This is a genomic window from Exiguobacterium sp. 9-2 (assembly GCF_036287235.1).
Taxonomy (GTDB): Bacteria; Bacillota; Bacilli; order Exiguobacteriales; family Exiguobacteriaceae; genus Exiguobacterium_A.
The window spans coordinates 2,387,177-2,443,328 of sequence record NZ_CP142850.1; the positions used below are offsets into that span (position 1 = coordinate 2,387,177).

60 protein-coding genes, 1 other RNA gene, 1 pseudogene and 1 riboswitch (2 of these 63 cut by a window edge) are annotated in these 56,152 nt (G+C 49.2%); of the genes and pseudogenes, 4 read left to right on the top strand and 58 right to left on the bottom strand.

Features of this window, described 5'->3' with window-relative positions; translation table 11 throughout:
* Positions 1-2, bottom strand: a 2-nt sliver of a protein-coding gene (gene sufU, locus VJ374_RS12535; RefSeq protein ID WP_023469155.1) for a Fe-S cluster assembly sulfur transfer protein SufU. 433 nt of this gene lie to the left of the window's left edge; a 2-nt sliver of its 435-nt coding sequence is all that appears in the window; the start codon is cut by the window's left edge — 2 of its three bases fall inside, at positions 1-2; its stop codon lies off the left edge, out of view.
* Positions 1-1,215, bottom strand: the 5' portion of a protein-coding gene (locus VJ374_RS12540; protein ID WP_035396382.1) for a cysteine desulfurase. 9 nt of this gene lie to the left of the window's left edge; the window shows 1,215 of its 1,224 coding nt (coding positions 1-1,215); the start codon lies at positions 1,213-1,215; its stop codon lies beyond the left edge, outside the window. Before VJ374_RS12540 ends, sufU begins: the two co-directional genes overlap by 11 nt.
* 1 nt (position 1,216) lies before the next feature.
* On the bottom strand, positions 1,217-2,494 hold the full coding sequence (gene sufD, locus VJ374_RS12545; RefSeq protein ID WP_023469157.1) for a Fe-S cluster assembly protein SufD: 1,278 nt from the start codon (positions 2,492-2,494) through the stop codon (positions 1,217-1,219).
* An 18-nt stretch (positions 2,495-2,512) separates the two neighbouring features.
* Positions 2,513-3,298 (bottom strand): Fe-S cluster assembly ATPase SufC, encoded by a 786-nt coding sequence (gene sufC, locus VJ374_RS12550; RefSeq protein ID WP_023469158.1) that lies wholly within the window; start codon positions 3,296-3,298, stop codon positions 2,513-2,515.
* 133 nt (positions 3,299-3,431) lie between these two features.
* The gene (locus VJ374_RS12555) at positions 3,432-4,682 is read right to left on the bottom strand and encodes an MDR family MFS transporter (protein ID WP_290752244.1); all 1,251 of its coding nucleotides are present in this window, start codon (positions 4,680-4,682) and stop codon (positions 3,432-3,434) included.
* Between the two features lie 79 nt (positions 4,683-4,761).
* On the bottom strand, positions 4,762-5,589 hold the full coding sequence (locus tag VJ374_RS12560) for a MetQ/NlpA family ABC transporter substrate-binding protein (RefSeq protein ID WP_308101874.1): 828 nt from the start codon (positions 5,587-5,589) through the stop codon (positions 4,762-4,764).
* A 32-nt stretch (positions 5,590-5,621) separates the two neighbouring features.
* Complete coding sequence (locus VJ374_RS12565; protein ID WP_035406001.1) at positions 5,622-6,287, bottom strand: methionine ABC transporter permease; 666 nt, start codon at positions 6,285-6,287, stop codon at positions 5,622-5,624.
* Entirely contained in the window at positions 6,284-7,306 is a 1,023-nt protein-coding gene (locus VJ374_RS12570; RefSeq protein ID WP_308101875.1) for a methionine ABC transporter ATP-binding protein, read from the bottom strand. The genes VJ374_RS12565 and VJ374_RS12570 overlap by 4 nt, the downstream gene beginning before the upstream one ends.
* Before the next feature lie 78 nt (positions 7,307-7,384).
* Positions 7,385-7,489, bottom strand: a riboswitch (SAM riboswitch).
* A gap of 57 nt (positions 7,490-7,546) precedes the next feature.
* Positions 7,547-8,713: a bifunctional cystathionine gamma-lyase/homocysteine desulfhydrase gene (locus VJ374_RS12575; protein WP_290752251.1), complete on the bottom strand. Its 1,167-nt coding sequence runs from the start codon at positions 8,711-8,713 to the stop codon at positions 7,547-7,549.
* Positions 8,706-9,629 carry a PLP-dependent cysteine synthase family protein gene (locus VJ374_RS12580; protein WP_023469164.1) on the bottom strand — a complete coding sequence of 308 codons (924 nt, stop codon included), beginning with the start codon at positions 9,627-9,629 and terminating at the stop codon, positions 8,706-8,708. Before VJ374_RS12580 ends, VJ374_RS12575 begins: the two co-directional genes overlap by 8 nt.
* On the bottom strand, positions 9,626-10,090 hold the full coding sequence (locus tag VJ374_RS12585) for an S-ribosylhomocysteine lyase (protein ID WP_023469165.1): 465 nt from the start codon (positions 10,088-10,090) through the stop codon (positions 9,626-9,628). Before VJ374_RS12585 ends, VJ374_RS12580 begins: the two co-directional genes overlap by 4 nt.
* 3 nt (positions 10,091-10,093) lie before the next feature.
* On the bottom strand, positions 10,094-10,732 hold the full coding sequence (locus VJ374_RS12590) for a class I SAM-dependent methyltransferase (protein ID WP_290774097.1): 639 nt from the start codon (positions 10,730-10,732) through the stop codon (positions 10,094-10,096).
* A 539-nt stretch (positions 10,733-11,271) separates the two neighbouring features.
* Complete coding sequence (locus VJ374_RS12595; protein ID WP_023469167.1) at positions 11,272-11,553, bottom strand: thioredoxin family protein; 282 nt, start codon at positions 11,551-11,553, stop codon at positions 11,272-11,274.
* A gap of 98 nt (positions 11,554-11,651) precedes the next feature.
* Positions 11,652-12,035, bottom strand: a complete 384-nt coding sequence (gene gcvH, locus VJ374_RS12600) for a glycine cleavage system protein GcvH (protein WP_029342437.1) — start codon at positions 12,033-12,035, stop codon at positions 11,652-11,654.
* Between the two features lie 64 nt (positions 12,036-12,099).
* Entirely contained in the window at positions 12,100-12,462 is a 363-nt protein-coding gene (locus tag VJ374_RS12605) for an arsenate reductase family protein (protein WP_290752257.1), read from the bottom strand.
* A 34-nt stretch (positions 12,463-12,496) separates the two neighbouring features.
* Complete coding sequence (locus VJ374_RS12610; protein WP_308101877.1) at positions 12,497-12,949, bottom strand: DinB family protein; 453 nt, start codon at positions 12,947-12,949, stop codon at positions 12,497-12,499.
* 75 nt (positions 12,950-13,024) lie between these two features.
* Positions 13,025-14,809 (bottom strand): acyl-CoA dehydrogenase family protein, encoded by a 1,785-nt coding sequence (locus VJ374_RS12615; RefSeq protein ID WP_329468937.1) that lies wholly within the window; start codon positions 14,807-14,809, stop codon positions 13,025-13,027.
* On the bottom strand, positions 14,806-15,996 hold the full coding sequence (locus VJ374_RS12620) for an acetyl-CoA C-acetyltransferase (protein WP_329468939.1): 1,191 nt from the start codon (positions 15,994-15,996) through the stop codon (positions 14,806-14,808). Before VJ374_RS12620 ends, VJ374_RS12615 begins: the two co-directional genes overlap by 4 nt.
* Before the next feature lie 17 nt (positions 15,997-16,013).
* A complete protein-coding gene (locus VJ374_RS12625; protein ID WP_329468941.1) occupies positions 16,014-18,431 on the bottom strand; it encodes a 3-hydroxyacyl-CoA dehydrogenase/enoyl-CoA hydratase family protein in 2,418 nt (805 codons plus the stop codon).
* A 183-nt stretch (positions 18,432-18,614) separates the two neighbouring features.
* Here VJ374_RS12625 and VJ374_RS12630 point away from each other — a divergent pair, with 183 nt between their 5' ends.
* Positions 18,615-19,262 carry a class I SAM-dependent methyltransferase gene (locus VJ374_RS12630; RefSeq protein ID WP_329468942.1) on the top strand — a complete coding sequence of 216 codons (648 nt, stop codon included), beginning with the start codon at positions 18,615-18,617 and terminating at the stop codon, positions 19,260-19,262.
* Between the two features lie 671 nt (positions 19,263-19,933).
* Here VJ374_RS12630 and VJ374_RS12635 read toward each other — a convergent pair.
* From VJ374_RS12635 to VJ374_RS12695, 13 genes and pseudogenes are all read right to left on the bottom strand, one after another.
* A complete protein-coding gene (locus VJ374_RS12635) occupies positions 19,934-20,752 on the bottom strand; it encodes a DUF2785 domain-containing protein (protein ID WP_329468944.1) in 819 nt (272 codons plus the stop codon).
* A gap of 59 nt (positions 20,753-20,811) precedes the next feature.
* Positions 20,812-21,729, bottom strand: a complete 918-nt coding sequence (locus VJ374_RS12640) for a proline dehydrogenase (RefSeq protein WP_290783288.1) — start codon at positions 21,727-21,729, stop codon at positions 20,812-20,814.
* An 84-nt stretch (positions 21,730-21,813) separates the two neighbouring features.
* Complete coding sequence (locus VJ374_RS12645; RefSeq protein WP_290779020.1) at positions 21,814-22,488, bottom strand: TVP38/TMEM64 family protein; 675 nt, start codon at positions 22,486-22,488, stop codon at positions 21,814-21,816.
* A complete protein-coding gene (trhA, locus tag VJ374_RS12650) occupies positions 22,485-23,144 on the bottom strand; it encodes a PAQR family membrane homeostasis protein TrhA (RefSeq protein ID WP_056063369.1) in 660 nt (219 codons plus the stop codon). Before trhA ends, VJ374_RS12645 begins: the two co-directional genes overlap by 4 nt.
* Positions 23,145-23,362: 218 nt before the next feature.
* Positions 23,363-23,978, bottom strand: a pseudogene (gene hisIE / locus VJ374_RS12655) (bifunctional phosphoribosyl-AMP cyclohydrolase/phosphoribosyl-ATP diphosphatase HisIE).
* Positions 23,975-24,724: an imidazole glycerol phosphate synthase subunit HisF gene (gene hisF, locus VJ374_RS12660; RefSeq protein ID WP_023469183.1), complete on the bottom strand. Its 750-nt coding sequence runs from the start codon at positions 24,722-24,724 to the stop codon at positions 23,975-23,977. The pseudogene hisIE and the gene hisF overlap by 4 nt, the downstream one beginning before the upstream one ends.
* A complete protein-coding gene (hisA, locus tag VJ374_RS12665; protein WP_035396350.1) occupies positions 24,718-25,422 on the bottom strand; it encodes a 1-(5-phosphoribosyl)-5-[(5-phosphoribosylamino)methylideneamino]imidazole-4-carboxamide isomerase in 705 nt (234 codons plus the stop codon). Before hisA ends, hisF begins: the two co-directional genes overlap by 7 nt.
* Positions 25,395-25,982 (bottom strand): imidazole glycerol phosphate synthase subunit HisH, encoded by a 588-nt coding sequence (gene hisH, locus VJ374_RS12670; RefSeq protein WP_255997628.1) that lies wholly within the window; start codon positions 25,980-25,982, stop codon positions 25,395-25,397. The genes hisA and hisH overlap by 28 nt, the downstream gene beginning before the upstream one ends.
* On the bottom strand, positions 25,979-26,560 hold the full coding sequence (hisB, locus tag VJ374_RS12675) for an imidazoleglycerol-phosphate dehydratase HisB (RefSeq protein ID WP_035396348.1): 582 nt from the start codon (positions 26,558-26,560) through the stop codon (positions 25,979-25,981). Before hisB ends, hisH begins: the two co-directional genes overlap by 4 nt.
* Positions 26,533-27,504, bottom strand: coding sequence for a pyridoxal phosphate-dependent aminotransferase (locus VJ374_RS12680; protein ID WP_329468949.1), 972 nt, complete (start codon positions 27,502-27,504; stop codon positions 26,533-26,535). The genes hisB and VJ374_RS12680 overlap by 28 nt, the downstream gene beginning before the upstream one ends.
* Positions 27,504-28,721 (bottom strand): histidinol dehydrogenase, encoded by a 1,218-nt coding sequence (hisD, locus tag VJ374_RS12685; RefSeq protein ID WP_029342453.1) that lies wholly within the window; start codon positions 28,719-28,721, stop codon positions 27,504-27,506. Before hisD ends, VJ374_RS12680 begins: the two co-directional genes overlap by 1 nt.
* Positions 28,718-29,329 (bottom strand): ATP phosphoribosyltransferase, encoded by a 612-nt coding sequence (gene hisG, locus VJ374_RS12690; protein ID WP_023469189.1) that lies wholly within the window; start codon positions 29,327-29,329, stop codon positions 28,718-28,720. Before hisG ends, hisD begins: the two co-directional genes overlap by 4 nt.
* Positions 29,330-30,151, bottom strand: a complete 822-nt coding sequence (locus tag VJ374_RS12695; protein WP_214805352.1) for an ATP phosphoribosyltransferase regulatory subunit — start codon at positions 30,149-30,151, stop codon at positions 29,330-29,332.
* 122 nt (positions 30,152-30,273) lie between these two features.
* Between VJ374_RS12695 and hisJ the strand changes: the two genes are divergently transcribed.
* Positions 30,274-31,068, top strand: a complete 795-nt coding sequence (gene hisJ, locus VJ374_RS12700) for a histidinol-phosphatase HisJ (RefSeq protein WP_329468956.1) — start codon at positions 30,274-30,276, stop codon at positions 31,066-31,068.
* A 39-nt stretch (positions 31,069-31,107) separates the two neighbouring features.
* Here the strand turns inward: hisJ and VJ374_RS12705 are convergent, their stop codons facing one another.
* From VJ374_RS12705 to hxlA, 3 genes are all read right to left on the bottom strand, one after another.
* On the bottom strand, positions 31,108-31,878 hold the full coding sequence (locus tag VJ374_RS12705; RefSeq protein WP_329468958.1) for a hypothetical protein: 771 nt from the start codon (positions 31,876-31,878) through the stop codon (positions 31,108-31,110).
* Between the two features lie 190 nt (positions 31,879-32,068).
* Positions 32,069-32,617, bottom strand: a complete 549-nt coding sequence (hxlB, locus tag VJ374_RS12710) for a 6-phospho-3-hexuloisomerase (RefSeq protein ID WP_329468960.1) — start codon at positions 32,615-32,617, stop codon at positions 32,069-32,071.
* Positions 32,618-33,253 (bottom strand): 3-hexulose-6-phosphate synthase, encoded by a 636-nt coding sequence (gene hxlA / locus VJ374_RS12715; protein WP_290779000.1) that lies wholly within the window; start codon positions 33,251-33,253, stop codon positions 32,618-32,620.
* A gap of 204 nt (positions 33,254-33,457) precedes the next feature.
* On the opposite strand from hxlA, the gene VJ374_RS12720 reads away from it, so the two are divergent.
* On the top strand, positions 33,458-33,823 hold the full coding sequence (locus tag VJ374_RS12720) for a transcriptional activator HxlR (RefSeq protein WP_029342458.1): 366 nt from the start codon (positions 33,458-33,460) through the stop codon (positions 33,821-33,823).
* Between the two features lie 55 nt (positions 33,824-33,878).
* Here VJ374_RS12720 and VJ374_RS12725 read toward each other — a convergent pair whose 3' ends face one another.
* From VJ374_RS12725 to VJ374_RS12800, 15 genes are all read right to left on the bottom strand, one after another.
* On the bottom strand, positions 33,879-34,388 hold the full coding sequence (locus VJ374_RS12725; RefSeq protein ID WP_035405931.1) for a GNAT family N-acetyltransferase: 510 nt from the start codon (positions 34,386-34,388) through the stop codon (positions 33,879-33,881).
* Between the two features lie 42 nt (positions 34,389-34,430).
* Positions 34,431-35,351, bottom strand: coding sequence for a restriction endonuclease (locus tag VJ374_RS12730; RefSeq protein ID WP_329468967.1), 921 nt, complete (start codon positions 35,349-35,351; stop codon positions 34,431-34,433).
* A gap of 382 nt (positions 35,352-35,733) precedes the next feature.
* Positions 35,734-36,092: a transfer-messenger RNA gene (gene ssrA / locus VJ374_RS12735) on the bottom strand.
* A 58-nt stretch (positions 36,093-36,150) separates the two neighbouring features.
* Entirely contained in the window at positions 36,151-36,621 is a 471-nt protein-coding gene (gene smpB / locus VJ374_RS12740) for an SsrA-binding protein SmpB (RefSeq protein WP_023469198.1), read from the bottom strand.
* 32 nt (positions 36,622-36,653) lie between these two features.
* Positions 36,654-39,008: a ribonuclease R gene (rnr, locus tag VJ374_RS12745; RefSeq protein WP_329468969.1), complete on the bottom strand. Its 2,355-nt coding sequence runs from the start codon at positions 39,006-39,008 to the stop codon at positions 36,654-36,656.
* A 14-nt stretch (positions 39,009-39,022) separates the two neighbouring features.
* Positions 39,023-39,763 carry an alpha/beta hydrolase gene (locus VJ374_RS12750; protein WP_035409936.1) on the bottom strand — a complete coding sequence of 247 codons (741 nt, stop codon included), beginning with the start codon at positions 39,761-39,763 and terminating at the stop codon, positions 39,023-39,025.
* Between the two features lie 101 nt (positions 39,764-39,864).
* Positions 39,865-40,098: a preprotein translocase subunit SecG gene (gene secG, locus VJ374_RS12755; RefSeq protein ID WP_023469201.1), complete on the bottom strand. Its 234-nt coding sequence runs from the start codon at positions 40,096-40,098 to the stop codon at positions 39,865-39,867.
* A gap of 137 nt (positions 40,099-40,235) precedes the next feature.
* On the bottom strand, positions 40,236-41,153 hold the full coding sequence (gene rbsB / locus VJ374_RS12760) for a ribose ABC transporter substrate-binding protein RbsB (protein WP_133207679.1): 918 nt from the start codon (positions 41,151-41,153) through the stop codon (positions 40,236-40,238).
* A 27-nt stretch (positions 41,154-41,180) separates the two neighbouring features.
* Entirely contained in the window at positions 41,181-42,149 is a 969-nt protein-coding gene (gene rbsC, locus VJ374_RS12765) for a ribose ABC transporter permease (protein WP_052019102.1), read from the bottom strand.
* Position 42,150: 1 nt separating this feature from the next.
* Positions 42,151-43,629, bottom strand: a complete 1,479-nt coding sequence (locus VJ374_RS12770; RefSeq protein ID WP_294745131.1) for a sugar ABC transporter ATP-binding protein — start codon at positions 43,627-43,629, stop codon at positions 42,151-42,153.
* Positions 43,630-43,641: 12 nt separating this feature from the next.
* On the bottom strand, positions 43,642-44,031 hold the full coding sequence (gene rbsD, locus VJ374_RS12775) for a D-ribose pyranase (protein ID WP_214807627.1): 390 nt from the start codon (positions 44,029-44,031) through the stop codon (positions 43,642-43,644).
* Positions 44,028-44,906 (bottom strand): ribokinase, encoded by an 879-nt coding sequence (gene rbsK, locus VJ374_RS12780; RefSeq protein WP_313489648.1) that lies wholly within the window; start codon positions 44,904-44,906, stop codon positions 44,028-44,030. The genes rbsD and rbsK overlap by 4 nt, the downstream gene beginning before the upstream one ends.
* Positions 44,903-45,883 (bottom strand): LacI family DNA-binding transcriptional regulator, encoded by a 981-nt coding sequence (locus VJ374_RS12785; RefSeq protein WP_050678689.1) that lies wholly within the window; start codon positions 45,881-45,883, stop codon positions 44,903-44,905. The genes rbsK and VJ374_RS12785 overlap by 4 nt, the downstream gene beginning before the upstream one ends.
* A gap of 198 nt (positions 45,884-46,081) precedes the next feature.
* The gene (locus VJ374_RS12790; RefSeq protein WP_214852552.1) at positions 46,082-46,321 is read right to left on the bottom strand and encodes a hypothetical protein; all 240 of its coding nucleotides are present in this window, start codon (positions 46,319-46,321) and stop codon (positions 46,082-46,084) included.
* A gap of 357 nt (positions 46,322-46,678) precedes the next feature.
* Entirely contained in the window at positions 46,679-47,023 is a 345-nt protein-coding gene (locus tag VJ374_RS12800) for a hypothetical protein (protein WP_290772979.1), read from the bottom strand.
* Positions 47,024-47,158: 135 nt separating this feature from the next.
* Here VJ374_RS12800 and VJ374_RS12805 point away from each other — a divergent pair, with 135 nt between their 5' ends.
* Positions 47,159-47,479, top strand: a complete 321-nt coding sequence (locus tag VJ374_RS12805; protein WP_023469210.1) for a hypothetical protein — start codon at positions 47,159-47,161, stop codon at positions 47,477-47,479.
* A 141-nt stretch (positions 47,480-47,620) separates the two neighbouring features.
* Here the strand turns inward: VJ374_RS12805 and VJ374_RS12810 are convergent, their stop codons facing one another.
* From VJ374_RS12810 to VJ374_RS12845, 8 genes are all read right to left on the bottom strand, one after another.
* Positions 47,621-47,869, bottom strand: a complete 249-nt coding sequence (locus VJ374_RS12810; RefSeq protein WP_329468989.1) for a hypothetical protein — start codon at positions 47,867-47,869, stop codon at positions 47,621-47,623.
* 2 nt (positions 47,870-47,871) lie between these two features.
* Positions 47,872-48,795: an acyl-ACP desaturase gene (locus VJ374_RS12815; protein ID WP_035409958.1), complete on the bottom strand. Its 924-nt coding sequence runs from the start codon at positions 48,793-48,795 to the stop codon at positions 47,872-47,874.
* A gap of 265 nt (positions 48,796-49,060) precedes the next feature.
* Complete coding sequence (gene eno, locus VJ374_RS12820) at positions 49,061-50,353, bottom strand: phosphopyruvate hydratase (protein WP_087681330.1); 1,293 nt, start codon at positions 50,351-50,353, stop codon at positions 49,061-49,063.
* Between the two features lie 59 nt (positions 50,354-50,412).
* Positions 50,413-51,960 carry a 2,3-bisphosphoglycerate-independent phosphoglycerate mutase gene (gene gpmI / locus VJ374_RS12825; RefSeq protein WP_064299425.1) on the bottom strand — a complete coding sequence of 516 codons (1,548 nt, stop codon included), beginning with the start codon at positions 51,958-51,960 and terminating at the stop codon, positions 50,413-50,415.
* On the bottom strand, positions 51,961-52,713 hold the full coding sequence (gene tpiA / locus VJ374_RS12830; protein WP_023469215.1) for a triose-phosphate isomerase: 753 nt from the start codon (positions 52,711-52,713) through the stop codon (positions 51,961-51,963).
* A 27-nt stretch (positions 52,714-52,740) separates the two neighbouring features.
* Positions 52,741-53,925, bottom strand: a complete 1,185-nt coding sequence (locus VJ374_RS12835) for a phosphoglycerate kinase (protein WP_290772986.1) — start codon at positions 53,923-53,925, stop codon at positions 52,741-52,743.
* A gap of 121 nt (positions 53,926-54,046) precedes the next feature.
* Complete coding sequence (gene gap, locus VJ374_RS12840) at positions 54,047-55,054, bottom strand: type I glyceraldehyde-3-phosphate dehydrogenase (protein WP_035409970.1); 1,008 nt, start codon at positions 55,052-55,054, stop codon at positions 54,047-54,049.
* A gap of 53 nt (positions 55,055-55,107) precedes the next feature.
* Complete coding sequence (locus VJ374_RS12845) at positions 55,108-56,136, bottom strand: sugar-binding transcriptional regulator (RefSeq protein WP_023469218.1); 1,029 nt, start codon at positions 56,134-56,136, stop codon at positions 55,108-55,110.
* Between the last annotated feature and the right edge of the window lie 16 nt (positions 56,137-56,152).

Sequence of the window (56,152 nt, forward strand, 5' to 3'; positions counted from 1 at the left end):
ATGACTGAAATACTCCTTCGTTTGGCGAAGTCCTGTCACGAGTGCGTCAACCTCTTCTTTCGTGTTGTAGAGATAGAAGCTAGCGCGAGCCGTCGAGCTCGCTCCGAGCCAACGCATCAATGGTTGTGCACAGTGGTGACCGGCACGAACCGCGATTCCTTGCATATCAAGGACGGTTGCGACGTCATGTGCATGGACATCACCGAGATTGAACGTGACGAGTCCAACGCGTTCTTCCGGACCGTAAATCGTGAGTCCGTCGATGTCACGCATTTGTGCCATCGCATACTGCGCGAGTTCACGTTCGTGTGCTTCGACGTTCTCTAGACCAATCTCTTCTAAGAAATCAATCGCTGCCGATAAACCAACGGCACCTGCAATGATCGGTGTACCCGCTTCGAAACGATATGGAGACGGTTTGAACGTCGACTCTTCAAGACCAACGTAATCAATCATCTCACCACCGAATTCGACCGGTTCCATCGCATTGAGTAATGCCTTTTTCCCGTAAAGAACACCAACGCCTGTCGGACCACACATCTTGTGTGCGGAGAAAGCGAGGAAGTCACAGTCGAGATCCGTGACATTAATCCGTTGGTGTGGTGCACTTTGCGCAGCATCGACGACCATGACGGCACCACGAGCGTGCGCAAGACGAGCGACTTCTTTGATCGGATTGATTGTACCGAGAACATTCGAGACGTGTGCCATCGCGACGATTTTCGTCCGGTCAGACAGTTGTGCTTCGACCGCTTCGACCGTCACGCGACCATCTGCTGTCAAATCAACGTATTTCAACTTCGCTTTTTTGCGTTTAGCGACTTGTTGCCACGGAATGAGATTCGCATGGTGTTCGAGGTACGTGACGACGATTTCGTCGCCTTCTTCGACATGCTCCATGCCGTAGCTTGACGCGACGATGTTGATCGCCGTCGTCGTGCCGCGGGTAAAGATAATTTCTTCATGGTGTTGCGCCTGGATGAAACGACGAACGTTCTCACGCGCACCTTCGTACGCATCCGTCGCTCGTGTTCCGAGCGTATGGACGCCACGGTGCACATTCGAATGAATCGTCTTATAGTAGTCGTCAATCGCATTGATGACGACGAGCGGCTTCTGCGAAGAGGCCGCACTATCGAGATAGACGAGTTTCCGGTCGTTGACCTGTTGGTCGAGGATCGGAAACTGATTGCGGATGGATGCATCGATTCCCATATTAGTTTACTTTCCCTTCGATGACTTGAACGAGACGTTCTTTCACCGAGTCAATCGCAAGTTCCGAGACGACTGGCTGGAGGAATCCGTGAACGACGAGGCGTTCTGCTTCCTTCCGTGAAAGACCACGGCTCATCAAGTAGTAGAGTTGTAGTTCATCGACACGACCGACAGATGCCGCGTGTCCTGCCATGACGTCATCCTCATCGATTAAGAGGATTGGGTTTGCATCCCCACGTGCCTTTTCCGACAACATGAGGACACGTTCCGTTTGAACGCCGTTTGATTTCGAAGCGCCGTGATGGATCATCGACGTTCCGTTGAAGATTGATGTTGCTGCGTCTTTTTGGACACCGTGGATCAAGATGAAACCTTCTGATCCTTTACCGAAATGGTCCGTACGGACGTTGAAGTTTTGTTTTTGCTCTCCACGACCGACCGTAACGGCTTTCGTATCTGAGAACGAATCGTTTCCGACGAGGTGTGTTTTTGTTTCTGTGACCGTGTGACCGTCATTCATGTGACCGAGTGCCCATTCGAGCTTCGCGCCTTGTTTGACGACACCGCGACGGTTCATATACGTGATGGCACCCTTAGATAGTGTATCTACACCACCAAAGAGAACTTTTGCGTTGTCTTCGACGAATACTTCTGTGACGACGTTGACGTTATGCGCTTCGTCACCGTAAGAGACGAAGTTTTCGATATACGTCAATTCGCTGTCAGCATCTGCAACGATGATTGCGTGATGGTAAAGGGCAGCGCCTGATTGCTCAAGCGTATAGATTGCTTGCATCGGTACAGACAGCTTGACGCCTTTTGGTACATAAAGGAACGTACCGCCGTTACGAAGTGCTGCGTTTAATGCCGCAAGACGATCTTCGTTGACTTGAACACCTTCAGTCATGAAGTACTTCTCGACGAGTTCCGGGTGTTGTTTTAATGCGTCTTCGAGCGTCGTGAAGATGACGCCGTTCGCCGCTTCACTGTTTTGCGCGTGGACGAGTTGTCCGTTACGCGTGACGAGCATGTGATCACGGTTTTCGCCGATCAATGCTTCGATATCTGAAGAAAGACCAGTGACGGTTTCAAGTTCCGTCGTACCTTCTGTGAAGTTCCAGCCTTCGATCTTGATTTTTTCTACTTTTGGCAATGCGAGCGTTGGGGCAAGATCAAGCGCGTCTTGACGCTTTGCGACCATCCAAGATGGTTCCCCTAAGCGAGTCGCACGTTCTGCCACTGCCTCGCGATTTACTGCAAGATTCAGTTCTACAGTCATCATGCTTCCTCCCTCGTCTTACGCTTTTGTTTCGATTTCGACGTCTTCGATGCCGAGTTCTTTTTTAACCCAGTCATAACCTTCTGCTTCGAGACGGTGTGCGAGTTCTTTACCGCCAGACATGACGATTTTTCCGCCCATCATGATGTGGATGAAGTCTGGCTCGATATAGTTCAAGAGACGTTGATAGTGCGTGATGATCAAGCAGCCGAATTCAGGTGAACGCATTTCGTTGACACCTTTTGCAACGACTTTAAGTGCATCGATATCAAGACCTGAATCGATTTCATCGAGAATCGCGATTGCTGGTTTAAGCATCATCATCTGAAGAATTTCGTTACGTTTCTTTTCTCCACCAGAGAAACCTTCGTTGAGGTAACGGTGTGCCATTTCTGAAGGCATCTCGAGAAGACCCATTTGTGAATCAAGTTCACGGATGAATTTCATGAGTGAGATTTCATCGCCTTCTTCACGACGCGAGTTGATCGCTGAACGAAGGAAGTCTGAGTTCGTAACACCACTGATTTCGCTTGGGTACTGCATTGCGAGGAACATACCTGCTTGTGCGCGTTCATCGACTTCCATGTCGAGGACGTCTTCGCCGTCGAGTGTGACTGAACCAGATGTCACTTCGTACGATGGGTGACCCATCAATGCTGATGCGAGTGTTGATTTACCTGTCCCGTTTGGTCCCATGACCGCGTGGATTTCCCCGCCTTTGATTTCCAAGTTGACGCCTTTCAAGATTTCCTTGCCGTCGATCGCGACGTGTAGATCTTCAATCTTCAAGTGTGAAGCCTTCATGTTAGAATCCCTCCATCTATTCATTTCGTGACTGACGATTCAGAACACGAGCGTTACTAATTTAGTATCATTCTAATCTTAAAGAAACATGGCGTATTATTCAAGCGTCATCGCTCGTTGTTTTTTCTCAAAATCATGCGTTTTGTTGAGAATCATTCGAAAGTTTCACCGGTTCCTCCAGTTCCTCGATCGTCGAAGTCCGATGAATCCGTTGTGACAGTAGGAGCAGTGGTATTCCGAATAATGTCAAGCCCGCTAAAATCCCGAAAATCGGTAACGGACGGTCCGCTCCATATAAACTTAATAAATGTCCGCCGGCAATTGGACCGATTGATTGTCCGATCGACGTCAAGCCCATTGCCCCGAAATAACTGCCCCTTAATTCCGGCTTCGCAAAGCGATCAGTCAAGATGTCGGTCATCGTGAACATCATCACTTCCCCGCACGTGAAGATGAACATCGCGACGATCATCCACCAGATCGCGTTTGCATTCCCCATGACGAACAGTCCGATCGCAACAGTCGCAATCCCGGTCGTGATCGAAACGAGCGGTGACGTCTTGACGCCGAACTTCATGATCGGATACTGCACGATCAAGACGGTGATCGCATTGATCGTGATTAAGATCGCATAGAGTGTCTTCCCGCCTTCAAGGAGTGACGTCTCCGTCAAGAATTGCGGCAAGGTCGAATTGAACTGACTGTAGCCGAAGACCCCGAAGATGATGCCGGCGAGTGCCAGCGTAAAGGCGATATCCGTCCGCAACAGACGAACCGTCGCTCCGAATGAGACCTTCTTGCCACCATGTGTCTCAGTGATTGGATGACGTTTAAATAAGAATCCAATCATCACCCCGTATGCCATATAGACGAACGCCGTGATGTAAAACGTTGCGGACGTATTCCCCGCACTCAGCAGTAAGGCAATTCCTGGTCCGATCGCAGCTGCGATGTTGATCATCGCGTAACGAATGTTGAAGACGAATAACCGATTTGCTTCGTCCGTCGTATCACTGATCAAGGCACGAGCGGATGGTTCGAAAATCGAACGACAGACTCCGTTCAAGGCACTGAGGATGAAGAATGCCCAGAACGTCTCGACTTGCGCGAGTGCGATGAAGACGATCGCGAACCCGATCGTTCCGGCAAGCATCATCGCCCGGCGACCATACCGGTCCGACAATGTACCGCCGATGAAACTCATAACGAGACTGGCGATCGCCGAAATACTGAGAACCCAGCCGACATCGACCGGATCAAACTTCAGAACGGTCGTCATGTAGATAGCGAAAAACGGCATCGTAATGAACGTTCCGAGACGTGAGAAAAACGTCCCGAACAAGACCCCGAGTGTCAACGGATGCAGTTGACGTATGCGTTGCATATGATTCCCCCTAACCCCTGTTTCAGACAAATGAAAAGCATCCTTCCATTATATAGGAAGGATGCCGGCTTCGGTGAACTTATTTGCTGACTGGAACGACCGCACCTTTGTACTTGTCGAGAATCCAATCTTGGTTTTTCTTTTCGTGTAGAACGTCAAGAAGTGCTGTGACACGCTTGTCTTTTTCATCACCATCACGTGTAACGATGATGTTGACGTATGGTGAAGACTCATCTTCTGACGCGATCGCGTCTTTCAACGGGTTCAAACCGTTATCGATCGCATAGTTCGTGTTGATGAGGACTGCGTCGCCTTCATTGTTTTTGTAAGCTTGCGGAAGAAGCGATGCTTCGATGTTCGTCTTGAACTTGAGTTTCTTCGGGTTCTCCGCGATGTCACCGAGTTGCGCGTCTGTCGTTTTACCGTCTTTGAGTTTGATTAATCCTTCGTTTTGAAGGAACGTCAAGACTCGACCGCGTTCCGCGACGTTTGAGCTCGTTAAGATCGTTGCACCGTTTGGCAACTTATCGAGTGACTTGTATTTCTTCGAATAGATACCGAGTGGTTCAACGTGGACGCCACCTGCGTTCGCAAACTTATACGATTTGTTTTCTTTCTCTTGTTGCTCGAGATACGGCACATGCTGGAAGTAGTTCGCGTCGAGTTCTTTTTCAGCGAGCGCTTTGTTCGGAAGCACATAATCTTGGAACTTCTTGATTTCAAGTTTGTAGCCTTTTGCTTCATATTCCTTTTTAACGTGCTCGAGAATCTCAGCGTGCGGTACGTTTGAAGCACCGATGACGAGTGTCTTGTTGTCGCTTCCTGATGATTTTTCGCCACAAGCAGCAAGACTGATTGCTAAAACGGATACAGCGGCAGTACCTACGAATTTTTTCCAAACTTTCATGAATGATTCCTCCAATATGAATAAAATTTGAATTAACGTTTATCGATTGCTCGGATCAGTAAGTCCCCAATGATTTGGATGACGAAGACGATTGCTAAGATTAAGAGTGTCGCAATGACGATGACATCGTTTTGAGAACGCTGGAATCCTTCGATGAAGGCCATGTCCCCGAGTCCACCTCCGCCGACTACTCCGGCCATTGCCGTGTAACCGACAAGTGCAACGAGTGTAACCGTGATACCAGAAACGATAGCAGGCAATGCTTCTGGGATTAAGACTTTGTAGATGATTTGGAACTTCGTCGCGCCCATCGATTCAGCTGCCTCGATGACACCTTTATCGACTTCGCGAAGTGCGAGTTCAACCATCCGACCGTAGAACGGTGCGGCTCCTAAAATCAGTGCCGGTAATGCTGCTGTTGGTCCGAGGAACGAACCGACGACTGCTTTCGTAAATGGAATCAATAAGATCAGTAAGATGATGAACGGAATCGAACGGAAGACGTTAACGATCAAGCTCAAGATCGAATAAAACGCCCGATTTTTGAACAACAATTCTTCATTTGTCGCAAACAATAATAAACCAATGATCAAACCGAGAACGAATGTCGAAAGACCAGCGACTGCCGTCATATAGATCGTACTGCCTGTCGCTTCCCACACCATGTCCCAGTCTAGGTTGTCAAAGAATGAAATCATCGGTGATCCACCTCCACTTCAACATCACTGGCTTGAAGCTTCGTGATGACCGCTTGTGTTGCTTCTGTTTCCCCGATTAACTGAATGAACAGCGTACCGAGCGCCCCTTCCTGTGATTGACCGACGTTTCCGCCGATGATATTGAACAGGACGGGTGAATCCTTCATGACTTCCGCGAGGATCGGACTTTCCGCCGTCGATCCGACGAATGTCAACTGAACGATTTTTCCGGTTGGGTAGCGTTCGCGGAGTTTCGCGAACGTCAACTCGTTTTCCGATGGCGACGTCAATTGTTTGACGAATTCCTTCGTCATCGCTTGCTTCGGATGACGGAAGACTTCTGCGACCGGTCCTTGTTCGACGATTTTACCGGCCTCCATGACGGCGACCCGGTGACAGATTTTTTGAATGACGTGCATCTCGTGTGTGATCAAGACGATCGTCAGTTTCAATTTTTCATTGATGTCGACGAGTAACTCAAGAATCGAGTCCGTTGTTTTCGGATCGAGTGCACTTGTTGCCTCGTCACATAAGAGAACGTCCGGGTTCGATGCCAGTGCCCGAGCGATACCGACACGTTGCTTTTGACCACCGGATAATTGCGACGGATAGGCTTTTTCGCGTCCATCCAAACCAACGAGTTGGATCAGTTCCGCGACCCGTTCCTTGCGGCGTGCCTTCGGAAAGCCACCAAGTTCGAGTGGGAACATGATGTTCTCTTCAACTGTTCGTGACCAAAGTAAGTTGAAGTGCTGGAAGACCATCGAGACATTCTTGCGGACGCCCCGTAATTCTCTAGGTTTCAGCGATGTCATTTCGACACCATCGATTTGGATCGAACCACTCGTCGGTGCCTCAAGCATATTCAGCAATCGGATCAAGGTCGATTTCCCTGCTCCGGAATAACCGATTATTCCAAAAATTTCACCGCGCTCGATTGTCAGATCGACATTCGCGACGGCTTCGACCGCTCCGCGCTTTGAGCGATAAATCTTTCCTACGTCTTGTAAACGAATCACAACTGTCCCTCCTAAAATAAAAAAAGTGCGCGCGTTTTAGAGCAAACGCGCGCACTTTTCAGTACACAAAACCATTTGCTCTCATCTCCCAGACTTTTGTCTGCTGGAATTAGCACCACTTCGGATCAGATCCGCGGTTGCCGGGTTTCATCGGGCCAGTCCCTCCACCACTCTCGATAAGAGTTTCGGTATTAAGTTTGTAGAATATATTCTGAATATTAGCAGGGGTTATTTTTGTTGTCAAACAGTTTTTTCAGAAACTTTTTCGAGGAACGTGAAAGCACGCGTTAAGTCTTCTTTCAAATCTTCCGCATCCTCAAGTCCAACTGAAATCCGGACGAGACCGTCCGTGATGCCGAGTTCTGCGCGACGTTCTGCTGGGATCGACGCGTGCGTCATCCGTGCCGGAACGGAAATCAGGCTCTCGACGGCACCAAGACTCTCAGCAAGTGTGAAGAAATGTGTCGCCTCGACGAGTTTTTCTGCGTTCGCTGCTGAACCGACATCAAAGCTGATCATCCCACCAAATCCAGTCGCTTGTTTCGCTTGGATGTCGTGACCAGGATGCGATGCAAGTCCTGGGTAGAAGATGTTCGAGACGATGTCTTGCGCTTGCAAGAACGCAACGAGATCATGGGCTGTCTCTTCGATCGCATCCATCCGGATACCGAGTGTACGAAGACCACGGACGAGCAAGAAGCTGTCTTGCGGTCCAAGCACGCCGCCTGTCGAGTTTTGGATGAAGTGCATCTCTTCGCCGAGCGCATCATCTTTGACGACGACAAGTCCAGCGACGACGTCCGAGTGTCCGCCGATGTATTTCGTCGCACTGTGCAAGACGATGTCTGCACCGAGCGCGAGTGGTTGTTGATGATATGGTGTCGCGAACGTGTTGTCGACGACGAGTTTAAGATCGTGACGTTTGGCGATCGTTGCGATCGCTGCGATGTCCGTTACTTTCAACAACGGGTTCGTCGGTGTTTCGACGTAGACGATCTTCGTGTTGTCTTGGATCGCTGCTTCCGTTGCTGCAAGGTCCGTCGTATCGACGAATGTCACTTGAATGTTGAACTTCGGTAAGACGCGTTGCATCAAGCGGAACGTACCACCGTAGACATCATCTGTCATGACGATGTGGTCGCCAGACTCAAGCAAGTGGAAGACGGCATGAATCGCTGCCATCCCAGAACCGAAGGCAAAACCACGTGCGCCGCCTTCAAGATCCGCAATCAATCGTTCGATGCTCGTCCGTGTCGGGTTCGCTGTCCGTGAGTATTCGTATCCGTCCTTAAGTTGACCGATTTTATCTTGCTTGTATGTGCTTGTTTGATAGATTGGTGGTGTAACGGCTCCTGTTGCCCGATCGACACCTGTTCCTCCATGAATCAATGCTGTCTTCTTACGCATGAGTTTCGTCCACCTTTTCAAAGATTTGTTGGCTTAAATAGCGTTCGGCACTGTCTGCGAAGACGGTGACGATCGTACTGCCGGGGTGACGCTTTGCGATATCAAGCGCAGCAACGAGCGCTGCCCCTGCTGAGCTACCGACGAGTAATCCTTCGCGAGCAGCGAGTGTATGAACCGCGTCAAATGCATCACGGTCAGAAATCGTATGAATCTCATCAACGAGTTCACGCGGAACGAGGCTTGGCCATTTCGCTGTACCGATACCTTCTGTCTTATGCGGACCGGCTGGACCACCGTTCAAGACGGAGCCTTCCGGTTCGACGATTGCTGCTTTTGTACCGAGACGTTGTTTTAAGAAGTCCGCTGTTCCGGCGAACGTACCACCTGAACCACAACCGGCAACGAACCAGTCGATATGCGGTAAGTCCGCAATCAGCTCAGGACCGAGTGTCCGCTGATACGTGACTGGGTTCTCTTCGTTTTCGAATTGTAACGGAACGTAACTATTCGGAATTTCCTGACCGAGTTCTTTTGCCCGGTCGATGGCCCCTTGCATATCGAGTTCAGTCGGCGTGTTGACGACGGTTGCGCCGAGTGCCCGCATCAACGTCTGCTTTTCCTGACTGAATTTTTCCGGAACGACACAGATGACTTGGAGATCGTATTTTTTAGCGGCGAGCGCCAAGCCGATGCCGGTATTCCCGGCTGTCGGCTCGATGATCGTACCGCCTGGTGTCACATGTCCGTTTTCGATTGCTGCATCAACGAGTTGAATGCCAAGGCGGTCTTTGACGCTGCCCCCAGGGTTCATCCATTCGAGCTTCGCCAAAATGCGCGTACCAGCAGGCAAATCGAATGAAGTGATCTCGTAGAGTGGTGTGTTTCCGACGAGGTCGCGGACGTTGTTCGCGATCATCCGAAGACGATGTCCCATTCATCACGACCGGCAAGCATTTTCTCGGCATAGTGCTTCGCTCCTTTGAGGTCATGTGCGCTCGCAAATCCACATTGGACTTCGTTTTGCGCTGGAATCTCTTCTGCTGCGAGGACGTCTTTCAACGTCTTCTCAACGAGTTCGCTCATTTTTTCGACCGAGTCGAAGTTCATCATCGCCATATAGAAACCTGTTTGGCATCCCATCGGCGAGACATCGATGACATCATCCGAGTAGTTACGGATGTTTTCAGCAAGTAAGTGCTCGAGTGTGTGCATCGCACGCATCGGCATTTGCTCAACGTTTGGTTGTGTGAAACGGATATCGTATTTGACGACTTGGTCCACTTTACCTTCTTTATATCCTGCGACGCGGATGTAAGGTGCTTTGACTTTCGTATGATCCAGGTTAAAGCTTTCGACGTTCATTTTTTGAAGTGCCATGATTTATTCCCCCATTTTCTCGGCTTCTACGAGCCAGACGAAGTGATTGTATTGTATAAATTTAACAGTGAATCCTCGTGATGTAAACAATTCTTCCATGACTGGAATCAACGGGTAAAACTCGCGTTCGAGATCTTCCGCTAACGCATCAAACCCTTGAGCACGTGCTTCACGGATCGTTTGCAGGCGTGCCTCTTCTGAGACGAACATCGTATCCGCGTAGACGATTTTTCCGTCTGCCGGTAAATGTGATGCCATCAGTTCGATTGCTTCTCCCTTTTCCTCATCTGTTAGATGATGAAACGCATACGTCGAAACAAAACTGCGTGCTTCCTTCGCCTCGAACGAGAGGAAGTGACCGTCTTGTACATCAAGTGACGGAATCTTTTCCGTCAGGATTGCCCGCATCTCCGGACTTGGTTCGACGGCGAGTACGGCGTCGTGACGTGCCAGAAGACGTTGTGTCAGGTTCCCTGTGCCTGCTCCGAATTCAATGACCGGCGACTGCGCTTTATCCGCAACTGTATCCAAAATCTCATCGTATCGACGAAAAACCTCTTTATACTCCGGATCATGTCCGGTTACTGTCTCGTCATACGTTGATGCCCATTCTGTGAAAACATCCATAAAACGTACTGTCATGCCTTGTCGTCCTCCATCTCACCAGTTAATTCCGAGTAATCGGATATGAATTAAAGTAATTTTCCTTATTCGCATTGTAGCAAGGAGATTCTATCCTGGCAAGCGACCGGCTCGAAAAACTTCCAGAAAACAAAAAAAAGGCGTTGCCGGCGAACCGACAACACGAATAATGTGGTTAGAAATGCTACGAAGGAAAACCCAGCTCCATTCGGAATTGTTCGCTCTTCCGCGTGGAGGACGGCGCCTGTTCGACATGATCGCCAGCTTACGTTCACTTCCTGATCGGTCCTTTCGATCCACCACCCGTTCATTGCACCGCTTCGTCTTTGGGGGACGACTTAAGGGGAAACAATACACCGGCTTAGGATGGGAGAAAGGGTTCAGGACTTGAATCGTATTGAACGATCATCTCTGCTAGACTTCCTATAATGCATTTCTAGAAGTTGTTATGAATATACCATTCATATTTCTGCGTTGTCAACGGATTATTGTAAATATTCCGACAATTTAACAAAAAGAAAAATCCAATCGGACTTTTCTTACCGTTCTTGACAGAAAGCAAAGACGTTTTGGACAGACTGGAAAGCATAAAGTCGCTCTACGACTTGGTTTTCTTCAATTCGCAACAACGCAGGAACACTCATGACACGGGCTTCTTCTAAGAAATCCGGAATGAAATTCCCGTTCGCCTTCTGAATCGATTGACCTGATTCCGTCGCTTCGACGATATCGAGCATTCGTTCCGCGATAGCGCATGTCCCGCACATCGGTGCATAGACATACAATAGCCCGTTTTCCGGGACGGTCGTGACTTCTTGCATGACGGTCGCTCCTTTCTTCGTGGTATCTGTCGTCAGTATACAAAAAAAAGAGAGCGGACGAAACGCAAGCGCCTCGTTCACTCTCTTTTCGTTAAGTATTACTCGTTGATCATCGATTTGTACGCTGCAGCGTCCATCAATGCCTCGACTTGTGAAGCATCTTCGATTTCGATGTCGACCATCCAAGCGCCTTCGAATGGTGACTCGTTGACGAGTTCTGGGGAATCCGAAAGGTTTTCGTTGATAGCAACGACTTTACCAGAGATCGGTGCGTATAATTCCGAGACTGTCTTGACCGACTCGACTGAACCGAATGGCTCGTTTGCTGAGATCGTATCCCCGACTTCAGGCAATTCGACGAAGACGATATCCCCGAGTTCGTGTTGCGCGAAATCCGTGATTCCGATACGCGCCTTGTTTCCTGATACTTCGACCCATTCATGTTCTTCCGAATAGCGTAAGTTGTCTTTTACTTGACTCATTTCCGATTCCCCCTGTGGACTAATTTGGACTAACGTGTTCAGTATACCAAAATCGACTCTGAACTTAATACCATTTTCCTTGATACATTTCTTCCTTGAAGCCGATCGTGACGTCTTTTCCGTCTGTAACGATCGGTCGCTTCAGTAACATGCCGTCACTTGCGAGCAACTTGTATTGCTCGTCTTCTGATAACTCAGGGAGTTTGTCCTTGATGCCTTGCGAACGATACGATTGACCGCTCGTGTTGAAGAATTTCTTCAGTGGCTCTCCACTCTTTTGATGAAGTTCCTGAATCGTTGCAGCAGATGGTGTCTCCTCGACGATATGTTTGTAATCGACTTCGACACCGTGTTGTTCGAGTGCTTTTTTTGCTTTGACGCACGTACTACATTTCGGGTAGCCGTACATCGTGACTGTTGTTGTCATGTTCATCACCTCACTTCCAAGAGTAGCAGATGGATCACTTCTGCTTCAAGCGTGCGAGCGCCCCGTCGATCTGATCTTGATGATGGGCGTCATGGGCGACGAACGACTCGACGAATTCTTGCGGTCGGAAATTCTCATAGGTCGCCGCAAATTGCTCATCAGACAGACGATTGAGGTGATCGACGATATCACGCCGGACACTGATCGCTTTCTTCAGTAAGGCAAGCGGATCGATATGATGCGCATACTCGACCGCCAATCGATTGAACTGATCGAAATCCGTCTCGACGAGTGTCAGCGGTTCGTCCGGTAACTTCGAGATGGCATGATCATAATAAAACCGGTCCCATAAATAGAGGTGGCTGACGCACTCAAGGACAGTCCACTTGTTCAGGGCAAGCGGCAGATTCCATTCTTCTGGCGACAAACGTTCAAGGGATTGATAGTAGGCAATCGCAAATTGCAGTTCAACCAATTCTTGGCGCATCTCGTTTTCCCTCCTCAACCAAAAACTTCGCCTTTACAGAGATTTTCCCTGCAAAGGCGAAGCGGTAAACCTGACTTAGACCGTATATTTGTTTGATTCGATGAGGCGTTTTGCGATGACGCGTTTCGTACCGATGACGTTGATCGGCTGATAACGGCTGAATTTTTTGAGTGCCGAGAGCAACATCCGGAGTTCGTCGCCGCTTGCTGCCGCGTAGAGAGTCTCTTTCGCGTCATGCTCGACAGCTTCGAATGCTTGTTGCGCGAAGACTTCCGTATAACGGACTTTCAGTTCGCTCTTCTCGATGCCTTTATCGGCAATCGCTTTGTCCGTCCGGACGATCGCTGACTCAAGCGCATAGATTGCACTCATGATGTCGGCTGTGTTCGCTAAGATCTCTTGCTCGCCTTGAAGTTTGTCCTGGTATTTCTGGACCGCTGTTCCGGCAGTCAATAAGAAGATTTTCTTCATCATCGCGAGTAAGTGACGTTCGCGATCGAGTGGCGCTGTTCCGATTTCTGTCGGCATGAAGCTCATCACTTCTTGTTGCAGACGCTGTGCTTCCGCAAGCAATGGTAACTCGCCTTTCATCGCTTTCTTCAGCAATGTTCCTGGTACGAGGAGACGGTTGATCTCGTTCGTTCCTTCAAAGATCCGGTTGATCCGTGAATCGCGGTACATGTTCTCGACTTCGTATTCTGCCATGAAGCCGTAACCACCGTGAATCTGAACCGCTTCATCGATGACATAATCAAATGTTTCCGAAGCAAAGACTTTGTTCATCGAGCATTCAATCGCATACTCCGCGATAGCATCGGCGATTTTCTTACCGTCTTTGCTCTCTTCTTCCGACAGCTGATCAAGACTATCTTGGAACAAACCACCTGTCCGGTAGACTGAGCTTTCCATCGCATACGTCTGTGCTGCCATCGTCGCGAGTTTTTCTTGAATCAATGGGAACGAGCTGATTGGTGTTTTGAACTGCTTACGTTCATTTGAGTACTGGACTGCGAGATCAATCGCCCGTTTCGATGAACCGACAGCACCAACAGCTAATTTATAACGACCGACGTTCAAGATGTTGAAGGCGATGACGTGGCCGCGTCCAATTTCACCAAGGACGTTATCGACTGGTACTTCTGCATCTTGTAAGATCAATGTCCGTGTCGATGACCCTTTGATCCCCATCTTCTGCTCCTCGACACCTGTCGAGACACCTGGATACGATCCTTCGACGAGGAAGGCTGTGAACTTGTCACCGTCGATTTTTGCGTAGACGACGAACAAGCTTGCGAAACCAGCGTTCGTGATCCATTGTTTTTCACCGTTCAAGATGTAGTGCGTGCCGGCTTCATTCAAGACAGCTGTCGTTTTGGCACCGAGAGCATCCGAACCAGAGCCCGGCTCCGTCAATGCGTACGAAGCAATCCACTCCCCTGAAGCGAGTTTCGGCAGGTATTTCTGCTTTTGCTCTTCGTTTCCGAAGAAGACGATCGGCAACGAACCGATTCCGACGTGTGCGCCGTAGCTGAGGGCGAATGAACGGCCACGTGCGAACTTTTCCGTAATGATTGAAGACGAAATCTTATCCATCTGATAGCCGCCGTATGCTTCCGGAACGTCTGCACCGAGTAGACCAAGCTCGCCTGCTTCACGGAGGAGACCGACTGATAATTCGAACTCGTGTTTTTCGATCCGGTCAAGGACAGGAACGACACGATCTTCGACGAACTTCGCTGTCATGTCACCGACCATTTTGTGTTCTTCCGAGAAATCCTCTGGTGTGAAGAGACGTTCTGGCGCTAACTCATCTAATACGAAACTGCCACCTTTGATTAATTCGTTTGTCGTTTGGCTCATTGTCCTGTTCCTCCTTCAACTAGTTCGAATACGCCTGCTGCGCCCATTCCGCCACCGATACACATCGAGACGACACCATACTGGACATTCCGACGTTTCATTTCATGCAAGAGCGTCAATGTGAGTTTTGTTCCTGTACAACCGAGTGGGTGACCGAGGGCGATCGCTCCACCGTTGACGTTGACGATGTCTTCGTTTAATCCAAGCTCGCGGATGACACCGAGTGACTGCGATGCGAACGCTTCGTTCAACTCGATCAATCCGACGTCTTCAAGCGTGATGCCTGCGAGTTCAAGTGCTTTCGGAATCGCGACGACTGGTCCGATTCCCATCACTTCCGGACGGACACCACCGACCGCAAACGACTTGAACTTTCCGAGAATCGGTAACCCTTGGCGTTCTGCTTCTTCCCGTTCCATGACGAGGACAGCAGCCGCACCGTCTGACGTCTGCGAAGAGTTCCCTGCTGTGACGCTACCGCCGAGGCGGAACGCTGGGCGAAGTTTTGCAAGACCTTCCGGTGACGAATCCGGACGAACGCCTTCATCGTGTTCGACGATGAATGTCTTCTCTTCGATTTTCAGTTCATCATTGACGAATTGTTCCGTCACCGTTACCGAGACGATTTCGTCAGCAAACTTACCAGCTGCGATAGCTGCCGCTGCTTTTTGGTGACTCTTCAACGCAAACGCATCTTGATCTTCCCGTGAGACATTGTAGGTCGCAGCGACTTGCTCCGCTGTGTGCCCCATGCTCATGTAGTATTCCGGTGCCGTGTCGACGATCGACGGATTAGGTCGGACGACGTGACCTGGCATCGGAACTTGACTCATCGATTCAAGTCCACCAGCGACAACCGCAGTTGCTTGCCCTGTCATGATCTTCATCGCCGCGTCAGCGATCGATTGTAGTCCACTTGAACAATACCGGTTGATCGTTATTGCCGGTACCTCATGGGATAAACCACCGAGGACTGAAGCGTAACGGGCAATGTTCATCCCCTGCTCTGCTTCCGGTAAGGCACATCCGAGAATGACGTCATCGACCGCTCCCGTGTAACCGGACCGTTTCAACGTTTCTTGGATGGCGATGCCTGCTAATTCATCCGAGCGCATCGATTTGAATGCGCCCTTTTTTGCTTTTCCGACCGGTGTTCGTGCACCGGCGACGATTACTGCTTCCTTCATCCGAATCCCCCCAGTCCTCAGTTACGAAGCGGCTTGCCTTTAACGAGCATGTGCTGCATCCGTTGTTGTGTCTTCATCTCACCGATCAGGCTCAAGAATGCTTCCCGTTCGATGTCGAGCATATATTGTTCATCGACGTGGCTACCGAAGGCGACGTTTCCGCCGGCGATGACGTGTGCGAGTTTACTAGCGATTTTCAAATCGTGTTCCGAGATATAGCCGCCGTAGAACATTTCGCGTGTCGCGAGTTCCAGCGTCGCTTTACCAGCACGACCGACGACTGGAATCTTCGCTTTCGCTGGTGCCGTGTAGCCGGTCCGGTCCAGTTCAAGGACGAGTTGTTTCGCATCATACGTCAAGTGATCTCGGTTCATCGAGATCTGATCAACGGAGCGGACATATCCGAGTTCGCGTGCTTCAAAGGCTGATTTTGAGACTTTTGCCATCGCGACGTTTTCGAACGTTTTTTGTGCTGCTTTCTCGATATTAACGAGTCCGTCTGGTGTGTTTTCTAACAGTCGACGGTACGTATTGACGTTTCCGCCGCCTCCTGGAATTAGACCGACACCGACTTCGACGAGACCCATGTACGTTTCAAGACCAGCTTGCAGGCGAGCTGCCGGAAGCGAGATTTCTGTACCGCCACCAAGCGTCATCCCTTGTGGAGCAGCGACGATCGGACGCGATGCGTAACGAATCTTTTGAATCGATTGTTGGAACTTGTTGATGATCCAGTCGAGTTCGAACCAGTTCTCATCTTCCGCTTCCATCAGCATCATCGCTAGGTTCGCACCGACACAGAAGTTCTTGCCATCGTTCGCGATGACGAGACCACGGTGGTTTTTCTCAACGAGATCGACCGACTGTTCGATCATCTGCATGATGTCGACACCGATCGCATTGCTCTTCGATGTGAACTCAAGGACTGCGACATCATCGCCGATATCAAGCAAGCGCCCCCCATTGTTCTCAAGGAGAACACCGTTTGACTTCCGGACGTCGCGGAGACGGATTTCCTTCGGATTGACCGTTGCTCCGACGTAGTCTTTCGTTGCAACGTCATAATGACGACCGGACGCATCATAGAAACTCGTTTTTCCTGCTGCGAGCATCTCATCGACCCATGCCGGTACTTCGTAACCGTCTTGTTTCATCTTCGCAACCGTCTTGTCGACACCGAGTGCGTCCCATGTCTCGAACGGTCCCATCTTCCAGCCGAAGCCCCATTTCATTGCTTCGTCGATCGCTTTGATGTCGTCTGCGATCTCACCTGTCAGCTGAGCCGAGTAGAGCAATGTTTTCGCGTGGATTGGCCAGAGTAACGCGCCGACACGATCTTGTGCGAAGACGACGGCTTTCAGTTTGTTTTTTGCGCCCGGAAGTGCTTTGGCTTGTCCGATCGACGGTTCGGTAAGCGCTTTCTTTTCAACGTACTCGAATGTTTCGAGATCGAGTTCAAGGATCTGTTTTCCGACTTTCTTATAGAATCCTTGACCCGTCTTCGCACCAAGCGCTCCTTGTTCGACAAGGCGACGCATCTCAGCCGGCACCGCGAACGTCTCCTTCTCTTCGCCTTCCGGCAACAAGTCATAGACGTTGTTTGCGACATGGACGAATGTGTCGATGCCGACGACGTCGAGTGTCCGGAACGTTGCTGACCCTGGGCGGCCAAGCAGTGGACCTGTGACGGAATCGACCTCCCCGATCGAATAGCCACCTTTTTTCATCTCATCCATCGTCACGAGGAGACCGTATGTCCCGATTCGGTTGCCGATGAAGTTCGGTGTGTCCTTCGCAATGACGACACCTTTCCCGAGTCGTTCCTCTGCGAATTGTTTCATGAAATCGACGACACGTGGATCCGTGTCTGACGTCGGAATCAACTCGAGTAACTTCAGATAACGTGGTGGGTTAAAGAAGTGTGTCCCGAGGAAACGACGATTGAACGATTCCGAGCGTCCCTCGCGCATCGCTTCGATCGAGATGCCTGATGTGTTTGAGCTGACGATCGCGTCTTCCCGAATGAACGGTTCGATTGTTGCGAACAATTGCTGTTTGACGTCGAGTCGTTCAACGACGACTTCAACGATCCAGTCTGCTTCTTTCAGACGTTCTAAGTCGTCTTCTAAGTTTCCGATCTCGATGAAATCAATCAATTTCTTAGACGCGAGTGGTGCTGGGTTTTGTTTCAAGAGCTTTTCGCGGTTATCGCGCGCGATACGGGAACGAACGCGCGGATCACTCAGCGTCAAGCCCTGCTTCTCTTCTTGTGCCGTAAGTTCTTTTGGTACGATATCAAGCATCAATGTCCGTATGCCAGCATTCGCAAGATGTGCCGCGATGCCTGCACCCATCACCCCTGAACCGATGATGACGGCGAATTGGATGTGTTTCGTCAACTGGATTGTGGTCGGCTGACCGATTTGACTCGCCATGATATACCCCCTGAGTTTAAATTGAATGAACAACCATTCATTATACTGACAAAAAAAGAAGCCAATCGGTTTTCGTTTGCTTCTTCTACATCTTCATCATAAATGAATAATGATTCAGTAGCAATAAAAAATCAGTCAATGGACAAATTTTCCTGTTAGACTGATAAAAAGGAGTGGTTGAAAATGAGTCAAACCGAGCACGTATGGAATCAAAAAGCCGCTGACTGGGCGGAGCGCGCTGATGATATGTGGACGAACGGCAGCCGCAAAACCGTTTTACCGTTCTTACGAAAAATGATCACTGGTGGTCGGTTGCTTGATCTCGGTTGTGGCGATGGTGCCGCCTGTCGACTACTGACACCGGACTTTCAGACAGTCGGACTCGATGTCTCAAACGAAATGATTCGAATCGCGCGTCAGAAATCACCCGAGCAGACGTTTATCGTCGGGACGGGCGAAGCGTTACCGTTCGCTGATCATGCATTTGACGTCGTTCTTGCCGTCAACTCACTCGAATGGTCGACACGTCCCGTTCAAGTACTGCAAGAAATCGAACGGGTTGCCCCACTTGTCGTCATCAGTCTACTTGGTCCGACAGCCGCTCCGCGTCAACTTGCTTACCGTCGTCTGTACGGTGAAGAAGTCGCGATGGGAAATACGATGATGCCGTGGGAATTGCTGCAGCTAGCAAAAGAGCGTGGCTGGACGTTGCTCGATGAAGCAGTCATCCAAAAGGAAGGAGCCGTCATGACGGGGCATCGGTTACTTGACCAAGCACATGCTTTCTCCTGTTTATTTGCTTTTCAGACGACGGCTGTAAGGGAGAGATAAATATGTCACACAGTACCTTTTATACGTCTATATTAATAGCTTTATGTATTGTTTTTTTATTTTACATTGATGCTCTCGATGTTCTAGAAAGATGGCAATTCTTCCTACTCTTTATTGGTCTCTTATTCTGTATACAGGCATTGGGGGACCGTTTATTTCGACGTTATCGGGAGAAACGTTTCCAACCACAAACTACTGTCTTCTTAATGATTGGTTTATTTGCTGGGATGGTGTTTCTAGGTAATATCATTTGGCCATGATGCGAAATGAACGATGTAACGCACTATTCACCTCACTGTCTTCTCACCCGAGACACAAGCCAGTCTTCCTCATCCTTCGGATGACGAACCCGGGTCTTGTTCGTCTCTGACAGCGCGAGTTAAAACATCGCGCTTTTTCCTGAAGGAGTCGGGTGAAGACATGTGAGGAGGACGTACTCATTTGTTATCCAAAGAACTCAAAAGCGACCGATTTCCGTCAATGGAATCGATCGCTTTTGAGTTCATCTAGGACGAACTAGGCATCTTCGACTCCTACAGGAAAAGGAAGCATGCTAGATGCTTCCGTCAGGGAAGAGGAAGACCCGGCAAATCGCATGGAATGCGAAATGCCGCGGCTTACTTCCCGCCTGAGGAAAGCGAAGATGCTGGGAACGTCCGGTATACTATGCTTCATCCTCCATGCGTTCGCTGATGTACCTGTCGCAACCACTCTTCAACCAAGACAAGACCCGATTGTTTTTCCCATTTCAGTCGGAAATAGAGTGTCTGTAGCATCTGTTTGACGTTACGATACGTCGTCCATTCCGCATCTCCCCATGTCACGTCACTCTCAAGCCATTCCTTAATAATACGTTCGATTCGTTGTAATAAGATATCTTCTGACAGTCCATGACGACAAGCTTGCAACCATGCCGTTACCATCCGATCCGCTTCTTCATCAATATAGAGATAATCAGACCGCGTCAACTGACGAATCATCGCATCGATCGCTCCGATTTCCTCCTGCGGACGGCTGGCTGGATGCGTAAACCAGACCGCATAAACATCCGCGATATGCGCCATACTATGTGCCCACCCCAATCCGTCAATGAATCCGCGGACATCTCTTTCTTGCTTCAAATAAGTTTGTAAGTAATTCGATAGTCGATCCAGTTGATCTTGCGTCAAGACATGCCGGCTTTTATCCATCACTAACAGCTCAGCAAGTGCCAAAGCTGAAAACGATCGCGTTAAAACAGCCGTTGCATCCGACGTTCCCATTCGGTACATCAATCCATGCCCGCTTAAAAGAAAATCGAAAAGTCGATGAGCCTCTTCTATCGTAAATGACTCTGATGAGATGTAGGTCGCTAACTGCGGATAGATCAATCCATCCCGCAACTCAGAATCCGTCGAACCGATATGTAGAAGCAACTCATCGAGTAACGTAGGTGTTACACTTTCGTTTTGTTGTAGCAGTTCTTTTAGCTGTTGTTCCGTTCGAGCCATTTTGTTCTCTCCTTCCTGAATTCAAAAAAGACGATGCAGCGCTGCATCGTCTTTTCTACTTATCCTTTGACCATTCCTTTGAGAACGAAGGCAACGTTTGCCGGTCGTTCTGCTAAACGGCGCATAAAGTAACCATACCAGTCACGTCCATAAGGGACATAGACACGGACTTTATATCCTTGTTTGACGAGTTCGAGTTGACGCTCAACCCGGATGCCGAATAACATCTGGAATTCGAACTGGTCTTTTTCAATCCCGTTTTCTTTAGCGTAACGGATGATTTGCTCGATCATCGCATCGTCATGTGTTGCGACGGCAGCATAGTTTCCGAGTGATAATTGTAACTTCACGAGCTTGATGTAGTTGTGATCGACGTCTTCTTTTTCTGGGAACGCCACCGTTGCCGGCTCTTTATATGCCCCTTTAACGATCCGGAGATTCGTCTCGAAGCGACCGACGCGTTTGATATCATCTTCCGACCGGTAGAGGTATGACTGAATGACCGTACCGATGTTATCGAAAGATTGGCGCAATTCTTCAAACAGTTGAATCGTTTTTTCACAACGTGGCTCATCTTCCATGTCGATCGTGACGAAGACACCGAGTTCTTTTGCCCGTGTTAAAATCCGTTCCATGTTCGAACGAATCAAGTCGCCCGAGATATCAAGTCCGAGTGATGTCAGTTTCAACGAGAGTTGCGAGTCTAATTTTTCTTCCGCAATCATCTCAACCGCACGAATACATTCTTGTGTCATCATCTCTGCTTCCGCTACCGTCGAGATGAACTCCCCTAAATGGTCCATCGTGACGCATAATCCTTTTGCGTTCAATTCCTGGATCGCCCGTTTTGATGCTTCCAATGAATCCCCTGCCACGAAGCGACTTGCTCCGAATTTAAGCCCGTATCGCTTGGCGAGACCGTTCAATGTCTTGTTTTGCGATAAGAAGATAAAACCATCCCGTAGTACTTTTTCCATCACTCATGATTCCCCCTAAATAAATGCTAGGCTGTTTTACCGTATCGGTTCACATCTCTGCCTTTATATTATGACATAAAGCGCTTACATACGCTCTTTCTTTTGTTTATTTTTGAGAATCTGTTGTGCGACAAGTCCCACGGCAAAGAATAAGACATACAGACCGATCGCGAGGAAGAACTGCCACGAGAACGGATCACGTAGGCTTGAGCCAATATTGTTGTAAACGAACGCACCGGGAATGATCCCGATGTAGTTCGCGATCGCGAACTGTTTGAAGCGGATTTTTGATAATCCGGACGCGTAGCTGATCGCGTCAAACGGAAATAGCGGAATCAACCGGACGATCAAGACGACGAGAAAGCCGTTCGTTGCAATCCGTTCGTCGAGTACGTTCAGCTTCCCTTTCCCGATCAACTTCTCAACTCCACGGCGACCGAGCAACCGGGCGATCCAAAAGCTGAGTAATCCACCCGTACCGGCACCAATAACATCAAGTAATGTCCCGAGCCACGGACCGTACGTATAGCCGCCAAAGACGGTCAAAAGACTCGCCGGAAAAAAGACGAGTGGTCGGACGGTATAAGCGAGCACATAGAGCAACATCCCTGTCAGACCTTGATTCCGTACCCAATCCGATAATGCTTGAATGTCGAATTGCTCCAACATTCCCGACATCCGGAAATACAGGAGCAATCCAAGTCCAAACATAAAATACAGCGTGATCGGGAGCCAGTCCCGGAGCCGTAGTTTCTTCATGACATCGTCGCTGGAGCAACGTAATAGAAAATCGACAGGAAGATCAACACACTACCAGCAAGGACGAACAGATGCCAAATCGCGTGGTTATACGGCAAGCGTGCCCAGACGTAAAAGATGACGCCGAGGGAGTACGCAAGTCCACCACCGAGGAGCAGTAAGAATCCTTGTAACCCAAGTGCTTCATAGATCGGCTTGATCGCAAACAGACAACACCAGCCGAGAATCAGATAAGATGCATTTGAAATCCAAACATACTTACCTGTCGAATATAGCTTCCAGATGATGCCGAGCGTTCCGACACCCCAGACGATTCCAAGCAACGTCCAGCCGAGCGGACCACGGAGCGTGATCAAGGCGAACGGTGTATAACTACCAGCAATCAAGAGATAGATGCCAGCATGATCTAAAATTTGTAGAACTTTGTTTGCTTTCGTATGCATCAGCGAATGCATCAAGGTCGAGAACAGATAAAGGAGAATCATCGTTGCCCCGAAGATACTGACAGCAGTGACGTTCCAAGCGCTACCGGACTTCGTCGCCTGCAGGATCAACAGCACGAGCGCGACGATACTGAAAATGACACCCAATCCGTGTGTAATGGCACTGGCGATCTCCTCTTTTAAGGAGTCACCTTTTGCGAGTAGCTCTTCGATCGTTTCTTTCGATTGTTGCTTGATCGTTTGCTTAAGTTCTTTTTTGGTAACCAACCGAACACCTACTTTCTAATGACACAAGACTAACACTTTGATTATACGCTCTGAAGCGACAGCGTGCCTATCGAAAGATTCTGTCGATTTGATGACAACCGTCATCTGTTTGTCTTTTCCCGCTTATACAAAAATCCACACCGCTTAAGCGATGTGGATGTCGTTTACCACTTTTCAATATCTGGGCGGTCCTTAAACGTCGATTTTGTTCCATGACGTTCATTGAGGACAGCTTCGACTTCTTTGAAAGAGATACCACGGTCAGCAAGCAAGACCGTTAAGTGATACAGCAAGTCTGCTGTCTCTTCTGCTAACGTATCGTTACCAGCGAGAACGACTTCAAATGCCTCTTCGCCGAACTTCTTCGCGATCTTCTCATATCCAGAAGCAATCAAATAGTTCGTATAGGATTCTGCTTCTTTCGCGTCAATCTTCGCTTTGACCGTCTGTTCCAGTTCGTATAACATCGGGCACCTCCACTTCCGTATAGAAACAACTACGATTTCCTGTATGGCATGTCGGACCATTCGCTTTGACCGTGATCAAAAGACTATCTTGATCACAGTCAATCCACATCCGTTTGAGTTCAAGCGTGTTCCCGCTCGTCTCCCCTTTCGTCCAGAGACGATTCTTCGTCCGCGAGAAGAAGGTGACAAGACCGGTCGCAAGCGTCTTATCATAAGCGGCTTGGTCCATGAAGCCGACCATCAAGACATCGTTCGTCTGCTCGTCGACGACGACGGCAGCGACGAGTCCTTTTGAAAAATTCAATGTCGTCATCGGACTTCGACTCCCCGTTCTTTGAGGTAGGCTTTCGTTTCCGGCATCGTGTATGTCGCTTCATGGAAGATTGAAGCAGCAAGGGCTGCGTCAGCTCCTGCCTCTAGCCCTTCCGCCAAGTGATCGAGTGTTCCGACCCCACCAGAAGCGATGATCGGCACGTTGACGACTTCACGCAAACGACGAATCAAGGCGAGATCATAGCCGTCTTTTGTTCCGTCAGCATCCATTGACGTGACGAGTAACTCCCCGGCACCGAGCGCAACAGCTTCCTGTGCCCACTCGATTGCGTCACGTCCGACGGGTTGTGTTCCACCGTGTGAGAAGACACCCCATGAGTCACCGGTCTGTTTCGCATCGATTGCGACGACCGTCGCTTGGACACCGAACAGGCGGCTGACTTCTTGAATCAGTTGTGGATTTTGAAGCGCTGATGAGTTGAGTGAGACTTTGTCAGCACCGGCACGAATCAAGCGTTTCGCGTCTTCGATCGTCTTGATTCCGCCACCGACCGTAAACGGCATGTAGATGACTTCTGCGACGCGTTCGACGATATCAAGCATCGTCTCGCGCCCTTCTTGCGTTGCTGAGATATCGAGCAGGACGAGTTCGTCCGCCCCTTGCTCGTAATAGTATTTCGCGACGGCGACCGGGTCACCGAGATCACGTAAGTTTTGGAATTTGACCCCTTTGACGACACGTCCTTCCTTGACGTCAAGACAGGGAATGATTCGTTTCATCAACATACGCGTAACACCTCTTTTAAGGCGAGTGATCCGTCGAGCAATGCCCGACCGACGACCGCTCCGTCCATCCCGATCTCTTTGAGGCGCGCGACGTCATCAACGGTCGTCACACCACCAGAAGCGATCAATTCGACCCCTTCCCGCTTCAAACGATCGAGTCCATCAACGTCCGGTCCCATCATCATTCCGTCACGCGAAATGTCTGTATACAGGAACGTCTTGATGCCTTTTCCGATCAAGTGCGTCATCGCCTCTTCGAGCGTCCAACCGCTCGCTTCGAGCCAGCCGCGTGTCTGGACGATGCCTTCTTTTGCATCTAACGCAACAGCCAGTTTATCACCAGCGAGAGCAATCATCTGCTCGAGTAACGCTTCGTCTTCTAGGGCAACCGTGCCGACGAGAATCCGGTCGATTCCGGCACCGACGTACGCTTCGACGGTCTCGATGTTACGGACACCACCACCAGCTTCGACGAACAAACCGGTCTCCTTTTTGATGTCGGCAATCAAGCTCAAGTGCAACGGTTCGCCGGCTTTCGCGCCATCAAGATCGATCAAGTGGATCGCTGTCGCCCCATCTTCCTTGAAGCGCTTCGCAATCGTCAACGCATCACCGAAGAATGTCTGTTGGTCAAAATCTCCTTGCTTCAGGCGTACGGCCTGTCCGCTCATTAAATCGATTGCTGGGTAGAGTTGCATGTCGTCTCTCTCCATTCCTTCAGTAGTTTCAATCCGACTTCGCCACTCTTTTCCGGGTGGAACTGCATCCCCGTGACTTGTCCTTTTTGGACGATTGCTGGGACGAGACGTCCGTATTCGACCGAATCGACGATCCATTCTGGATCACAGACGGCACCGTACGAGTGGACGAAATAGACCGCTTCGCCGTGGTTCGTCAGCTGGTGCCAGCCCATGTGTGGCAAGCGGACGTCGCTCGGTAGTTTTTCGATCGTTCCCGGTAAAATTCCGAGTCCTTCTGTCAGTCCATCTTCGTCACTCGATTCAAAGAGCAGTTGCATCCCGAGGCAAATCCCGAGGAACGGTTTCTTTTCCGCTTGTTCTTTTAAGAAGTCGACGAGTCCCGTTTCCTTCAGGCGCTCCATTGCCGGTGCATAAGCACCGACACCCGGTAAGACGAGTGCTTCCGCTTGGTCGAGCAACTCCGTGTCACTCGTGACGATGACTGCTTCGCCGAGCTCCTTTAACGCCCGCTCGACATTCGCGATATTCCCGACGCCATAATCGACGATTGCTATCATTGATCAATCAACCCTTTCGTAGACGGTACCCCTTCGCTCGTCACGGCGACTGCCTGACGGACGGCTCGACCGAGTGCTTTGAACAACCCTTCGATCATGTGGTGTGTGTTCGAGCCATATAAGACTTCGGCATGAATCGTCATCCGGGCACTCCGTGATAAGCCTTGGAAGAACTCTTCTGCGAGTTCCGTATCAAAGTCACCGAGCTTCGGATTCTTGAAACTAGCACGGAAGACCGTGAACGGACGACCGCTGAAATCGAGCACGACCGACGCGAGTGTCTCATCCATCGGTACACGCGATTCACCGTAGCGTTCAATCCCGGCTTTATCGCCGAGCGCTTCCGTCAACGCTGCCCCGAGGACGATCGCGGTATCTTCGACCGTGTGGTGGGCATCGATCCACGTATCACCTTTTGCTGTCACCTTCAGACCGATCCGGGCCTGAAAGGCAAATAACGTCAACATATGATCAAAGAACCCGACACCGGTCTTGATTTCAACCGGACCTCCTGCGAGATCGACCTCAACCTTGATGTCTGATTCTGCACTTACTCGTTCGCTTGCGCCACGCCGCATCGTAATTCCTCCTCTACACACGTTTCTAATACTTGCATCGCTTCTGGTGATCCACAACTGACACGGAATGCCTGGTCAAACAAGCGGATCCGTAATCCAGCGTCAGCACAACGCTGCGTAAAGCGTTCGGCTTCCGGATACTCGACATAGACGAAGTTCGCTGCACTCGGATACGTCTTGCCGATTGGCGCGAGAATCCGCTCGATCGCTTCGCGGCTCGCATACGTTTCCTCTAAGACTCGATCGAGTTCCGGTTCTGCCATGATGGCGATGCCGACAGCTGCTGATAGACCAGAGACGTTGTACGGTGATTTAATCTGTTCGATTTCTTCGATGATTTGTTCGCTCGCGATGACAAAACCAAGTCGGAGCGATGCGAGTCCGAACGCTTTCGAGAGCGTCCGTAAGATGATCGCTTTCGGATATTCCTCGAGTAAGTGAAGCATCGACTGTTCGAGCGCGAAGTCGATGTACGCCTCATCGATGACGACGTATTTGCCACTGTCGAGCAAGCGACGGATGTCCGCTTCCTTGCGGAGGACACCGGACGGATTGTGCGGGTGACTCAAGAAGATGATCTCACCAGGAGCTGCGATCAATCCGTCGACGTCAAGCGCCATCTCGTCGAGTAACGGCACGCGTTCAAACGGTGCCCGTGCTCGGTCAGCGTAGAACTGGTACATGACGAAATCCGGTTCCGAGGCGATGACCGGCATGCCGGGTCCGCCGTAGCGGGCACATAAGTAGCCGATCAGCTCATCCGAGCCGTTCCCGGCGACGAGTTGCGTCGGACGGACACCAGCGTATGTTGCGTACGATGCCCTAACTTGATCGATGATCTCGACAGGATATTCATTTAAAGGGAACGTCGCGATCAATTCCTGGATCGCTTCGATCCCGACTGGACTGTGGGTCGTGAATCGTTCGTTTTGGTGTAATCGCATTAGTCTTCCCTCACTTCGATGGCTTGTGCGTGTGCTTCGAGTCCTTCGACCCGGGCAACGGTCTTCGCTGCGTTCGCGAGACGTTGTACGCCTGCGCGTGTGGCTTCGAGCATCGTCTGGTGACGCAAGAACGTCCGCGCCGATAATCCAGACGCAAAACGAGCTGTTCCGGATGTCGGTAAGACGTGGTTCGTTCCAGCGACGTAATCGCCGAGCGTTTCCGGTGTCTCGTGACCGAGGAAGATCATCCCAGCGTGACGGATCGACTTGACGACCTCTTGCGGATTGGCAACGGCAAGTTCCAAGTGTTCCGCTGCGAGACGGTTCGCTTCTTCGATCGCTTTCTCAAGTGGAGCGACGAAGACGCCACCGTTTTCCATCGCACGACGGGCAATCTCTTGACGCGGCAATTGCTGTAAGCGCCGCTCGATTTCTGCATCCACCGCTTGTTTCATCTCTTCCGTTGGCACGAAGGCGATCGCGACAGCGTCACGGTCGTGTTCGGCTTGCGCAAGGAGGTCGGCTGCGATCCGGTCCGGATGCGCTGTTTCGTCCGCGATGACGACGACTTCCGATGGACCGGCAACCGAGTCGATACCAACGATCCCGTAGACTTGGCGTTTTGCTTCAGCAACGAAGCGGTTTCCGGGTCCGACGATCAAGTCAACGGCTTGGATGCTTTCTGTTCCAAATGTCAGCGCGGCGACCGCTTGTGCTCCACCAATCGTATAGATTTCTGTCACACCAGCGATGCGTGCCGCAACGAGAACCTCATCACTTAAGTTCGTCATCGGTGTCACCATGACGACGCGTTCGACTCCGGCAACTTTCGCTGGAATCGCGTTCATCAAGACGGTCGATGGATAACTTGCTGCACCACCCGGTACGTAGATCCCGACCGAATCAACGGGAACGAACCGTTGGCGTCGTGTCACGTCTGCTTCGACGAGTTCGATGTCAGACGGTAGTTCTTGTTCGTGCCACTCGACGAGTCGTGTCGCCATCAACTTCAACGAGTCAATCAAGTTGGCGTCTGCCTGTTCGAAGGCTTGTGTGATCCGTGTTTCACTGAGACGGAAATCTTCGAGATCGACCTGATCGAATTGGTTCGTGTAATCGCGGACAGCAGCGTCACCGTCTGTTGCGACGCGTTCGAGAATCGCGCGGACCGCGAGCTCCGTGTCGCGATCGATGCTGAATGGTTTTGTCGGTGTCATGATCGTGTCACTCCTTCTGTCAATTGCTCGAGCAAGCGGATGACTTCCACCCGCTTCCGTTTTAACGTCCATTCGCTCGTAAAGAATCGAGCGCTGATATCGATGATTTTTTCGTATTCATTTAGTCCGTTCGCCCGTAACGTCTCACCTGTCTCGACGATATCGACGATTGCGTCAGCAAGACCAAGTAACGGTGCTAGTTCAACGGATCCGTTCAACGGTACGATGTCGACGTCGACACCGAGTTCGCTGAAGTAGCGTTTTGCGATGACCGGATACTTCGTCGCGATCCGGACGCGGCGTCCGCCTTCGAATTGCAACGGTTCCTTTGCACAGACGGACATCCGGCAGACACCGAACGGTAATTCCGCGAGTTCCGATAGTTCTTGATCCGATTCCAGTAGGATATCACTGCCGGTGATCGCGACGTCAAGAACACCTTGAGCGACATACGGAATCAAATCCGATCCTTTCATGAAGACGAATTCGTGCTCGCCCCGTTTGACGATTAGTTCGCGTTCAATGGCTCCCCATGTCTCGACGCCAGCTTCTTTTAGATAACGTTCTGTCGCTTTCGACAGCCGTCCTTTCGTAATTCCGATTCGCATTTAGAGCACCTCCGCCAACCGTTCGACCGAGAATCCGATGCCGAACGCCTGTTGTTCTTGTCCGAATTGTTCATAGAGCCGGTCGTAGCGTCCACCGACGAGGACGGGTTCCGTCACGCCTTCGATGAAACCGTGGACCGTGATCCCGTCGTAGTACGTCTGTAAGCCCATTTGACCGAAGTCGAGATCGGCATTGACGGCTTCCGCGAGATCAAGCACGGCATTGAGTCGTGTTTCGTCAACGTACGGTAAGATCGTCTCTGCTCCTTCGCGTCCGAATAATAAAGGAAGTTTCGCAAGTAAGGCATCATCAAGTTGACCCGCGATTCGCTTCAGTTCGATGACGTTACGTAAACGAAGCATCTGTGTCACTTGGTCGCGTAAGTGGTGATCACCGACACGTGTCTCAATCAAATGCTCGATCAGTCCGGCATCGCCGATTGAGAGGGTGACTTCTTTTCCTGTCAGTTCCTCGACGAGTCGGACCGCGAGTTGGATTGCTTCGACTTCTGCGATTTGTCCCCGTTCCTCGAATCCGACCTGGAACTTCTCTTCCGGTTGAAAGACGGAGCCACTGTAGAAGACACGTTTATATTGTTCGCGACCGCGTTCGCTGAGTGCACGTGCGACACTAGTCGTAAAATCCATCCGAATCTGTTCCCGTCCACCGATTTCCTCAATTAAGGGGGTGATTAATCGGGTATAGTTAGATTGTTCGAGTCCATCTTCGAGCTGACGGATGACCTGCTGGAGCCGCGTTGCTGAGGCACCGACATAGTCCGTCGCTCCATCCTTGAGTCGAATCGTAGAAAATGATTGCATACTCCCACTCCTTTATCTTATTATCACTGTACCACGCTAAATTATTTAACGATAAGATACCGCGTTTGGGGCACATTGTCAATCGCTTTGCTTGCCAATTCTAAAAAATCGGAGGGTTACTCATGCAATTATTGAAATGGGACGGTCACGTCCACAGTCCATATTGTCCACACGGTACGAAGGATCCACTTGAAGCCTACATCGAGCGTGCCTTAGAGCAAGGCTTAGAACGGATCAGCTTCACGGAACATGCCCCTTTACCTGAAGGTGTGACGGATCCTGCGCCAGATAACGATTCCGGAATGTCGTTCGCGACAGCCGATGCCTACCTGAAGGAATTGACGCAACTCCGCGAGACATACAAGAATCAGATTGATATCCGGATCGGGATGGAGTTCGACTACTGGGAAGGGCATGTCGACGGTACGCGTGACATCATTGCCCGCTACGCTGACGTCTTAACCGACGGCATTCTCTCACTGCATTACTTATACATCGATGAGCAATATTACGGCGTCGACTTCAGCAAGGAAAGCTTCGGTGAGATCGTCACGAAACTCGGAAGCGTCACGGCGGTACACGAACGCTATTATGAAGGCATCCAAGCCCTCGTCATGACGGACCTCGGTGCACACCAGCCGAAGCGCCTCGGTCACTTAACGTTACCGACGAAATTCATCCAAGCCTATCCGCTTGAGTCGAACCCAACGAACCTCGACGACACGTTACGGAAGATCCGTCAGGCGAACTTCACACTCGACGTCAACACAGCAGGACTCCGGAAACCATTATGTGGTCTTTCCTATCCTTACCCGGAACTCTTGCAAGTCACGCAGTCGTTATCGCTTCCGCTCGTCTATGGATCTGATGCCCATCTTGCGAAAGATGTCGGTGCTGATTTTGATTTCAAATGGTAAAACAAAAATCCGGATGCCGTAGCGTCCGGATTTTTTTGTTTAAGAATACGGGAAATCAGCAGAGTCGACAGGAGCAATCGATCGTGCTAATTTTTTTAATTGTTTTAGCGACACGTTACCGGACAGGAGGACGATTTGATTGTCCTCGACGTAGTAGAGGTTCGTTCTCTTTTGTTTCTGCTCGAAATAAGCCGTCTGTCCGTTCGCAAGTGTCGTTTCCTTCCAGTCCTCGCCTTGAACGTCTTGCTTCGGAACAACGGTTAGAAGAATCGTTTGGGACTTCGTGTGGAAGAACCAAACACTATCGTCCCCATTAGGAGTCGAACTACTCATAATCGCTTGGAATGTCGAGAACGGTAAATTCAAGCCGCGAGCAGAACTACTCTTCTTAATGTTTTGAACGTCGTCATATGAGACGCCTCCTAACATCCAGTTCGTCTCTTGCTTGGTATACTCTAGTACAGCAAGACGATCTGCTCCTTTTGGATAATGCAGCGTCACGTAAGCATGATTTCCGACAACGATACTGCTCCAGATATCACCTTCAGTCGGGTGCGCTTTTGTTCCATCTTTAAAGTAAAACGTCACGTGACGACGGAAATCCGCTTCAAACGAATCCTGTTCTGAAAAGTCCTTCGCTTTAATGCGTTGCACGATGGCATCGGGATTATTTACATCTTCAGCAGTATTATCCTCGATCCAGTGTGACCTAAGCTGATTCAAAGGCGGAATTTGGTCCGGTTCTGCACAACCGGTCAAGATACTTGCAGCGAGTAAAGCACTGATTACACCAATCCGTTGAAATCGCATGACAATCTCCTTTTCCTCTTTTTTCCTTTCTTTGAGTATCTCACGTTGCGGGACTAAGTCTTTAAGAAAATTATGAAAAGAAGGAAAGGAGAATTTCTGATTAATACGCATTCATACGCGAAAAATCTACAGACAAAAACAGACTAGCCCCCTTCTATTTGAAGAAAAGAACTAATCTGTTTCGCATGTTTCATTCTAAGTTGGCATGTTTCCCGTACATCGTTTGCGAATCGAGCTGTTTGTCTTCCATGATCTGCAGAATCAATCCATCATAGAACAACAACATCGTCTGTTCGAACAACGAGCCCATCGGTTGAACCGTCTCGTCCGCTGATGCCGTTTGTTCTTTCGGAACTCCAGGCAATTGGACGACCAAGTCGGCTAATCGTGCTAACGTTGACGTCGGACTGATCGTGACAACCGCTACCGTTCCACCAAGTTGCTGTGCTTTCTCGACGATTGGAATCAAGGTTTTCGTCTCACCTGATCCGGAACCGACGATTAACAAGTCACCCTCGCGTAAATTCGCCGTGACCGTCTCGCCGACGACATAAGCATCGAGTCCCATGTGCATCAGCCGCATGACGAACGCTTTCCCCATCAAGCCGGAGCGACCGGCTCCTGCGAGAAAGATTCGGTTCGCTTGAAGCACAGCGTCTGCCAGTTCTTTCGTCTCCGTCTCATCGATCGCTTCGACCGTCGATGTCAGTTCTTTGATAATCGTTTGGATATGTGTCATTTACGCCTCTTGCAGCATCCGGTGCATCGTTGACGCTGTCTTTTGTTTATCATCTTGTCCCGTGATCCCGCCACCGACGATGATCAGATCAGGACGTGCAGCGATGACTTCCGGTAACGTCTCCATCTTGATACCACCCGCAACAGCTGTTTTTGCGTTTGTCACAACCGATTTGATTGTCGCAAGATCCTCGAACGAGTTTTGACCGACTGCTTGGAGATCGTAACCTGTGTGGACACAGATGTAGTCGACGCCTAATGCATCAAGTTCTTTCGCCCGTGTTGCGATATCTTTCACAGCAATCATGTCGACGAGAATCTGTTTGCCTGATTTTTTCGCTTCTTCGACTGCCCCTTTGATCGACATGTCTTCGGCTGCACCAAGAATCGTTACGATATCAGCGCCGTGTGCGACAGCTTGACTGACTTCGTAGCCGGCAGCGTCCATGATCTTCAAGTCAGCGAGGACCGTTAAGTTCGGGAACGCGGCTTTCATTTCTTTGACGGCGCGGAGCCCCTCGTTGATGACGACCGGTGTGCCGATCTCAACGATATCTAAATTGTCTTCCCCGATTTCTTTGACTAAAGCGATCGCACCTGCTGTATCGACTAAATCAATTGCGAGTTGTAATTTCATTTTATATCTCTCCCATTCTTCTCTGTATTGTCGTACCTGACACTTCCTTCAAACGTTCATGAAGGAACAGGACTAAATATAATCCGCGGGAGCATTCTTGAGAAGTACGCACTTTTAATTTACATAGTGCGGTTTTTCATACATAGTGCAGAAAAGTATACTGTCGATTGGAAGAAAGACTATACTAGAACAGGAGGTGGAACAATGCCACATTTTGAAGACCGTCAGTTTAACTGTGAGAAGGAATTGACCCTCTCGATCATCGGGGGAAAATGGAAGATGCTCATTCTTTGGCACTTAGGCAAGGAAGGGACAAAACGCTTCGGGGAACTGAAAAGTCTGATGCCCGGGATCACACAACGGATGCTCGTCAATCAACTGCGGGAACTCGAAGACCACCACATCATTCACCGGGAAGTTTATCCGGTCGTACCACCGAAGGTCGAATACTCGTTGACGCCACACGGCCATAGTTTAATGCCGATTTTAGATGCGATGTATGACTGGGGTAAGGATTATGCGAAAAACGTTCTGGAGATCGACTTCGAACAACAAAAGATATCACCATAAAAAAGATGCTCATGTTCTTGTCTCTTTTCAGAGATAAGTCCATGGAGCATCTTTTTTAGGATTCTTCCACTGTATAAATCTTCGACATCGCCAGTTCATCGACGTATTCGCCATCGATGAAGAGCGATGCGATGCGTGTTCCTTCGATGTTGAAGCCAAACTTATGATAGAGCTCGATTGCCCGCAAGTTGTCCTTGCGAACCGTCAACTCGAGTCGGATGAGTCCCGCTTCAATCGCAAATGCATCAACCGCTTCAAGTAGACCCGCACCAAGCCCACGACCCGTATAGGCATCGAGCAAGCCGATGACGAGGTTCGCCCGGTGACGAATCCGACTCGGCTCACCACCAACGACGAGCACATAACCGACGAGTTGCTCGTCGACATCCACGACAAAGATGTCCGAGTTCGCAGCCTGACCGAACTTCTCGATGAACGCCTCCGCCTGTTCCGTTGACAGGACGCGTTCTTCCGGCTCATACAACATATATTTCGTTTCCCGATCAATGCGTCGCATCAAGTCCGATAATGCCTTTCCGTCCATCAACGTGGCACGTCGTATCATAGGTGTCAGCTCCCATTCATTAAAGTTAAATTATTTTTCAAATCAAAATTTAGTTTTTTTTATTACTTCACCAATTTCATTAAACTCCCATCCTTCGATATCTTTATCGAAAAAAATTTTTTGGAAGCCATCACCGTTGATATATTTTAAAAGTAAAAGGGCTATTTTCTGACCTATATTAATAATATTTTGAGTATTAGTTTTATAACTAAAAAAAGAATATTCAAAACCCTTTATTTCAATAAAATCATCGTTCAAATATATATATTTCTCTTCCTTAAAAATGTGAACTTCTTTAGTTTCTTTATCTTCGACTCTTTCAGCGCTATTTATAATTGGTGAAATTACTTCACTAAATGACATCTTTCTCTCTTTCCTAGCATTATAAAAATATTCATCTGTAGCATCGACTCTTTTCACGGAAGATTCGCCTATATTTTCTTTATTTTTTATTTCTTTTAAATTATTAGTATTTAATAAAAATTTAATTTTAGGAGTAGTTATCATAATATAATCAATTTGTACAATTATTTCTTGAACTTTATTTTCCCAATCTTGATTTTCAAATTCTTTTAAAATAACAAGTTGTATATTTTCATCATTTGCGAAATCTTTAGCCGGTTGGGTATACCCTTTTGTTGTAATAATAATTGATTTATCTGGTTTTATTTGATGAATAACACCATAAAAATTTCTTACAATATCAATACCAATTGTTTCAGAGTAATCCTTACATTCAATAAGAACTCTCCGTTTTGGTCCTTCTTTTTTTTCAATAACTACGTCTATTTGATGTTGTGCGTTTTTGCCCTCACCAGATAGTTTTAAATCATGCAAAACTACATCATTGTTATCTTCGTTAAGAATTTTAAAAATAATAGCAGCTAGTTTTTCATATTTTGTACCATTTTTTAATTTTTCTTCTGTAACATATCGATCATAAATTGTATCCATTTTACTCATTTTAAATACCTCCCTTTTGATTAATACAATATATTTGTGTTTACAAAAAAGCATTCCTACTATATATAAGGTAAGAATGTTTCTTTCAACTTCTTATTTTTTTTATTTGATATATTCATTAAGCTCATCGAATAATTTTTTGTCTAATTTTAACTATATCCTCACACATTTTTTAGTAGCTGTTTGATATTAGTTGGGAGTTATATAATCTAGTAATGAGTCAACAAACAGATTAATCCCATTTTTTGTTATAAATTATTATATCATATCTCTATTCACAGAATTCAAGTTTGAAAAGTGTATATTCAAAGTTTTAATAAATAAAAAAATGTCTAAATCCTATTAGAGGACTTAGACATTTTTGAAATCCTAAGATTTCAGGGTATGGAGACGGTGGGAGTCGAACCCACGTCCGAAGGCATCGTATACTTAAGCTTCTACGTGTGTAGTCAATTTATTGGGATCTCGTCGTCAGGCTGCCAATTGACAGGCGTCCGTCCGACCAGTCTGATTCCATCTCTTCTCTTTCCCTCCAGACGGAAGGGTCCAAGCGTAGCCTGTTTAAAGTGAGACCCTAGAAATCAGCCGACCAGGCGACAGCTGCTAGGATCCGCAGTTGCTATTACGCTGCTGCGAGTTGTGTGTTAGTTTTGCCAGTTATGGCTGGTGCGTTTTAACGAGGCCGACCCCTCGACACGCCACAGAAGACCGAACTACCCCCGTCGAATCCGTAACGTCCCCAAGATATAAAATTGGGGCTTTCCGAATACTAATATTCTAGCAGAAAAGTGTTACGGGTTCAATACTTTTGCTTATCGCGTAGTGCTCGTTCGATATCACGCTTTGCATCCTTCTTTTTCAAGTCGTCGCGTTTATCGAATTTTTTCTTCCCGCGTCCAAGTCCAATCAAGCATTTCGCGTAACCATTCTTGATATAGACCTTCAGCGGAACGATCGTATAACCGTCCCGTGAGACCGCACCGATCAAATTCGCAATCTGTTTCTTGTGCAACAAAAGCTTCCGTGGGCGGAGCTGCTCATGGTTGTATCGGTTCCCCTGTTCGAAGTGAGCGATGTTCGAGTTCCAGAGAATCGCCTCTCCCCCGTCGAACCGGACGAACGCGTCCCCGATGCTGATTTTTCCTTTACGAACCGATTTGATCTCCGTCCCCGTCAAGACGAGACCGGCTTCAATCGTATCCTCGATCGCATAATCGAACGAGGCCCGTTTGTTGTTCGCTAAGACTTTCGAATCTGTTCCCTTTGGCATATTCGTTCACCACATTTCCGATGCGGAAGCGCTTATTTGCGCTTCCGTTTCTTATTCGAGACCGCCTTATGGAACGGCGGCTTATCTTTCTTATTCTTTAACGAGAATCCTTTTCCCTTGCTTTGGTCGCTCTTACCCGACCGTTTCTTGCCACGACGATCGTCTTTCTTCTTGTCGTCGCGTTTGTGTCCCGGACGTCCACCGCTTGAGCGAATCGTCTTCGACTCGAAGCGTTTCTTCGGTTGCCGCTCTGGCATCCCAACGACGCTGAAGTCGATCGTCCGTTCATCGATGTTGACGTTCGTGACCTTGATTTCGACGAAATCACCGATCCGGAACTGTTGCTTCGTCCGCTCACCGATCAGTTGATAGTTCGCTTCATCGTAACGGTAGAAGTCATCCGTCATCGCTTGGATGTGGACGAGTCCCTCGATCGTGTTCGGCAATTCGACGAACATCCCGAAGTTCGTCACGCCACTGACGACACCTTCGAACGTCTCGCCAATGTGTTGCTCCATATACTCGGCTTTCTTCAACGCGTTCGTTTCCCGCTCCGCATCAACGGCGCGACGCTCGCGTTTCGACGAGTGATCAGCGATCTCAGGTAAGATTTCCGAGTAACGGTCTTGCGTCTTCTGTGACTTATCGTTGTAGATGACATATTCACGCAACAGACGGTGAACCATTAAGTCTGGGTAACGACGAATCGGTGACGTGAAGTGCGTGTAGTAGTCCGTCGACAGACCGAAGTGGCCAATCGGTTCGATGTCGTATTTCGCTTGTTGGAGCGAACGGAGCATGACCGTACTGACGACGGCTTCTTCTGGCTCACCTTCAACAGCATTGAGAATCGATTGCAACGTTTTCGGTGCAACTGACTCACCCTTGCGTTCGACGTTGATGCCGAAGTTACCAATGAACTTGAAGAACGTATCGAGACGTTCTGCTTTTGGCTCATCGTGAATCCGGTACATGAACGGTAGTTTTTGACGCTGGATGTGCTCGGCGACCGTTTCGTTCGCTGCGAGCATGAACTCTTCAATCAGCTTCTCAGCGACTGACCGTTCCCGGAGGATGATCTCACTCGTCTTGCCTTCTTCGTTGACGAGGACCTTCGCTTCTGGGAAGTCGAAGTTGATCGCACCACGACGTGAGCGGCGTTCGCGGAGGATTGCTGCGAGTTCCGCCATCTTGTCGAAGTACTCGACGAGATCCTGATACTTTGCGATCACTTCTTCGTCTTCACGTTCGATGATTTTCCGGACGTCCGTATACGTCATCCGTTCCGTCGTCTTGATAACACTCTGGAATATCTCGTGGTTGACGACAGCACCGTTCGCATCGATTTCCATGATACAGCTGAGCGTCAGACGATCGACGTGCGGGTTGAGCGAGCAGATCCCGTTCGATAGACGGTGCGGAATCATCGGGATGACGCGGTCGACGAGATAAACACTCGTTCCGCGCTCACGCGCTTCTTCGTCGAGTGCTGAATCTTCTTTGACGTAATGCGAGACGTCGGCGATGTGGACACCAAGCTCGAAGTTACCGTTCGCTAATTTCTTGACGTGAACCGCATCATCGAGGTCTTTTGCGTCCGCTCCGTCAATCGTCACCGTCAATTCGTTCCGTAGATCAACGCGTCCGACTAAGTCTTTCTCATCGATCTGATCCGGTACAGCATTCGCCTCAGCAATCGCTTCCGGTGAGAAGTCGACGTTGATCCCATGCTTATGGACGATCGATAAGATGTCGACGCCTGGGTCATTCTTGTGACCAATGATTTTCAATACTTTCGCTGTTCCAGCGTAGCGACCGTCTGGATACTTCGTGATCCGGGCGAGGACTTTGTGGCCATCGACGGCACCGAGCGTATCGTCGTTCGCGACGACCGGTAAGAACGTCAGCTTCGTATCATCCGGTTCGATGTAAGCAATCGATTCAATCCGTCCTTTTGGACTGACGAACGTTCCGACGAAATCGGCTGGTCCGCGTGAGAGAATCTTGAGCAGTTTCCCTTCGCGACGATCGCCGCCGTTTGACTCGGCAAACACTTTGACGAGGACACGGTCGCCGTTATAGACGTTCTTCAGTTCCGGTGCCGGTAAGAAGATATCGCCTTCTGAGCCGTCTTCCGGTGAGACGAAACCGAACCCGCGTTGGTGGACGGAAATCTTCCCAGCGACTTGACCGATTTGCGCGAGCGTTCCGTACTTGTTCGAGCGTGTCCGGGCGATCAATGCTTCGTCTTCCATTGCGTTTAGCGTCCGGATCAATTCCTTGAATGCTTCCGTATCCGCTAGTTCTAGTTTTTTCGTTAATTGATCAATCGACAACGGACGTTCTTCCGTCGTGATGACCGTTAGTATTCGTTCACGTAATTCCAACGTGACACCTCCAGTTACTTGCTCCAGTTCAATGACTCCAGGAAGTCCAAGATGTCAGAGTGGAGCTGGTCTTTTTCTTTGTCGAGCGTAATGACGTGACCTGAGTTCTCATACCAGATCAGCTCTTTTTGGAAGGCACTGACTCCATCATGGATGATGTTCGCGGAGTCGGTGTTGATCATGTGATCATTGCGTGCTTGGACGACGAGCGTCGGTGCGTAGACGTCCTCAAGCGAATCGCGTGTCTCGCGCAGCAGTTCCTGTAAGTCCTTCAAGGTCGGCATCGGTTCGAAGGACGCCATCTCTTGGTCGATCTCTTCTTGTGATTTGCCTTCTCGCTTCTTGAATTCTCGTGCGTACTCGGTGACTCCTGCATACATGACTTCTTCACTTTTGATGTAGGCGGGTGCACACATCGGGATGACCGCTTTGACCGGACGGTTCATCGATAACTTCAACGACATGACGCCACCGAGCGACAGTCCACAAACGGCGATTTCGTCATAGCCTTTATCGACGAGTTCCTGATATCCGGCAAGGACATCCTGCCACCAGTCGGCTGGCCCGGTCTTCGTCAGCTCTTCGGGTGGGGCAGCGTGCCCTTTATATTGTGGTGCTAGGGACGTATAGCCTTGTTTTTGCAAGTAGCGACCGAGGATGCGGACATCCGCGCTCGATCCCGTGAATCCGTGTAATAGTAAAACGGCACGTGGGCCGGCTTCGAAAAAGAATGGTTTTGGTAAAGTGATTTTCATAAAATGATTCCCCCTCTAACTCTATACCCCATATCCGGAAAAAATGAATATCGAGAAATACAAAAAACGACAGCGCGATCATACGGCTGTCGTTTCAATGCTCACTTATAAAAAGCGACGAGTAACGCCAAGATGAAGAGTAATGCTCCTAAGATAGACGCCACACGATTTAGGACCGCATCCAAGCCACGAGCTTTTTGGCGACCAAATAATTGTTCTGCTCCACCCGTCAATGCTCCGAGTCCGGTCGTACGACCCGACATCAATAGAACGACGATGATGAGAAGAACGGAAACGACGATGAGGCCGACAAGAGCCACGTTATGAATGATCATCGATGATCCTCCTTCAGTAATATACGCTTCTTTCATTATAGAGAAAAACAAGTACGGGAACAAGGAATAGATTTAGGAACTTTTTCCTGCCTGACGAAAAGAGACACCTGAATCATTGACTCAGGTGTCTTATCTCCTTATTGTTTGATCAATTCGAGATCAACTGGGATGTTCTTCTCGACTTTGTCGCCTTTTAGGTGCTTGATTGCTGTCTCGACACCCATTTTCCCGATCTCAGTCGGTTTTTGAGCGATCGTTCCTGCCATTTTTCCGTCTTTGACGGCTTTGACGGCATCATCCGTTGCATCGAAGCCGATGACTTTGACATCGTTCAGACCCGCTGCTTTTAACGCTTCGACCGCACCGAGAGCCATTTCATCATTGTGAGCGAAGACGGCTTTGATGTCTTTGTTGTTTTGAAGGATGTTCTCCATGACCGACAATCCTTTTGCCCGGTCGAAGTTTGCTGCTTGTTTTGCGACGACGTCAAGTTTACCATCGACTGCTTCATGGAATCCTTTACCACGGTCACGAGTTGCGGATGCTCCTGGAATTCCTTCGAGTTCAACGACTTTCGCTTTATCGCCGACGAGTTCGATCATGAACTCACCTGCTTGTTTCCCACCCGCGACGTTATCTGACGCGATGTGTGCGACGACGTCGCCTGCTTCTGCGTTCCGGTCAACCGTGATGACTGGGATGTTCGCATCGTTAGCTGTTTGGACGGCTGCACCAACTGCTGCTGAATCCGTTGGGTTGATCAAAATGAGATCGACTTTCTTTTGAACCATGTCTTCGATATCGCTTGCTTGTTTTGCCGCATCATCTTGTGCATCGGCGACTTGAAGAGTTGCGCCTTGTGCTTTGGCTTCTTGTTCTGCCCCTTCTTTTAACGAGACGAAGAATGGGTTATTGAGGGTTGAAATCGAAAGACCAATCTTGAAGTCCTTCGTCTTTTTCTTCGTATCACCGTTGCTGCTGCCCGGTTGTTCCGTCGAACAGGCGGCTGCGAAGACCATTAATGCCATCATGACGACTGCAAGTAGTTTTTTCATCTGTAAATCCTCCTTTTTGAGTGTGGGTTACGCTGCTTGTTTCCGGTCCGCGAGTACCGCGAACAAAATGACTAAACCTTTGACGACGAGTTGGAAGAACGAGGAGACACCAAGCAAGTTAAGTCCGTTGTTTAGTGTTCCGATGATCAAGGCACCGATCAAGGTACCGACAATCCAGCCACGACCACCTGAGAGGCTCGTCCCACCAAGGACGACCGCTGCGATGGCGTCGAGTTCGTACGATGTCCCCGCCGTCGGCTGTGCCGAGTTCAGACGAGACGTCAGGATGATTCCGGCAAGTGCCGCCATCAACCCAGAGAGTGAGTAAATCATGATTTTGACTTTATTGACTTGAATCCCCATCAACTTTGCTGCTTCTTCGTTACCACCAATCGCATACGTATAGCGACCGAACGTCGTCTTCTTCAAGATGAAGTAGAGGACCGCGAAGGCAAGCAACATTGTTAAAACCGGTACTGGGAAGATCCAGAAGTAGCCGCGTCCGAACAGTTCGAACCAGCCACCTTGGCTCAGACCAGTGATTGGTTTCCCGTCCGTATAGACGAGCGTCAATCCGCGGAAAATCGTCATCGTCGCAAGTGTTGCGATGAATGGTGCGACTTTCCCGAGCGAGATGACCATCCCGTTTAACGCACCCATGACAGCTCCGACGATTAGACCAGCCAGAACAGCGATCAACGCTGATGTTCCGTCCGTCATCAGACCCGCGACGAAGGCGGACGAGAGGGCGAGAATCGAGCCAACTGATAAATCAATCCCACCTGTCAGAATGACAAACGTCATCCCGAAGGCAATCAAGGCATTGATCGAGACTTGCCGTAAGATGTTAAATAGATTATTCAGTGTTAAAAAGTCCGGTTCCATGATCGAGACGACGAGGACGATCGCGAACAATCCTGCGAGTGGTCCAAGCTTTTGTCCGATCCCAAGACGTCTCGGTTTTGCTTCCGTTACCTTGCCTTGCATCAATTCCATATCATTGTCCTCCTGTCGCAAGTGTCATGATGCTTTCTTGCGTCGCTTCCTGTCGTGTCAACATGCCGCTCATCTTGCCTTCGCGCATGACGTAGACCCGGTCGCTCATCCCGAGAATCTCCGGGAGGTCCGAGCTGACCATGATGATCGCGACACCCGCCGCAGCGAGTTCGTTCATGATGAGATAAATCTCTTTCTTCGCCCCGACGTCGACACCACGTGTCGGTTCGTCGAGGATCAAGACTTTCGGTTGTGTCCCGAGCCACTTCGCGAGGACGACCTTTTGTTGGTTCCCACCGGACAATGACTTCGCCGGCTGGTCCATCGAGCTGTGCCGGACCGAAAGTGACTTCAAATATCCTTCCGCGAAATCGCGTTCTGCCTGATCCTTGATGACACCAGACCGGGATAACGAACGAATCGTTGGCAGTGAGATGTTCTCGCGCAGTGAAAAGTCGAGGAACAAGCCTTCGCCTTTGCGGTCTTCGGTCAAAAAGCCGATTCCTTGGCGAATCGCATCGTATGGTGTCTTGATTTTCAGCGACTGTCCGTTCAGTTCAATCGTTCCCTCTTTCAGGCGATCGACCCCGAACAGCCCGCGCATGACTTCCGTCCGCCCAGCGCCCATCAAACCTGAGAAGCCGATGATTTCACCCGCCTTGACGGAGAACGAGACATCGTCAAACCGTTTCCCGCTCGCCTGTTTCACCTCAAGGACGGTCTCACCGATCGACACATCACGGTCCGGATACCTTTCGCCCATCTCACGACCGACCATCTCTCGGACGATCTGTTCGAACGATGTCTCGGGAATCGCGTGCGTCGAGACGGAGATCCCGTCCCGTAAGACCGTGATTCGGTCGCAGAGCTCGAAGATTTCCTCCATCCGGTGTGAGATATAGACGATTGAGACACCTTGGTTGCGCAGTGCCGTCGCGACGCTGAACAAGGCACGAATTTCCCGCTCCGTCAGTGCGGCTGTCGGTTCATCCATGATGATGACCTTTGCGTCCGTCATCAAAGCTTTTGCGATCTCGATCATCTGTTGCTGACCGACCGATAACGTCCGAGCGAGTTGATCGACGTCCATGAAGACGTTCAATTCGGCGAGTTCACGTTCTGCCTGCCGCTTCATCTCCCCTTGCTTGAGAATCCCGAAGCGTGACTTCAACTCTCGTCCGAGGAACAAGTTCTCCGTCACCGTTAAATCCGGGAGGATGTTCAGCTCCTGGTGGATGAAGGCAATCCCCGCCTCTTCGGCAAGTTTCGGATTCTTATACTCGACGTCCTGTCCATCGACGCGGATCGTACCTGCGTCCGCTTTATGAACACCGGTCAAAATCTTCATCAGCGTCGATTTCCCGGCACCGTTCTCTCCCATCAAGGCATGGATCTCACCCGCAGCGAGTTCGAAGTCGACACCTTTCAGGACGGGAACAGGCCCGAATGCTTTTTTGATACCTGTCATCTCGATACGCATCGCATGACCCCCTTAAAAGATTACGCCGGAATGGAAGATGACATTTGCGTACGGTGTCGCTTCCCCAGTCCGGATGATGACCTTCGCCTGCTGTGTCTGTTTCTTGAATTCCTCGTGCGAAACGAACGTCGTCTCGATCTGCATGGCTTCGAGTTGCTCGAGGACATCCGGATTCGCTTCTTTGATCTCTGTCGCCAGTGTCAGTTGTTCAATCGCCATGTCACCGGCGACGACACGGACGACGTCGAGGAATGACGGTGTGCCGAGTTCCAGTGCTAAATCGATTCGGGCGACCCCGTCTGGAATCGGTAAGCCGCAATCGGCGATGACGATCGTATCGGTATGACCGAGATCGGTCAGGACCTTGCTGATATGACTGTTTAAGATACCGTGTTTCTTCATGCGTCTCCCTCCATCTGTTCCCGTGTTGGCATGCCGCCTTGAGCGCCAAGCGCGCGAATCGATAAGCCGGCTGCCCGGTTCGCGAAACGAATTGCCTCGACGAGCGGTTGTCCTTCCGTTAACGCAACGGCTAAGGCACCGTTGAACGTATCCCCTGCTCCTGTCGTATCAACGACGATCGTCTCGATCGCTGGAATCGTCACGATCGACTCACCGTCGTAGAAGCGTGCCCCGCGACTGCCTTCGGTCACGATCAATTTATTCGGATATTCCATCAACCAATGTTCGATTGGCTGGTCTTGTCCGAAGATCAAGCCACATTCATGTTCGTTTGGCGTTAAGTATGTGACGTGTTCAATCAATTCCGGACTGAGTGACATCGCCGGTGCTGGATTCAAGACGACTGGAATGCCGGCTGCATGTGCTTCGCGAGCAACGGTCTCGACCGTTTCGATTGGAATCTCGAGCTGGAGTAAGATGATTTCACTGTCTGCGAGAATCGGCGCGAGTGTATCATCCGCAAATTTCACATGTTGATTAGCAGACTGAACGACGACGATCGAGTTATCGCCTTCAGCGAGCGTGATATGTGCCGTTCCCGTCCGTTCGCCTTCAATCGTTTGCAAGTGTGTCGTCTGTACTCCTTGCGTTTTGAAGTTTTCGCGAATCGCTTCACCGTTTGCGTCACTGCCGACGCAACCGATCATTTCGACGGTACTGCCGAGACGCGCGACCGCCACTGCTTGGTTCGCCCCTTTTCCGCCCGGTACGGTATGAAAGGCATCCCCGATGACCGTTTCGCCTGCGCCTGGGCGGCGTTTACTTTCGACGACGAGATCCATCGAGATACTGCCGATGACACTGATTTGTTTCATGCTTCCTCATCCTTCCGTTTCGTCGTTTCCCGTTCGATGATCTCAACTGTCAACTCATGATGAACGGCGGCAATCGGTGTGCCTTCAATCCGCTGAATCAAAAGTTTCGCCGCCAGTTCTCCCATTTGATAGATCGGCTGCGCAATCGTCGTCAACGGTGGTGAAATCATTTGTCCGAGTTCGATGCCGTCATAGCCGATCACTTGTAGCTCGTCCGGAATCGTGATCCCGCGTTCCGCAGCGACTTGCACCGTTGCTGCAGCGATGACATCGCTTGCGGCAAAAATGCCGTTGCAGTGATAGTGATCAAAGAGATAGTTCGCGGCATCGAGCGCTCCTTGAAAGTGGAACGGTGACTCGATGCTTGCGACGAGATGGGTTCCGGCGACTTCCTCAAAGCCGTCCCGGCGTTTCTTGATCGTCGGGAGTTTCGAGGGACCGCTGATGACTGCTAGCTCCGTCGCACCAGAAGCAAGTAAGAACGAAGCTGCCTTTTTCCCGCCTTCGTATCCGTTTGACGTCACCGTCGGAATCGCTCCTTGTAACACGCGGTCTAACGCTACGACCGGCACTTCGAGTTCTTCATAGTTCGGATTGTTTGAGTAGTTCGTTGTGATGATCAATCCGTCGACATGCATCGCCTCGAGTGACTTGATATATTCGCGTTCTTTCTGAAACTGTTCGTCTGTGTTACACAAAATGACCTGAAAACCATGTTGATGTGCCATATCTTCCACAGCTCGTGCGAGTTGTGGGAAGAACGGGTTCGTGATGTCTGGAACGATCAATCCGATCAGTCCGGACCGTTTTTGGAACAACGATCGCGCGACTCGGTTCGGTCGATAGTCCAATTGTTTGATTGCCTGAAGCACCGCCTTACGCGATTTCTCACTGACATAACCCTTTTCGTTCATGACGCGTGAGACCGTCGCGACGGAGACATGGGCCGCTTTCGCTACTTCCCGGATGGTCGACATGTTTCGCCACCTCTTTCTTTTGATAACGCTTACAAGAATCATCATATTGTGTAACCGGTTACACATCAATCTTTTTTATCTAAAATATATTTTATTTTTTTTCGAGCTCTTGAATTGAAACATAAAAAAGAAGCCTGACACGGCGTCAGACTTACGGTAATTCCGTATAATCATGCATTTGAACGTTCTGAATCATCCTTAAATAAAGACGATCAGCGAGAGACCAATCAGAATATTAATGAATCCTAATCCATCCGTCGCTTTCGTGTACAACGACGGTTTATCTTTTTTTGCGCTATCGTTTAGATACATCAATGTCACGGCAATAACAGTCGTGATGCCAAGAGGTGCATTCAAAAAACTATCGGAATACGTAAATAAGTTGTTCGTAATGTAGAGACTATTTAAGACAGATAAACCAAACAACATTTTATGCATGAAACTCACTCCTATAATCAACGGGATCTTACGAAATTAACTAAGATCTAATTTCGCTCTCCCTCTATTATAGAATATTCTTCCAGTTACTCTTCCTTACACTATTGAAAGAAAGTATTTGGATGCATACGCAAATACACCGCAAGACAGCGTCACGCCATCTTACGGTGTATTTCTTGTCCTCTCAGTAGCACGTTAGATTGTTGATTTTCGGAAAAGACGGAGACTCCTGCGGGAAGAGCGGAATAGGCAAGACCCCGCAGGAGCACACGCGACGAGGAGGCTTGCCTTCCGCCCGCGGAAAGCGACGTCTTGGACGGAAATCAATGAACAATCGGAGTCTAGCTGACAAGTCTTTCATCTTTTTGCTTTCCCGGCTCTTTTTCGCTCCACGAACAAACGCCGAATCAAAGCAACAACGAACGCAACGATTGCCAGCGGCTCAAACAAATAAATCAATAGGAACGTGACATCGATGACGGCATCCTCCGGATTATAACGGATGATATAGAGCGCACCGGGTAAGATGGCAATCAGTCCACCAATTCCGAGTGCCGTTCCAAAAATCAGACTCTGACGCGAAAACCGGCTCGTGATTTGATACAAACCGATGAATAGTATGAGTTCCGTAAAATAGATGAGGCGCAACGGGATGTCACCAATCGACGTATCAAGCCCTAAAACCAAAAACCGAAATAGCATGTCGATTCCTCCTTCCCTCTAGTTCTACCCCGAACAGCGTCCTCGTAATACTTGATTTCCAGTTTCCATGCATATCCTCGCTTCAATTAGGGAATAGCTAGAGAGTTACAGTCACATACAGAGAGTTGGGATCGGATGAAAGAAGAACACTCGATGAGGGTCGTCAGTTGTCTGAATGATTATTTCGAACGTCATCAGCAACCCCTTCAGGTCGATCTCTTACGAGGTCTACCACCGATCGTGCTATTGTTGCGCGATGACGCGAAACGTGCCTTTCCAAAAGAAGCGAATTTGCACGATGAACTGTTACAAGACATCAAACGTTTGATTCAGGAATGTTTGGATCCCGATACGTTACGCGAATTAGGAATCGATGTCGATCTCCCGGACTTTTTCGTGACCCGTGCACCGCTTCATTCTGCCCATCATTATCTCGTTACATTCATTGAAGACTGACTTTATGTTAAAAGCAGTTATTTCTTCTTTCACGAAAAACACGTGAATCAAGAGATAACTGCTTTTTCATGGACAACAAAAAAAACCGATAGCGCCAATGCACTACCGGTTAGACTTCACTTCACAGATAGAAAAGGTAACTTAATTCTCAGCCTCAAGAATCGCTTCGATTTCAGCTTCTACTTCTTTGTTGACCATTTGTGAACGTTTTTTTCGTAACTCGAGATCCATTTCCTGATCGATGAAATGGTTCGTATGCTTGTCGAAGCAATCAAAACAAATCGGATAAAAGTCTTTTGCTTCTTTGTTCAATGAGTTGAATTCCCATGTATCGAGTTCCAAGTAACTGACTTGGTTATTCGTTTCAGTTCCACAGATTTCACACTTCATGTTCAATTGCCTCCTGAGACGTCGATTTTCGCTTTTTCGAGTTGACGTTCTTGACGTTCCTTGATGCGTTTCAAACGTCCATGATACTTCATGATGTTCGCTTGTGATTGTTTCGCTTCTTCGCTTGTCGGCTCCAAATCAGCGATTCCCCAGTATTTGACGACGACATCTAATACTTGGTCGAAGTATTGGAGGGGTCCATAGTTCGTATCAACGGCAATCGTCTTCATGCGTTCTGTAAAGTCCGGCATGACAGCACCCGGCATCGAGAAGTTAATGATGACATCTTCAAAGAAGACGATGAAGTTCGGGTCGAGCTCTAAGTGTGCTTTGACCGTGTCACGATAGAACGCATAATGGAGCGCTTCGTCTTTCGCTAGACGACGGAGTAACGTTGCTAAGTCTTTGTCGTGTGCCCCTGCGATTTTCGCAACGTTGTTATAGAAGACGAGTGTCGCTAACTCTTGCAGTGATGTATACGCCATTGTCGCTAGTGGGTTCGTGAAGTCTGGGAACCAGCCGTTCTCAACGACACGTCTTCTTAATTGATGAAGGCGCGTTGGATTGACGTTTCGTGTGACGAGTAAATACGTCTCGAGTAAGTTCGAGTGCTGATCTTCTTCTGCTGTCCACGTCCGGACGAAATCATTGATGACTTCCATTGAGTTCTTGAACGTGTAATCTAAATGCGACGTGTACCACGGTAAGTTGACCTCTGTCAGTAATGCCGTCTCAATCGCTACGATGACGCCTTCTGGAAGCGTGACTTGGCTTTCGTCCCAAGGAACACGTTTGAATGACATCGCCTTATCCCACGGAATGAACTCGTGATAGCTCCAGTCAATATTGGCTGAACGCTCCTTGTGTAGTCGATATAACTCTTGAATGCGTGGTTCTAAACGGATATCTAAATCTGAATTTAACATGATCCTGTCTCCTTTAGACGTATTTTCATCTGCATCGAGCAAGATGTAATTAATCCCTATAACTATTTAATTTGCACTTATTTATGAGTATAACATTTTAGTCATCTACTCAGATGAATCAATTTTTTGACAGTTCATCATAGTTTTGATGACAAAAGCAATTTTCATGTTTGACATTGCTTGATATAAAAACCTCCTATCCGTGTGTACGTATCACACGAATAGGAGGTTTTGCTTATAGCTTATTCAAACGATCAACCTGAAATTACTTCTTGAGGTTGTAGAATGATTTGATTCCGTCGTAGACAGCAACGTCTGAAAGCATGTCTTCGATGCGGAGAAGTTGGTTGTATTTCGCGATACGGTCTGTACGTGAAAGTGAACCCGTTTTGATTTGACCAGCGTTTGTCGCAACAGCGATGTCAGCGATCGTTGAATCTTCAGTTTCACCAGAACGGTGAGAAACGACAGCTGTGTAACCAGCTTTTTTAGCCATTTCGATTGCGTCGAATGTTTCAGTCAACGTACCGATTTGGTTAACTTTGATGAGGATCGAGTTAGCGATGCCTTTTTCGATACCTTCAGCAAGTTTCTCAGTGTTTGTTACGAACAAGTCATCCCCAACGAGTTGGACTTTGTGTCCGATACGATCTGTAAGAAGTTTGTGACCATCCCAGTCGTTTTCGTCACAACCATCTTCGATTGAGATGATTGGGTATTTGTCAACGAGTTGTGCGTAGAATTCAACAAGCTCTTCTGTTGAAAGGACTTTGCCTTCGCCAGCGAGGTTGTATTTTCCAGCTGCTTTATCGTAGAACTCAGAAGAAGCGACGTCCATTGCAAGGTAAACATCTTCGCCTGCTTTGTAGCCAGCTTTTTCGATTGCTTCAAGGATAACTGTGATTGCTTCTTCGTTTGATTTCAAGTTTGGAGCGAATCCACCCTCGTCACCAACTGCTGTGTTAAGACCCATTCCGCTAAGAACTGATTTCAACGCGTGGAAGATTTCAGCACCCATACGAAGTGCTTCTTTGAATGTTGGAGCACCGACAGGCATGATCATGAACTCTTGGAAGTCCACGTTGTTGTCTGCGTGTGATCCACCGTTGATGATGTTCATCATTGGTGTTGGTAATGTTTTCGCGTTGAATCCACCGAGGTACGTGTAAAGTGGAAGACCAAGCTCATCTGCAGCAGCACGTGCAGCAGCCATAGAAACACCAAGGATTGCGTTAGCGCCGAAGTTACCTTTGTTTTTCGTACCGTCGAGATCGATCATCTTTTTGTCGATTCCAGCTTGGTCGAAGACATCGTAACCGATGATTTCTGGTGCGATTTTTTCGTTGACGTTGTCAACAGCTTTCAAAACACCTTTTCCGAGGTAACGTGCTTTGTCGCCATCACGGAGTTCGACTGCTTCGTGCTCACCAGTTGATGCACCTGATGGTACGAGTGCGCGACCGAAACCGCCATCTTCTGTATAAACTTCTACTTCTACTGTTGGGTTACCGCGTGAATCAAGAATCTCGCGTGCGTAAATCTCTGTAATCATTGACATTTAAATTCGCTCCTTTTGTGTGTAAGAAATATGTGCTGTAATTCTTTCGATCGACGGGATTATTTCTTCAATACGATCGATTTACCAGTCATCTCTGCTGGTTGGTCCGCTCCGAGGAGATCAAGGACCGTTGGTGCGAGGTCAGCGAGTGCACCTGTGAGTGGTTCAAGGAGTTCGACGTCCTCGACCGTCACGATACATGGAACGGGTTCTGTCGTATGCGCCGTCATCTTACTGCCGTCCGCATTGAGGACTTTATCCGCGTTCCCGTGGTCAGCCGTGATGACTGCCGCGCCGCCTTTGCTGAGAATCAAGTCAACGACTTTCCCAAGACACTCATCGACAGCTTCGATCGCCTTTTTCGTCGGCTCGAGCATACCCGAGTGACCGACCATATCCGGGTTAGCGAAGTTGAGGATGATCGCGTCGTGTTTGTCCGAGTTGATTGCGTCGACGAGGGCATCTGTAACTTCATAGACGCTCATCTCCGGTTTCAAGTCGTATGTCGCGACTTTTGGTGAAGGGATCAAGATCCGATCTTCCCCTTCGTATGGTTCTTCACGTTGTCCGTTGAAGAAGAACGTGACGTGCGGATACTTTTCCGTTTCCGCGATGCGTAGCTGTTTGAGACCTTGTTTTGACAATGTCTCACCAAGCGTATTTTTGATGTCTTCAGGCGGGAATACGATGTCCGTATCAATCGCATCCGAGTACTTCGTCATTGAGACGAGTAGCAGGTTCTTCGGTGCGTTGTCCGGAATTTCGAAACCGTCGAAGCCACCTTTTTCTTTGTAGACTTTCGAAAGCTGAATCGCACGGTCAGGACGATAGTTGAAGAACACGATCGCATCGTTATCGTGGATCGGTGCGACTGGCGTACCGTCTTCCTGCACGACAACAGTTGGTTCGATGAACTCATCCGTTACGTCTTGTTTGTACGAAGCTTCAACCATGCCGATTGGATCCTTCGTCGTTGGACCTTCACCGAACGTGATGACGTCATAGACTTTCTTGACGCGCTCCCAACGGTTATCGCGATCCATCGCATAGTAGCGACCAGAGATACTCGCGAATTGTCCGACATTCAATTCATCCATCTTCGCTTGCGCGTCACGGAGGAAACCAGCACCCGATTGTGGGTCGCAGTCACGACCGTCCGTGAAAGCATGGAGGTAGACTTTTTCGATTTCGTGAAGTTTCGCGAATTCGAGCACCGCATATAAGTGGTTGATGTGACTGTGGATTCCACCGTCAGAGACCAAACCGAAGATATGAAGCGCTGAACCGTATTTCTTCACGTGACCTGCCGCATCGTTCATCGCTTGACGCGAGAAGAACGAGCGATCCTTGACCGCGTTGTTGATTCGGGATAGCGATTGATAGACGACGCGACCTGCACCGATGTTCAGGTGACCCACTTCTGAGTTCCCCATTTGACCTTCAGGCAAACCGACGTATTCACCTTTCGCATTCAACAACGTATGCGGGTATTGACCCCAGTAACGGTCGAAGTTCGGTTTGTTTGCCGCCGTAACGGCATTTCCGAACTCCTCGTCACGCATACCAAAACCATCAAGGATGATCAGTGCGACTGGACGTTTTTTCATTTAAATCGCCTCCAACAGTTTGAGGAACGATCCTGTCTCAAGACTTGCACCGCCGACGAGCGCGCCGTCGATGTCTGGTTGAGCCATATATTCTTTGATGTTTTCCGGTTTGACGCTACCACCGTATTGGATGCGGACAGCTTCTGCTGCTTCAGCACCGAATTCAGCTGCAACGACGTCACGGACGAATTTACAAGAATCTTGTGCATCTTGTTCTGTCGCTGATTTACCTGTTCCGATTGCCCAGACAGGCTCGTAAGCAACGACGAGATTTTTCACTTGGTCGACAGTAAGACCTTTAAGGCTGTTTGCTGTCTGTTCGCGGATGACGTCTTCGAACTTGCCGCCTTCACGCTCTTCCAGTGTTTCACCTACACAAACGATTGGAACGAGACCGTGCTCGAACGCTTTTTTCGCTTTGCTGTTGATGAACGCATCTGTTTCGCCGAAGTACTCACGACGCTCAGAGTGACCGAGGATGACGTATGTCACGTCGAGTTCTTTGAGCATGAGCGGGCTGATTTCACCAGTGAACGCACCGCTCTCTTTGTCGTACATGTTTTGAGCACCAATCTTAAGATCCGTACCAGCTGCTGCTTCTGTCAAGTGTGCCAAGAATACTGCTGGCGCACAGACGGCTGCGTCGACTGTCGTCGAAGCAGGTACAGCTCCTTTGACTTCCTCAACGAATGCGACTGCATCCTTGAGCGTCAGATTCATCTTCCAGTTACCTGCGATAATTGGTTTACGCATTGAGAAACACTCCCTTGTGAACTTAGATTACTTGTCGTTTAGCGCTTCGACACCAGGAAGAGCTTTCCCTTCCATGAATTCGAGACTTGCTCCACCACCTGTAGAGATGTGGCTCATTTTGTCAGCAAGACCGAATTTCTCTGCCGCAGCAGCTGAGTCGCCACCGCCGATGATTGAGTACGCATCACTGTCCGCAAGAGCTTGCGCGACACCTTTTGTACCGTTTGCGTATTTATCGAGTTCGAATACGCCCATCGGTCCGTTCCAGACGACGAGTTTCGAGTTCTTGATTGCCTCTGCATAGAGTTCAACCGTTTTTGGACCGATATCAAGTGACATGTGATCTGCTGGGATCTCTGTGATGTCACGTGGTCCGACATATGTTTCTTCTCCGAATTCCTTCGTGATGACACAGTCGATTGGCATGAGGAACTTAACGCCTTTTTCTTCTGCTTTCTTCATGAATTCCTTCGCTTGGTCGATTTTATCGACCTCAAGAAGTGAAGTACCGACTTCGATACCACGAGCTGTGAGGAACGTGTACGATAAGCCGCCACCGATGATCAACGTATCGACGATGTCGAGTAAGTGATCGATGACACCGATTTTATCCGCTACTTTCGAACCACCGATGATTGCCGTGAACGGACGATCTGGGTTAGAAAGAGCTTTACCGAGAACTTGAAGTTCTTTTTCGATGAGAAGACCGGCAACTGCAGTGTCGACATGGTGTGCGATACCTTCTGTCGATGCGTGTGCACGGTGTGCTGCGCCGAACGCGTCGTTGACGAAGACGTCAGCGAGTTTCGCGAATCCTTTAGCGAGCTCTTCGTCATTTTTCGTTTCACCAGGGTAGAAGCGAACGTTCTCTAAGACGACGACATCGCCGTTTTCGAGTTTGTTGACTGCTTCTTCTGCAACTGGACCGTATGCTTCTTCAACGAGCTTGATGTCTTTACCAAGCAATTCGCTGAGGCGTGCTACGACAGGTGCAAGTGAGAACTCAGGGTTCTTTTCGCCTTTTGGACGACCCATGTGGCTAGCGAGAATGACTTTTGCTCCGCCGTCGATCAAGTGTTTGATCGTTGGGAGTGCAGCACGGATCCGTGTGTCATCCGTGATTTTACCGTCTTCCAACGGTACGTTGAAATCCACGCGTGTAAATACGCGTTTTCCTTGTACATCGATGTCGCGAATCGATTTCTTATTCATACATTCGTCCTCCGTCTCTTACGTATAGTGAGGGGCGAATGCCCCTCCCGCTTTTTTCCGCAATAAGAGCGGAGACTGATATCGTTTCCGCTCTTATTCAATTGCTATTTAATTGCTCGAATTACTTAGCGATTTCTGCGAAGTGTTTGAGTGTACGAACGAGTTGGCTAGTGTAAGACATTTCGTTGTCATACCAAGCAACTGTTTTAACGAGTTGTTTGTCGCCGACTGTCATGACTTTAGTTTGAGTTGCATCGAAGAGTGATCCGTAAGAGATACCAACGATGTCAGAAGAAACGATTTCGTCTTCAGTGTAACCGTAAGACTCGTTAGCAGCTGCTTTCATTGCTGCGTTGATTTCTTCTACAGAAACTTTTTTGTCAAGTACAGTTACGAGCTCAGTGAGTGAACCTGTAGCGACTGGTACACGTTGTGCAGATCCGTCAAGTTTACCTTGAAGTTCTGGAAGAACGAGACCGATTGCTTTTGCAGCACCAGTTGAGTTTGGAACGATGTTTGCTGCTGCCGCACGTGCACGACGGAAGTCACCTTTAGGGTGTGGAGCGTCGAGTGTGTTTTGGTCACCAGTGTAAGCGTGGATCGTAGTCATGAGACCTTCAACGATTCCGAACTGATCTTGGAGAACTTTAGCCATTGGCGCGAGACAGTTAGTAGTACATGAAGCACCAGAGATAACTGTTTCAGTTCCGTCAAGGATTTCGTGGTTCGTGTTGAAGACGACTGTTTTCATGTCGCCAGTTGCAGGTGCAGAGATAACGACTTTTTTAGCGCCAGCTTTCAAGTGAAGCTCAGCTTTTTCTTTGTCTGTGAAGAAACCAGTACATTCGAGAACGATGTCAACACCGAGCTCGCCCCATGGGAGTTCTTCTGGGTTGCGGTTAGCAAGTGTTTTGATTTCTTTACCGTTGACGAGGAAGTAACCGTCGTGTACTTCAACTTCGCCGTCGAAACGACCTTGAGTCGTATCATATTTGAGAAGGTGTGCAAGCATTTTAGTGTCTGTAAGGTCGTTGATCGCGACTACTTCGATTCCATCGAATTGAAGAATTTGACGAAGTGCCAAACGTCCGATACGTCCAAATCCGTTAATACCAACTTTTACTGCCATGATAATTTTCCTCCTTTTAATGTAAAGCGAGTTATCTATTATTCAAAAGGGGGTTACCCTTTCAAAATCGAAGCTGCTGCGCCTTCATCCGTGATCAGGATGATGTCCGGCGACTGTTTGACATAGGCGTTGATCGCTTCTGCCTTCGAATGACCACCTGCGACGACGATGACGTGTTCGACTTGCTTCAAGTCAGCCAGTTGGAGACCAACCGTCTTGACCCGGTGCACGATGTTCCCGTCTCGGTCGAAGTAATATCCGAATGCTTCCGCTACTGCCTGTTCATGTTCCAGTCGGGTCAGGAGATCCTCAGACGCGCGACGACGTTTTGCCATCGTTTTCGCCTCACCAATTCCATGTACCACGATTGAAGCACCTTTAATCATTTGAAGCACATTTTTTATGCTCGGCTCTTCAATCATCTTGACGAACGTCTCTGTACTGACCATGTCCGGGATGTGAAGCAGATGATAATCACTTTGAGCGCGTGACGCCATCCGTGAGCATACTGTGTTCGCTTGTAGTTCGAGCGTTTCTCCCAGTCCTCCGCGTGCCGGAACGAACGTCATCGGACGGTGTTCCTTGTCTGGCGACATCATCGCCGCGACGGAAGCCATCGTCGTACCGCCTGTGACAGCGATCGTATTGTGATGGTCTGAAGAAAGCTCTCGTTTGAGTCGTGCGACGGTCGCCCGCCCCATGTCTCGTTGTACCCAGAAGGTTTCATCGGAATCACCCGGTACGATGACGACGTCCCGTACTCCAAGTCTCTCTTTTAAGGCTTTCGCCATGTCTGAGATCCCTGCGAGTTCTCCCATGATGCTGTGCATGCTGCGAAGAACGTTTCGTCCTTCATCTGTCAAGGACATCCCTTGCGTCGCGACCTCTAAGAGGTCTTGCTGCTTCAAGAAGTCAACTTCCCGCCGTAAGACGCGTTCCGTCAAGCCAAGGCTTGTCGCAAGCGTACGTCGTCCGATTGGTTGCATCAGTCGTACGTAATGAAGGATGTCGTAGCGTGTCTGCATTTCTTCGATCAGATCAGGCACGATTCGTTTTTGGATCTGGACTAACTGCCGAATCATGTATTTCCCTCTCCTC

What these genes read in the sequence shown, in the direction of transcription:
- rbsB (WP_133207679.1), bottom strand. Translation starts at nt 41,153, where the DNA reads ATGAAAAAACTACTTGCAGTCGTCATGATGGCATTAATGGTCTTCGCA.
- tpiA (WP_023469215.1), bottom strand. Translation starts at nt 52,713, where the DNA reads ATGCGTAAACCAATTATCGCAGGTAACTGGAAGATGAATCTGACGCTC.
- VJ374_RS12790 (WP_214852552.1), bottom strand. Translation starts at nt 46,321, where the DNA reads ATGCATAAAATGTTGTTTGGTTTATCTGTCTTAAATAGTCTCTACATT.
- VJ374_RS12750 (WP_035409936.1), bottom strand. Translation starts at nt 39,763, where the DNA reads ATGAAAATCACTTTACCAAAACCATTCTTTTTCGAAGCCGGCCCACGT.
- VJ374_RS12565 (WP_035406001.1), bottom strand. Translation starts at nt 6,287, where the DNA reads ATGATTTCATTCTTTGACAACCTAGACTGGGACATGGTGTGGGAAGCG.
- VJ374_RS12705 (WP_329468958.1), bottom strand. Translation starts at nt 31,878, where the DNA reads ATGCGATTTCAACGGATTGGTGTAATCAGTGCTTTACTCGCTGCAAGT.
- VJ374_RS12805 (WP_023469210.1), top strand. Translation starts at nt 47,159, where the DNA reads ATGAAAGAAGAACACTCGATGAGGGTCGTCAGTTGTCTGAATGATTAT.
- VJ374_RS12605 (WP_290752257.1), bottom strand. Translation starts at nt 12,462, where the DNA reads ATGACAACAACAGTCACGATGTACGGCTACCCGAAATGTAGTACGTGC.
- eno (WP_087681330.1), bottom strand. Translation starts at nt 50,353, where the DNA reads ATGTCAATGATTACAGAGATTTACGCACGCGAGATTCTTGATTCACGC.
- VJ374_RS12800 (WP_290772979.1), bottom strand. Translation starts at nt 47,023, where the DNA reads ATGCTATTTCGGTTTTTGGTTTTAGGGCTTGATACGTCGATTGGTGAC.
- VJ374_RS12625 (WP_329468941.1), bottom strand. Translation starts at nt 18,431, where the DNA reads ATGGCGAGTCAAATCGGTCAGCCGACCACAATCCAGTTGACGAAACAC.
- VJ374_RS12725 (WP_035405931.1), bottom strand. Translation starts at nt 34,388, where the DNA reads ATGATACGACGTGCCACGTTGATGGACGGAAAGGCATTATCGGACTTG.
- hisJ (WP_329468956.1), top strand. Translation starts at nt 30,274, where the DNA reads ATGCAATTATTGAAATGGGACGGTCACGTCCACAGTCCATATTGTCCA.
- sufD (WP_023469157.1), bottom strand. Translation starts at nt 2,494, where the DNA reads ATGACTGTAGAACTGAATCTTGCAGTAAATCGCGAGGCAGTGGCAGAA.
- VJ374_RS12815 (WP_035409958.1), bottom strand. Translation starts at nt 48,795, where the DNA reads ATGTTAAATTCAGATTTAGATATCCGTTTAGAACCACGCATTCAAGAG.
- VJ374_RS12575 (WP_290752251.1), bottom strand. Translation starts at nt 8,713, where the DNA reads ATGCGTAAGAAGACAGCATTGATTCATGGAGGAACAGGTGTCGATCGG.
- VJ374_RS12695 (WP_214805352.1), bottom strand. Translation starts at nt 30,151, where the DNA reads ATGCAATCATTTTCTACGATTCGACTCAAGGATGGAGCGACGGACTAT.
- hxlB (WP_329468960.1), bottom strand. Translation starts at nt 32,617, where the DNA reads ATGACACATATCCAAACGATTATCAAAGAACTGACATCGACGGTCGAA.
- VJ374_RS12585 (WP_023469165.1), bottom strand. Translation starts at nt 10,090, where the DNA reads ATGGCACTTCAAAAAATGAACGTCGAAAGCTTTAACCTGGATCATACG.
- VJ374_RS12630 (WP_329468942.1), top strand. Translation starts at nt 18,615, where the DNA reads ATGAGTCAAACCGAGCACGTATGGAATCAAAAAGCCGCTGACTGGGCG.
- rbsD (WP_214807627.1), bottom strand. Translation starts at nt 44,031, where the DNA reads ATGAAGAAACACGGTATCTTAAACAGTCATATCAGCAAGGTCCTGACC.
- hisG (WP_023469189.1), bottom strand. Translation starts at nt 29,329, where the DNA reads ATGCGAATCGGAATTACGAAAGGACGGCTGTCGAAAGCGACAGAACGT.
- VJ374_RS12640 (WP_290783288.1), bottom strand. Translation starts at nt 21,729, where the DNA reads ATGGAAAAAGTACTACGGGATGGTTTTATCTTCTTATCGCAAAACAAG.
- gap (WP_035409970.1), bottom strand. Translation starts at nt 55,054, where the DNA reads ATGGCAGTAAAAGTTGGTATTAACGGATTTGGACGTATCGGACGTTTG.
- hisH (WP_255997628.1), bottom strand. Translation starts at nt 25,982, where the DNA reads ATGATAGCAATCGTCGATTATGGCGTCGGGAATATCGCGAATGTCGAG.
- hisD (WP_029342453.1), bottom strand. Translation starts at nt 28,721, where the DNA reads ATGACACCGACAAAACCATTCAGCATCGATCGCGACACGGAGCTCGCG.
- VJ374_RS12620 (WP_329468939.1), bottom strand. Translation starts at nt 15,996, where the DNA reads ATGAAGGAAGCAGTAATCGTCGCCGGTGCACGAACACCGGTCGGAAAA.
- VJ374_RS12610 (WP_308101877.1), bottom strand. Translation starts at nt 12,949, where the DNA reads ATGCGCCAAGAATTGGTTGAACTGCAATTTGCGATTGCCTACTATCAA.
- gpmI (WP_064299425.1), bottom strand. Translation starts at nt 51,960, where the DNA reads ATGAAAAAACGTCCAGTCGCACTGATCATCCTTGATGGTTTTGGTATG.
- VJ374_RS12555 (WP_290752244.1), bottom strand. Translation starts at nt 4,682, where the DNA reads ATGCAACGCATACGTCAACTGCATCCGTTGACACTCGGGGTCTTGTTC.
- VJ374_RS12785 (WP_050678689.1), bottom strand. Translation starts at nt 45,883, where the DNA reads ATGTCGACCATCCGGGAAGTAGCGAAAGCGGCCCATGTCTCCGTCGCG.
- VJ374_RS12635 (WP_329468944.1), bottom strand. Translation starts at nt 20,752, where the DNA reads ATGGCTCGAACGGAACAACAGCTAAAAGAACTGCTACAACAAAACGAA.
- rbsK (WP_313489648.1), bottom strand. Translation starts at nt 44,906, where the DNA reads ATGAAACAAATCAGTGTCATCGGCAGTATCTCGATGGATCTCGTCGTC.
- VJ374_RS12730 (WP_329468967.1), bottom strand. Translation starts at nt 35,351, where the DNA reads ATGAGTAAAATGGATACAATTTATGATCGATATGTTACAGAAGAAAAA.
- VJ374_RS12595 (WP_023469167.1), bottom strand. Translation starts at nt 11,553, where the DNA reads ATGCAAGAAGTCACGACCGTCCCGGAAAACGGGCTATTGTATGTCTAT.
- VJ374_RS12615 (WP_329468937.1), bottom strand. Translation starts at nt 14,809, where the DNA reads ATGAGCCAAACGACAAACGAATTAATCAAAGGTGGCAGTTTCGTATTA.
- hxlA (WP_290779000.1), bottom strand. Translation starts at nt 33,253, where the DNA reads ATGAAATTACAACTCGCAATTGATTTAGTCGATACAGCAGGTGCGATC.
- VJ374_RS12810 (WP_329468989.1), bottom strand. Translation starts at nt 47,869, where the DNA reads ATGAAGTGTGAAATCTGTGGAACTGAAACGAATAACCAAGTCAGTTAC.
- secG (WP_023469201.1), bottom strand. Translation starts at nt 40,098, where the DNA reads ATGATCATTCATAACGTGGCTCTTGTCGGCCTCATCGTCGTTTCCGTT.
- VJ374_RS12770 (WP_294745131.1), bottom strand. Translation starts at nt 43,629, where the DNA reads ATGCGTATCGAGATGACAGGTATCAAAAAAGCATTCGGGCCTGTTCCC.
- VJ374_RS12720 (WP_029342458.1), top strand. Translation starts at nt 33,458, where the DNA reads ATGCCACATTTTGAAGACCGTCAGTTTAACTGTGAGAAGGAATTGACC.
- VJ374_RS12680 (WP_329468949.1), bottom strand. Translation starts at nt 27,504, where the DNA reads ATGCGATTACACCAAAACGAACGATTCACGACCCACAGTCCAGTCGGG.
- VJ374_RS12580 (WP_023469164.1), bottom strand. Translation starts at nt 9,629, where the DNA reads ATGATCGCGAACAACGTCCGCGACCTCGTCGGAAACACACCACTCTAC.
- hisA (WP_035396350.1), bottom strand. Translation starts at nt 25,422, where the DNA reads ATGCAACTCTACCCAGCAATCGATTTAATGAGCGGACAGGCCGTACGC.
- hisB (WP_035396348.1), bottom strand. Translation starts at nt 26,560, where the DNA reads ATGCGGCGTGGCGCAAGCGAACGAGTAAGTGCAGAATCAGACATCAAG.
- VJ374_RS12590 (WP_290774097.1), bottom strand. Translation starts at nt 10,732, where the DNA reads ATGACAGTACGTTTTATGGATGTTTTCACAGAATGGGCATCAACGTAT.
- VJ374_RS12645 (WP_290779020.1), bottom strand. Translation starts at nt 22,488, where the DNA reads ATGAAGAAACTACGGCTCCGGGACTGGCTCCCGATCACGCTGTATTTT.
- VJ374_RS12835 (WP_290772986.1), bottom strand. Translation starts at nt 53,925, where the DNA reads ATGAATAAGAAATCGATTCGCGACATCGATGTACAAGGAAAACGCGTA.
- rbsC (WP_052019102.1), bottom strand. Translation starts at nt 42,149, where the DNA reads ATGGAATTGATGCAAGGCAAGGTAACGGAAGCAAAACCGAGACGTCTT.
- smpB (WP_023469198.1), bottom strand. Translation starts at nt 36,621, where the DNA reads ATGCCAAAGGGAACAGATTCGAAAGTCTTAGCGAACAACAAACGGGCC.
- VJ374_RS12845 (WP_023469218.1), bottom strand. Translation starts at nt 56,136, where the DNA reads ATGATTCGGCAGTTAGTCCAGATCCAAAAACGAATCGTGCCTGATCTG.
- sufC (WP_023469158.1), bottom strand. Translation starts at nt 3,298, where the DNA reads ATGAAGGCTTCACACTTGAAGATTGAAGATCTACACGTCGCGATCGAC.
- gcvH (WP_029342437.1), bottom strand. Translation starts at nt 12,035, where the DNA reads ATGAGTCAAGTAAAAGACAACTTACGCTATTCGGAAGAACATGAATGG.
- hisF (WP_023469183.1), bottom strand. Translation starts at nt 24,724, where the DNA reads ATGTTGATGAAACGAATCATTCCCTGTCTTGACGTCAAGGAAGGACGT.
- VJ374_RS12560 (WP_308101874.1), bottom strand. Translation starts at nt 5,589, where the DNA reads ATGAAAGTTTGGAAAAAATTCGTAGGTACTGCCGCTGTATCCGTTTTA.